This window comes from Edaphobacter aggregans DSM 19364 (assembly GCF_000745965.1).
GTDB lineage: Bacteria > Acidobacteriota > Terriglobia > Terriglobales > Acidobacteriaceae > Edaphobacter > Edaphobacter aggregans.
In genome coordinates this window covers 1-56252 of the sequence record NZ_JQKI01000022.1, presented here as the reverse complement: position 1 = coordinate 56252, position 56252 = coordinate 1, and the positions used below count along the sequence as shown (strand labels likewise).

Below are 56252 nucleotides of genomic sequence, written 5' to 3'. Positions count from 1 at the left end.
CTGAGGCGTCCGTGCCCGGATTGGCCTCGGCGAAGTACGTTCAGCGAGTCACTGAAGATCGCCAGGACTTAAGAGCAGGGGACGCTCTAAGCCTCAGTCACCTCACGTGTGTTGATGCAACTGTTACTGTCAATTTTCATAGGCTGGATCATCCTCCTTTCCCGTGTAACTGCAGCCTACGCCTTGCCTCCATCTCCGGGCAAGCCGACCCCCGCAACCGTACATCTCGCCTCACTGGCGGTGCATCGCACATGAGGGTGTCCAACTCGTATATCGAACGCCACGAGCGCCAATTCCGGCAGCACGAAAGGCTTCCTGCAATGAAACCCGCAACCATCATAGGAATTGTCCTCATCCTCCTCGCTATCGTCGGCTTTGCGACCGGGGGATTCAGCTTCACCCACCGGCACAAGGACGTTGACGCCGGCCCCATCCAGATATCCCACGAAAAGAAGGAGACGGTGCCAATCTCCCCGATCCTGAGCACCATCGTCCTGGTAGCCGGCGCCGGACTTGTAGCCGTGGGCGTCAAAGCGAGATAACTCTCTCGATTCTGTTGTGAAGTTGGCGGAGTTAGCTATAGTTAATGCCAGATCTCACAATGCCAGGTCTGGAATGAAAGACTCCATCACCGTCTCGAAGGAAGACTACCTCAAAGCCATTCTCGAATCAGAGTCCGAAGGACAGCATGTCATCTCGGCGACGCTGGCTCACTGGCTCTCCGTCTCGCCGCCTGCGGTCACCATGGCGCTCAAGCGCCTCAGGCGCGACGGCTACGTCATCGTCAGGACCGACGGCACCGTGCACCTCTCTGCCAAAGGCAGGGAGACGGCCTACCGCACAGCCCTACGCCACCATCTCATCGAACGCATGCTCGCTGAGATCTTCGGCATGGCGTGGTACGAGGTCCACGATGAGGCCGAGCGCCTGGAGCACGCCGTCTCCCCTGCCTTCGAGGCGAAGTTGATCGAGAAGCTCGGTGAAAAGGGCGTGTGTCCCCACGGCAACGCCGTACTGCCCGAGAGCCCGGCCCAACGCCAAAAGCGCGGAACGATCCAACTCTCCGAGGCCCCCGAAGGCGCCGATTACATCGTCTCCAGTCTCTACGAGCGCGATCCGAAGCTCTTGCTGTTCCTGCATAAGATGGGAATCGGTCCCCAGTCGCCCGTCCGTATCATCTCCAAAAACTACGATCAGACTCTCAGCGTCGTCACCTCTGCCGGAGCATCCACCCTTGGAAAACCAGCCGCGGATAGAGTCTGGGTCAAGCGCAGCTAATCCTCTATTCGCGATCATTTATTAACCCTAGTTAACGAGCTGTGGCATACTCATGCTAAAGACAGTTCCTCGCCCCTCGCCATGGAGACCACGACTTCCATCCCGCTGCAATCTGAGACCAAACGCCGGCCCTCCCTGCCGGAGGTCTTCTCGAGCGTCAGGGTCTCGGACTCCAGCCGGCTCTGGCGCCGCGCCCTCGGCTTTGTGGGCCCCGGATTCCTGGTCGCCGTCGGCTACATGGATCCCGGAAACTGGGCGACCGACCTTGCCGCGGGCTCGCGTTATGGGTACACCCTGCTCTTCGTCGTCATGGCCTCGAACCTGATGGCCATTCTTCTCCAGAGCCTCGCCCTCAAGCTCGGCATCGCCTCTGAGAGGGACCTCGCCCAGGCCTGTCGCGAGCGTTACAGCCGTCCTGTAACCATTGCGCTCTGGATCTTCGCAGAAGTCGCCATCTGCGCCTGCGACCTGGCCGAGGTCATCGGCTCTGCCATCGCCCTGCAGCTTCTCTTCGGTATCCCGCTCATCGCCGGCGTCATCATCACCAGCCTCGATGTCCTGTTGATCCTTCTGCTGGAGCATCGCGGCTTCCGTTATCTCGAGGCGCTCGTCATGGTTCTCATCGGAACCATTGCGGTCCTCTTCTGCATCGAGACCGTACTCTCGCGCCCCGAGTGGATTCCGGTTCTCCAGCACCTTCTCGTCCCCTCGCGACAGGTCATCTCCAATCCCAACATGCTCTACATCGCGATTGGAATCCTCGGCGCAACCGTAATGCCGCACAATCTTTACCTGCACTCCTCCATCGTGCAGACGCGCGCCTATCCACGCACCATCCCTGGCAAGCGCGAGGCCATCCGTCTCGCCAGCCTCGATTCCGCCGTAGCCCTCAGCATGGCGCTGTTCGTCAACGCCGCCATCCTCATCGTCGCGGCCGCCGCCTTCCATCGCACGGGCCACACCGAGGTCGCCGAGATCGGCGACGCCTACAAGCTCCTTACGCCGCTGCTGGGCTTCACCGGCGCCAGCATGATGTTCGCCCTCGCCCTGCTCGCCTCCGGCCAGAACTCCACCATCACCGGAACTCTCGCCGGCCAGATCGTCATGGAGGGCTTCCTCGAGCTTCGCCTTCCCAACTGGCAGCGCCGCCTCATCACTCGCCTGGTCGCGATCATCCCTACGGTCATCGTCACAGCCATCTACGGCAGTGCGGGAACCGCGCAGCTTCTGGTCTTGAGCCAGGTCATCCTCAGCATGCAACTCAGCTTCGCCGTCTTTCCCCTCGTTCACTTCACCAGCGACAAGGCCAGCATGGGGCCCTTCGCCAACAAGACCTGGATCCGCATCCTCAGCTGGGCCGTCGCCCTATTGATCGCCGGACTCAACGCCTGGCTGCTCGTCCAGACCTTCCGCTAACGCTGTTATTTCAAATATGCCCGCACCAGATCGATCAGATCCTCCCCCAGGTCGGGAGTCACTGGAGCGTGGCCATCCTGCAGGAGATGCAACCGAATATGATCCTCCAGAACTTCGGCCATCAAACCGTTGATCCCGCCGCGCACTGCCGCTAACAACATCAGCACCTCTGCGCAATCATGGTCTTCGGCTCCAAGCTTCCGTTCGACCGATTCCATCTGCCCCCGAATTCGCTTCGTTCGGTTCAATAACTTTGCTTTCTCGCGATCAACAAGCGACATATTTCCTCACCCTCATACCCTACTGGGGTATACTATCAAAACCCGACGATTCAGCCAGCGCTGCTAGGCCTGCGCAGAAAGGAGAAGTCAGCCAATGATGAAGCAGTTCTTCCATCTTGATCGATCCAGGCTCCACGGCATCCGTCCACGTACGGAGATCCGTCGCCGCTGGGTCGAAACTGCGGATGAGCGGTGCCCGCTCGCCTGCACATGGTCTGCTCTGCTCGAAACACACGACGAGCAGAACGACGACACCGGATTACCCTGGCCTGCCTTCTCTCGGTTCCGCTGGAAGGCAGGCCTCTTGCATTCAATTCATCGTTTTTTCGGATACTCATTCCAACGGCCGGTCACGACGCTTTGACAAAGTTCCTCCAGGCTTTTCTTCTCTTGCTCTTCTCCTCGCCGATCTATGGCCAGCCGAGAGACCTTGTAGCCGCCGAGCCTGGCGCGCAAACAACCCTTCCCGACGCACCCTTCGCCGAAGCCCCGACAACCATCTTTCCCTACTCGGATCGCACACGCTACTTCATCGCCGGACAGGCAAATATCGTCTTTCAGGCGCACGCTCCCTTTCACTCGCCGTACGACGGCCCCAACAGCCTGCAGGGACGCGGCGAATACAAGACTTCGCTCGTCGGCACCCTCTTCCTCGGCTACCAGGTCAACCGCAATCCCCGCTACGCCACCGACTTCATCGCCGACTTCGAATCGGCCGGCGGTCGCGGCGTCAGCCAGGCTCTCGGTCTCGGCGGCTTCACCAACCTCGACGTCGTCCGCAACCCGAGCCTCGGCTCCAAACCCTATCTCGCCCGCGTTCAGATCCACCAGACCATCGGCCTAACCCGCGAGCTCGTCGAAGCCGAACGCACGCCCTTCTCGCTATCGACGCAGGTTCCCGAGCGACGCTTTGAGCTCCACATCGGCAAGATGAGTCTCCCCGATTACTTCGACACCAACAGCATCGGCTCCGACAGCCACCTCCAGTTCCTCAACTGGACCACAGACAACAACGGCGCCTGGGACTACGCCGCCGACACTCGCGGCTACACCTATGCCGCAGTCCTCGAATACCACGACCGCTCCTGGTCGGCCCGTTACGCTCTCGCCGCCATGCCTACGGTCGCCAACGGCATCGACCTCGACTGGGCCTTCAGCCGCGCCAACGGACAGAACTTCGAGTTCGAGCTGCGCAAATCGCTCCTCGGTCATCTCGTCTCGCCCCAACGCAAGGGCACCGTCCGCGTCCTCAGCTTCGTCAACCACGCCCACATGGGCCGTTATCGCGACGCCGTCAACGCCTATCTCTCCGGACAGGACCCCAAACCCAATATCTCCGCCCACGCCAAATTCAGCGCCGTCAAATACGGCTTCACGCTCAACGCCGAGCAGGAGCTCACCCAGAATCTCCGCGTCTTCACACGCGTCGGCTGGAACGAGGGCCAGCACGAGTCCTTCGCCTACACCGAAGTCGACCAGACCGTTGCCCTCGGGGCCGACTACTCCGGCCGTGCCTTCTCCCGGCCAAACGACCAGATCGGCCTCGCCTTCGTCTCCAACGCCATTAAGCGCGACCACCAGAACTACCTCCGCTACGGCGGCCTGGGCTTTATACTTGGTGACGGAAACCTCAACTACGCACGCGAAGACATTTTTGAGAGCTACTACACGCTGCACGCCTGGCGCGGCCTCTACTACGCCCTCGATCTCCAGTTCGTCGACCATCCTGGCTACAACAAAGACCGCGGTCCCGTCCTCGTCGAAGCCGTTCGCATGCACGTCGACTTCTAATCGTCGCCGTATACTTTTTGCGTGACCCCCCGCATCATCTACGAAGCAATCGGCTTCCTCCTCGGGCTCGTCTTCGGCAGCTTCCTCAACGTCTGCATCGCGCGACTGCCGCGTCACGAATCCATCGTTCGACCAGGCTCACGATGCCCACAGTGCAGAGCCTTCATCCGCTGGTTCGACAACATCCCAGTCCTCAGCTGGCTTGTGCTACGCGGACGCTGTCGCGACTGCCACCAACCCATCCCCTGGCGCTATCCGCTGGTCGAACTCACCTGCGGCCTCTGGTTCGCCGTTCAGGCTGCGCGTCTCTACACAGTACTGCGCTTCTACTTCTACGACCCTACGCACAGCGCCCCGTCGTCTTACGCTCCGCTCGCGATCATCGCCAATCTCGCCGTAACCATACTCGGCTTCCTCCTCATCGGCCTCATCGTCATGGACTGGCAGACCGGCCTGCTTCCCAACGCCTTCACGCTCACCGGCATCGCGGCCGGCCTCTTCCTCATCTGCACGCAGGCCATCTTCCTCGGGCCCACCGAGCAGCAGATTGTCCTCACTCGCCAGATCCACATCACCAGCGCAGGCGCAACCACCAATCCCGGCAACGTCTTCCTTACCGGCCCCGAGGCGCTCATCGGCGGCCGTCTTCTTGCCGTCGTTGGCGTCGTTCTTCTGCTTCTGGCCATTCGCTGGCTTTACCGCACTCTCCGGCATCAGGAAGGGCTCGGCCTCGGCGACGTCAAGCTCCTTGCGATGATCGCGGCCTTCCTCGGCTTCTGGCCAGCCATCCTCTCGCTCTTCCTCGGAGCCTTCGCCGCGAGCCTCTACGCCGTCGTCCTGCTCGCGCGCCGGCGAGCAGGAGCGTTCACAAAACTGCCCTTCGGCAGCTTTCTCGCCGCCGCCGGTCTCGTCGCCGCGCAGTTCGGAGACCGCATCATCGACGCCTACGCACAAATGCTTCGATAGCCGCACAATACCGGGCGTTTAGCTTGACACTGGACAACCGCAAACTTAGAGTCAAAGATGGCCATGCAAACTTACCCCTACATCTGGAACTATCTTCCGCTCGTCCTGCAAATACTGGTCGCCCTTGGCCTCGCATGCGGAATGGTAGGGGTCTCCTTCCTCGTTGGAAAGCACAAGAACTCGCGCACCAAGGCCGGGCCCTACGAGTGCGGCATGGACCCCGTCGGCGACGCCCGTGGCCGCTTCACCGTCCGCTTCTACATGGTGGCGATGCTCTTCATCCTCTTCGACGTGGAGGCAGTCTTCATGCTTCCCTGGGCCGTCATATTCCGCCGCCTGCCCGCCATCACCGGCTCAAAGATGTTTGGCTTCTGGGAGATGCTCGTTTATCTCGGCTTCGTCGCCGTCGGCCTCTTCTACGTCTGGAAGAAGGGCATCCTCGACTGGTCCACCGACAAGGGAGATCTCTAATGGAACCCGCTATCCTCGACACACAGGCCGTCTTCGACAAGTTCCCCGAGGAGCCCGCGCTCAAGGCACTCTCTGACCTCGCCACCGCCGCAAAGTACGATCGCGCCGAGCTGACCGTCACCGTTGACCGCGAGAATATCATCGCCGCCTGCAAGGCCCTCAAGGCCGCCGGCTACAACTTCCTCGAGGACGTCACCGCCGTCGACTGGTACCCCTCCGAGCCCCGCTTCCAGGTCAGCTACAGCATCCTGTCCATCCCGCTCAAGCGCCGCCTGCGCCTCGCCGTCCGCCTCGCCGGCGACGACGCCGCGCTCGACAGCATCACCTCCCTCTGGCCCTCGGCCAACTTTTATGAGCGCGAGGTCTTCGACCTCTTCGGCATACACTTCGGCGGCCATCCCAATCTCCGCCGCATCATGATGCCCGAAGACTGGCAGGGCCATCCCCTGCGCAAGGACTACCCCGTGGAGGGCTACCGCTAATGGCACCCATCGCCGCTCCCGACCAGATCGTTCCCGGCATCGATGAAGTCATCGCCGACGCCGAGCGCCACAAACACGGCAACGACCCCATCGCCGACCAGACCATGGTCATCAACATGGGCCCGCAGCACCCGTCCACGCACGGCGTGCTCCGTCTCGTGCTCGAGATCGACGGTGAGACCGTCGTCTCCCTCGCCCCCGACATCGGCTATCTCCACACCGGGATCGAAAAGACGTGCGAGGCCAAGTTCTACCAGCAGGTCGTTCCGCTCACCGACCGCATCGACTATCTCTCGCCGATGACCAACAACACGGCGTACGCCCTCGCGGTCGAAAAGCTGCTGGATCTCGAGATTCCACCGAAGGCGCAGTGGCTGCGCGTGCTCTTCAACGAGCTGATGCGGCTCAACTCGCACCTCGTCTGGCTGGGCACCCACGCCATGGACATCGGCGCGCTCACCGTCTTCCTCTACTGCTTCCGCGAGCGCGAGAAGCTGCTGCGCATCTTCGAGGCCGTCAGCGGCCAGCGCATGATGACCAGCTACATCCGCATCGGCGGAGTCAGCCTAGAGCCGCCGCTCGGTCTCTTCGACTCCATCCGCGCCTTCCTCCTCGACTTCCCCTCGAAGATCGACGAGTACGAGACGCTGCTGCACAACAATCCCATCTGGATCAACCGCCTCAAGGGTGTCGGTTATATCTCGCCCGAGGACGCGATCTCCCTCGGCGTCACCGGCCCCGTGCTCCGTGCAGCGGGAGTGGACTTCGATGTACGCCGCGACATGCCGTACTCGAGCTACGAGAAATTCCAGTTCAAGGTACCCGTCACGACGGAGAGCGACGTCTGGGCTCGCTACATCCTCCGCATGCAGGAGATGCGCGAGTCCGTCAAGATCTGCCTGCAAGCGCTCGACGGCATGCCCGAGGGCCGCATCGTCGCCGACGCCCCCAAGATCATCCTTCCCGACCGTGAACAGATGAAGACCCAGATGGAGTCGCTGATCCATCACTTCAAGATCGTCACCGAGGGATTTGCCGTTCCCGCAGGCGAGGCCACCAGCTCTGTCGAAGCCGCGCACGGCCTGATGAACTACTACGTTGTCTCTGACGGCACCGCCAAGCCCTACCGCGTGCACATGCGCAACGCCGACTACGCAAACCTCCAGGCTCTAGAGACAATGTGCAAAGGCCGGCTGCTCGCCGACGTAGTCGCCGTGATCGGCTCCATCGACATCGTGCTTGGGGCCATCGACCGCTAGATTCCGAGAGGCTAAGAAATTGAATAAGGGATTGGGGTTTTGGCGCACTATTGCCACAGAAGTCGTGATTCTTGGCATCTTGAGCAGCCCGTTGCTTTCTAAGCCTAAGACTCCACTTCCTACCGTAGTACTCGCGGCCAAGAGGATTTATTTGGTCAATCAGACAGGTGATCAGCATGTCCTTGATACTGCATATGATCAGTTCAAGACTTGGGGTAGGTTCACGATCGCAACATCAAAGGATGATGCTGATATTACGGCTGTCTTTAGCCACCACTACGGCATGGATAAATTCGGAAACGTTTCTCTTATCGAAATGGATATCTTTGCCAAGGGCAGCAATGAGCCGGCATTTGTAGCAAAAAGCGCCTTGAAACTAATAACTGCACCGCAGCACCGAACCAAGGCATGTATAGCTGATTTTAAAGAGACTCTGGAGCCAAAGAATCAACATTGAATGTGTCTCTTCCATTGCACCGCGAACTTTGGACCTCCTGGGCGTCGCTGCTTCGCTCCTACTCCGCCGCCCACGGACTCAACAGCCGGCATCACGCAGTCGTCGAGGTCGGTGCAGACGAGATCACGCTTCGCGTTGCCAGCCGCTGGCTTCGCTTCACGCATGACCTCATCGAAGACAGCGAAGGCAATCGCTCCTCTTTTTCGCTAGAAGAAGACGGAACGGTTAAACTGAATGGAACCACCCAGGAGATGGACCTTGCCGCCGAACAACTGGCGCGGGAGATGATGAGTGAGTCTTAGTTTTGGTTGTCATTCCGACCGGAGCGTAGCGAAGTGGAGAAATCTGCTTCCCCTTACCGCCCAGGAAGTCACACGATGAGCACGATTACAAATTCGATCTTCACTCCCGAGACAGCCGCACGCTTCGACCACCTGGTAACTATCTACCCAGTCAAGCGCTCCGCCCTCGTTCCCATGCTGCTCTACGCGCAGGACGAGGTCGGCTACATCTCCGATGCCGTCGTCACCGAGATCGCCCAGCGTCTCGACCTGCTCGAACTCGACGTCCGCAACGTCCTCTCCTACTACTCCATGCTCCGCACCAAACCCGCGGGCAAGTACAACGTGCAGGTCTGCACCAACATCTCCTGCATGCTGCGCGGAGGCTACGAGATCCTCGACCACTGCAAGGCAAAGCTCGGCATCGGCCACAAAGAGGTCACCCCCGACGGCACCTTCTCGCTCGAAGAGGTCGAATGCATCGGAGCCTGCTGCTGGGCCCCGGCCATACAGGTCAACTACGACTTCCACGACAACCTCACCACCGCAAAGGTCGACGAGATCATCGAGACCTACCGCGCCGGCAAGGGAAAGGACGTGAAGTAAATGCCCACCCTCGTCTCCCATCCTGATGAAGTCAAGGTCATCTCCCGCCGCTTCGGCCAGGGAGCAGCCGAAATCGACAAGTACCTCGAACTCGACGGCTACAAGGCCGTCCAGAAGGCCATCGCCCAGGGCCCGGACAAGATGGCAGCCTGGATCATCGACACCATGAAGGCCTCCGGACTCCGCGGACGCGGCGGCGCCGGCTTCCCCACCGGCATGAAGTGGTCCTTCGTCCCCAAGCAGTCCGAGAAGCCAAAGTACGTCCTGGTCAATGGAGACGAGTCCGAGCCCGGCACCTGCAAAGATCACGTCATCTTCCTGCACGATCCCCACGCCGTCATCGAAGGCACCATGATCGCCGGCCTCGCCATCGGCTCGAAGATGGGCTTCATCTACCTGCGCGGCGAGTATCGCTATCTCCTCAAGATCGTCGAGAAGGCCGTCGCCGATGCCTACGCCAAGGGCTTCCTCGGCAAGAACATCTTCGGCTCAGGCCTCGACTTCGACATCGTCACCCAGAGCGGCGCCGGCGCCTATGAGGTCGGCGAAGAGTCCGCCCTCATGGAGTCACTCGAGGGCAAGCGCGGCGTCCCGCGCATCAAGCCTCCCTTCCCCGCCGTCGTCGGCTTGTACGGCGGTCCCACCGTGATCAACAACGCCGAGACCATCGCCTCCGCCCCGCACATCCTGCTGATGGGCGGCGAGGAGTATGCCAAGATCGGCAGCGAGCGCAACGGCGGAACCCGCCTCTTCGGCATCTCCGGCCACGTCGAGCGCCCCGGCGTTTATGAGCTGCCCATGGGCTACAACCTCAAGAAGGCCATCTACGACGTAGCCGGCGGTATCAAGGACGGCAAGAAGCTCAAGGCCGTCGTCCCAGGTGGCTCCTCCTGCCCGGTTCTTCTTCCCGAGGAGATCGACGTAGGCCTCGACTTCGACCAGATGGCAAAGGCCGGCACCATGCTCGGCTCCGGAGGAGTAGTGGTGCTCGACGAAACCGTCTCCATCGTCGAGTTCGCACTCCGCACTATCGCCTTCTACCAGCACGAGTCCTGCGGCTGGTGCATTCCCTGCCGCGAGGGCACCGACTGGATCAAGAAGACCCTCACCCGCGTCTACAACGGCGGCGGATCAAAGAAGGACGTCGCCAACGTCCAGTACCTCGCAGAGAACATGCTGGGCCGCACCTTCTGCCCGCTCGGCGACGCAGCCGCCATGCCGACGCTCGGCTTCGTCAAGAAGTTCCGCAAGGAGTTCGAGGACTACATCGAAGGCCACAAGGCCGGAACCCCGATCATCACGGTCGAACAGCTCGTGGGAGCGCACTAAATGCCAGACGTAAAGTTCACAGTAGACGGCAAACAACTCACCGCCCCGGCGGGCACGCTGCTTATCGACGCCTGCAAAGCCGCCGGCATCGAGGTCCCCGCCTTCTGCTACTACCCCGGCCTCTCGCTCCAGGCCGCCTGCCGCATGTGCGTCGTTCGCGTCGAGAAGATGCCCAAGCTCCAGACCGCCTGCACCACCCCCGTCACCGAGGGCATGGTCGTCCAGACTGAGACCCCTGAGATCGCGCAGGCCCGCAAGGCCACCATTCAGCTCCTGCTCGGCAACCACCCTCTGGACTGCCCCGTCTGCGACGCCGGCGGCGAGTGCGAACTGCAGGACATGACCTTCAAGTACGGCGCCGGCGAGAGCCTTTACGCCGAAGCTAAGAACCACCGCGAAGAGCAGCAGTGGTCCCCTGTCGTCTACTTCGACCGCCCCCGCTGCATCCTCTGCTACCGCTGCATTCGCATGTGCGGCGAGGGCATGGACGTCTTCGCCCTCGGCATCCAGAACCGCGGCTCGTCAGCCGTCATTGCGCCTAACATCCCCGCCGCGCAGTCGCCCGACCACCTCGCCCACCTCGACTGCGAGCAGTGCGGCATGTGCATCGATGCCTGCCCGGTAGGCGCTTTGACCAGCGGCGCCTACCGCTACAAGACCCGCCCCTGGGAGATGAACCACGTCGCCACCGTCTGCACTCACTGCGGAGACGGCTGCAAGACCACCCTCGGCGTACGCTCCACCTCCGACGGCGCAGAGATCGTTCGCGGCGACAACCGTGACAAGTCGGGCATCAACGGCGACTTCCTCTGCAACAAGGGCCGCTACGCCTTCGACTTCGCCAACTCCCCGGAGCGCATCACCGCTCCGCTCGTCCGTCAGTCCGACGGCTCCCTCAAGGAAGTCTCCTGGGAGGAGGCCTTCCACCACACCGGCAAGAAGCTCCGCGAGCTGCGCGACGCAAAGGGTGGCAAGTCCATCGGCGTCATCGGCGGCAACCGCCTCACCAACGAGGAGGCCTACCTCCTCCAGAAGTTCGCCCGCACCGTCCTCGGCACCAACAACATCGACCATCACCGCACCGCTGACTACGTCACCTTCGCCCAGGCGCTCTCTGGCCAGAAGAACCGCACCGCCTCTCTGCGCGATACTCAGAGCTACCCCGCAGTCCTCATCGTCGGCGGCGACCCCACCAACCAGGCCCCCGGCACCGCCTGGAATCTCCGCACCGACGTCCGCCTCCACAAAGCCCGCCTCTACATCGCCAACACCGAGAAGATCAAACTTCGCCGTCAGGCTAAAGCCTTCCTCCAGCTAGCGCCCTTCGGTTACGGCGCTCTCGCCGCCTACCTCGCTGGAGACGCCGCCTCCGCCTCATCCGCGTCCACCAACGCCGACGCCCTCAACTCCTTCCGCGACGCCGTCAAGGCCGAGGAGAAGCTCCTCATCCTCATCGGCTCCGAGCATCGCGGCGCCGACCTCAAGCGTCTCATCGACTTCGGCCTCACCATCCCCGGCGCGAAGTTCGCTCTCCTCTCCGACTACGTCAACTCCCGCGGCGCAGCTGACATGGGCCTGCTCCCCGACATGCTCCCCGGCTACGTCCCTGTCACCAACCCGGGACCCTACGCCGAGCAGAACGCTCCCACACAACCTGGCCTCGACATGCTCCAGATCTTCGAGGCAGCCGGCCGCGGCGAGCTCTCCGCCCTCTACGTCGTCAACTCCAACCCCATCTCCCGCTACAACATCGACCCCGCCGCCCTCAAGGACACCTTCGTCGTCGTCCACGAGATGTTCCTCACCGAGACCGCGCAGCTGGCCGACGTCATCCTTCCCGCCGCCAACCTCTACGAGAAGGCAGGCTCGGTCACCAACAGCTACGGCGACCTCCAGCTCGTCCAGAAGGCTGGCGACCGTGCCGGCGTACGCTCCGACTTCGAGATGATCGTCCGCGTCGCCGACAAGGTGGGCGACGACATCAAGTCCCTCGTTCCCTTCGGAAAACAGACCCAGGGCATCCGCGCCGACCTCGGCCAGTCCCGCGGCGTGCATTCGGGCGAGGCCGACCAGCACGCCGTCTGGCTCACCGCCAACAACCTCGAGCCCAAGCTCTCGCCCTTCGATCCCTTCGCCATCCTCGACGAGATCCAGCGCCTCGTCCCCGGCTACAACCTTCTCCGCCTGCAGCTGCTCAGCGGCAACGATCAACACCTCGAGCCAGCCGCTACCGCTTCCGCCGCCGCCCGCCGCGACCTCGTGCTTCCCTCCGGCGACGGCCTCTTCACCTCCGGAACCCTGGGCCGCTTCTCACCCGCCCTCAACGACGTTCAGCGCTACCAGGCCAATGAGTCGCTGATCCAGATCCACACCGCAGCCAAATGATGCTGACACAGGAGTAAGAGCAAATACCGTGAGCCACCTCACCGACTTCCAGACATTCCTGTTGCTCTCGATCCTCAAGATCGTCGTCGTGCTCGTCATCACCCTGATGGCCGTCGCCTACACCGTTCTGCTCGAGCGCAAGGTCCTCGGCCGCATGCAGAATCGCTGGGGACCCTCGCGCGTCGGCCCCTTCGGCCTCCTCCAGCCCCTCGCCGACGGCATCAAGCTCTTCCTCAAAGAAGACCTCATCCCCATGGCCGCCGACCGCCCCCTCTTCATCCTCGCCCCCATCATCGCGCTCACCTGCGCGCTCATCTCGATCGCCGTCGTTCCCTTCGGAGCAGTCACGCATATCACGGCAAATGGAATCAGTGTCGACATGGGGACAATCGCCGACGTCAACATCGGCCTTTTGGTCATCCTCGGCATCACGTCCATCGGCGTCTACGGCATCGCGCTCTCCGGCTGGTCCTCGAACAACAAGTTCGCCCTGCTCGGCTCCCTGCGCGCCACCTCGCAGGTCATCAGCTACGAGCTCGCCCTCGGCCTCTCACTCGTCGGTGTCGTCCTCCGCGCCGGCTCGCTCCGCCTCCGGGACATCGTCGACGTCCAGTCCACCCACGGCGCGCTCTCCTGGAACATCTTCGGCGGCTTCCAGTTCGTCGCCTTCTTCATCTACCTGATGGCCGCCTACGCCGAGACCAACCGCGCTCCCTTCGATCTCCCCGAGGCCGAATCCGAGCTCGTCGCCGGCTACCACACCGAGTACTCTTCCATGAAGTTCGCCATGTTCTTCATGGCCGAGTACGCCAACATGATCACCGTTGCCTGCGTCGCCACGCTGCTCTTCTTCGGCGGCCCGTCCAGCCCTCTCGGCCACCTGCTCCCCGACAACTTCGGCGGCCCCATCCTCTCGGCCATCTTCCCCGTCCTCTGGTTCGTGGCCAAGGTCCTCGGGTTCCTTCTGCTCTACATCTGGGTACGCGCCACGCTTCCCCGTTTCCGGTACGACCAACTGATGGCCTTCGGCTGGAAGTTCCTGCTCCCCGTCGCCATCCTCAACATCATCGTCACTTCGCTCGTCCTCGCACTCAGGGGATGAGGCTACCTGCTATTACAATCAACAGGTAGCCCTAAAACCTGCGCTGTTTCAAATGATTCAAGCGATTCATCGGTAAAAGAATCCGCGGAGTATCATGCAACTGGCACTGTTCATCATCTTTGGCCTGCTCGCCGTCGCCGGAGCCATCAACTTCCTGCTGCAGCGGCACCCCATCAACTCGGCGCTCTCCCTCGTCGTCGTCATGATGTCGCTGGCCGTCCTCTACTGGTCCCTCGGCGCCGAGTTCCTCGCCGCCGCCCAGGTCATCGTCTACTCCGGCGCCATCATGGTCCTCTTCGTCTTCGTCGTCATGCTCTTGAACGCCGGCGAGGAAGAGCGCACCCACGGCAGCCGCGCCGCCTACCTCGCGGGAGTCCCCGGAGCCGCCGCCGTCTTCTGCCTCCTCAGCTTCGTCTTCCTCACCAACGGCAAGGCCTTCGGCTCCACCGACCTCACCAACCACCTCACCCACGCCGTCAACAACATCGCCGAGATCTCCCAAGTTCTCTTCCGAGATCTCCTACTTCCGTTCGAGGTCACCAGCATCCTCATCCTCGTCGCCATCCTCGGAGCCGTCGTGCTCGCGCGAAAGGAGCAGTAATCACCAATGTCCGCGACCGTTCCCATCTCCGCGTACCTGATCCTCGCCGCGGTCCTCTTCTCCATCGGCGTAGCCAGCTTCCTCATTAAGCGCAACATCATCACCATCTTCATGTCGATTGAGCTCATGCTCAACGCCGTCAACCTCACCTTCGTCGCCTTCGCACACATGTGGCACCAGATCACCGGACAGATCTTCGTCTTCTTCGTCATGGTCGTCGCCGCAGCCGAGGCAGCCGTCGGACTGGCCATCATCATCGCCATCTTCCGCACCCGCCAGACCCTCAACGTCGACCAGGTCAACCTGCTCAAGAACTAAGGACACGAGACACGAGATGCCCGCTGACTACCTTTGGTTAATTCCGCTGCTCCCCTTCGCGGGATTCCTCATCAACGGAACACTGGGCCGCCGCCTGCCGCGCGCGCTCGTCTCCGCCGTCGCTCTCATCCCCACCTTCCTCTCCGCCTGTCTCTGGCTCTGGCTCTGGTTCTCGATGAAGGCCCCGGGAGCCCCTGAGTCCGTTCACTCCGTCATCACTCTCTTCGGCAATAACTGGATCCAGATCTCCGGCTTCCATGCCGACTTCGCCTTCACCGTCGACCACCTGACCCTTATCATGCTCGGCGTCATCACCGGCGTCGGCTTCCTCATCCACGTCTACTCCGTCGGCTACATGGCGCACGAAGAGGGCTACTGGCGCTTCTTCGCCTACCTGAACCTCTTCATGTTCTTCATGCTGGTTCTGGTCCTCTCGGCCAACTTCCTCCTCCTCTTCGTCGGATGGGAGGGCGTCGGTCTCGCCTCCTACCTCCTCATCGGCTTCTACTTCCGCAAGGACTCCGCCGCCCACGCCGGCAAAAAAGCCTTCATCGTCAACCGCATCGGCGACTTCGGCTTCCTCCTCGCGATGTTTCTCCTCGTCGCGCACTTCGGCTCGCTCGACTTCTCCACCGTCTTCTCCACCATCCAGCAGCACCCTGAATGGCAGGGCGGCTTCCTCACCGCCATCGCCCTTCTCCTCGTCGTAGGAGCCACCGGCAAGTCCGCGCAGATTCCCCTCTACGTCTGGCTCCCCGACGCGATGGAAGGCCCCACCCCGGTATCCGCCCTCATCCACGCTGCCACGATGGTCACCGCAGGCGTCTACATGGTCGCCCGCTGCCACACTCTCTTCGACCGCTCGCCCTACGCCCTCGGCGTCGTCGCCATCATCGGCGCGGCCACGGCCCTCTTCGCCGGCTGCATCGGCCTCGTCCAGCACGACATCAAGCGCGTCCTCGCCTACTCCACCGTCTCCCAGCTCGGCTACATGTTCCTCGCCTGCGGAGTAGGAGCCTACACTGCAGGAATCTTCCACCTCCTCACCCACGCCTTCTTCAAAGCGCTCCTCTTCCTCGCCGCCGGCTCCGTCATTCACGCCCTCTCCGGCGAGCAGGACATGCGCCTCATGGGAGGCCTCCGCAAGCGCATCCCCGTCACCTTCTGGACCATGACGATGGGCATTCTTGCCATCGCTGGAGCCCCCGGCTGGGCTGGCTTCTTCTCGAAAGATGAGATCCTCTTCCGCGCCTTCGTCTCGCCCAACCCCATCGGCAAGCTCCTCTGGCTCGTCGGCGTGACCACCGCCGGTATGACCTCCTTCTACATGTTCCGCCTCTGGTTTAAAACCTTCTTCGGCGAACAGCGCTTTGAGGAACACCCCGCTCCTCACGCGCACGAAGAACACGCCCACGGCGTCCACGAGTCCCCACTCGTCATGACCATCCCGCTTATGATCCTCGCCGTGCTCTCTGTCGTCGGAGGCTGGGTCGGCGTCGCTAGCGCCATGGGTGGTCACGACGAGATTAAAGGCTTCCTCGATCCGATCTTCTCGAATGGCGCTCCCGCTGCCGAAACCGCGAGCAGGGGCCTGGAACTCGGCCTCATGGCCATCTCCGTTCTCGCTGCGGCCATGGGCTTCTCTATCGCCTACATCCTTTACTACAAGAAGCCCGGAACCGCCACCACCTACGCGCAGCGCTTCCCCGCCCTCTACCGCATTGTCTTGAACAAGTTCTACATTGACGAGATCTACCAGGCCGTATTCGTCACTCCGCTCCTCATGTTCTCCCGCCTCATCCTCGGCACGCTCGTCGATGGAGGCCTTGTCAACGGCTCCGGTTTCGCCGCCGGCGCATCCACCCGCGGGCTCGGCGCTCTCGTCCGCCGCATTCAGTCCGGAAACATCCGCTCCTACGCCGGCTGGCTCGCTCTCGGAGCAGCCGCCGTTATCGCCATCATGATCTTCAGCCACACACTCTTGTTGCACTCAACGAACTAAGGAAACTGGGACGCTCTCTGCGATGAACATCGACCACACCATCCTGACGATCATCACCTTCGTCCCGCTCGCCGGAGCCATCGTCCTCGCTCTCTTGCCCGACCGCGACCGGATCCAGCAGTGGGGAGCCCTCGCCGTCACCCTCCTCACCTTCCTCCTCACCCTCCACCTCCCCTTCCACTTCGACTACGCCGCCCCCTCCGGCTCCTTCCAGTTCCAGCAGAACTTCTCCTGGATCACCTCCCCCGCCATCCACTACCACGTCGGCGTCGACGGCCTCTCCATGTGGCTCATCGTCCTCGCCGGCCTGCTCGCCCCGCTCGGCGTCATCATCTCCTGGAACGCGATCGACAATCGCCGCCGCCTCTTCTACACCCTCTTCCTCCTCCAGCAGGTCGCGATACTCGGCATCTTCGTCTCGCTCGACCTCTTCCTCTACTACGCCTTCTGGGAGTTCTCGCTCGTCCCCATGGCGCTCCTCATCGCCGTCTTCGGCCGCACCGAAAACCGCCGCCGCGCCGCAATCAAGTTCTTCCTCTACGCCTTCATCCCCTCGGCCATCCTGCTCGTCGCCATGCTCTGGCTCTACGCCCGCACCGGCACCTTCGACTACCCGCAGCTAGCCAGCCTCGCCGCTGCGCACACCATCTCGGACAACACCGCCGCCCTCTGGCTCGCGTCCCTCGCCTTCCTCGTCGCCTTCGCCGTCAAGGTCCCCGTCTTCCCGCTGCACGGCTGGCTCGCCGATGCCGTCTCCGAGGCCCCGACTGCGGCCGTCATGGTAATCGCCGGCAAACTCGGCCTCTACTCCATCCTCCGCTTCTCCTTCGGAATCTTCCCCGGCCAGTCTCACCGCATCGCTCCCTTCATGCTCGCCCTCGGAGCCATCGGTATTATCTACGGCGCTCTGCTCGCCCTCGTCCAGAAGGACCTCAAGCGCCTCGCCGCCTTCGGAACCCTCGGCCACGTCTCCGTCGTCATCCTCGGGATCTTCGCCTGCACCGTCTCCGGAATCGACGGCGGCATCTTCCAGACCCTCAACGAGGGCATCGGCGGCTCAGCGCTATTCATGCTCCTCGGCCTGCTCTACGAGCGTTACCGCACCTACGACATTCGCGAGTACGGCGGACTCGCCACCCGTCTCCCCTGGATCGCGACGATGTTCGTCCTCACCTCGCTCTCCGTCACCGGTCTCCCCATGCTCAACGGCTTCGTCGGCGAGTTCCTCGTCTTCTCCGGAACCATGCAGTCCGCCATCGCGCACCACACGCTCTGGACCGTCGTCGCCACCTCCAGCGTCATCTTCACAGCCTCCTACATGCTCTGGATGATTCAGCGCGTTTTCTATGGCGACCTCAGCCGCCGCGCCACCAACATCGACGCCCTCGACCTCACCCCCCGCGAGCACCTCGCCCTCTGGCCGCTCGTCGTCCTCTTCCTCTTCATGGGCATCGCCTCGCCTGTCTTCATGAAGGCCATCGACACCGCAGGCTCCCGCATCGCCGCAACCGTCAACCGGACCCGGGCCGTCACGTTAGACTTCGAGGCCTCCTCGCACATGACCACACACTCCTCCGAGACGAAAGGAGCTCAGTAATGTCTCCCAACGTCCTCGCTCTCCTTCCCGAATACATCCTCACCCTCACCGGCATCGTCATCATGCTGGCTGACCCCATCTTCCCCGCCGCCCACGCCCGCAAGCCCCTCGGCTGGCTCGCCATCCTCGGCACCCTAGCCTCCGGCCTCGCCGCCTGGTATCAGCTCGGATTCGGAACCATCCACGGCTTCTTCGGAACCGTCCAGGTCGACGCCTTCTCCGTCTTCTTCCATCTGCTCATCGCCGCAGTCGTCCTCGTCACCCTCCTCAGTTCCCTCGACTACTTTGAAACCCACGCCAACGTCACCGGCGAGTACTACGCCCTCACCCTCTTCGGAGCCACCGGCATGATGCTCATGACCTGCTCCGTCGAGCTGTTGATGGTCTTCGTCGGCCTCGAGATCTCCTCCATCTCGACCTACATCCTTGCCGGCTTCCGCAAAGGCCAGTCCACCTCCTCCGAGTCCTCCATCAAGTACTTTTTGCTGGGCTCCTTCGCGACCGCCTTCTTCCTCTACGGCATCGCGCTCGCCTTTGGCGCCACCGGCACCACGCGCATCGACGCCCTCGCTCATGGCCTCACCACCACGGCCACCCCCACCCTCGCGCTCCTCTCGCTCGCCCTCATCATCATTGGGCTAGGCTTCAAGGTCTCCGCCGCGCCCTTCCAGGTCTGGACCCCCGACGTCTACCAGGGCGCACCCGCCCCTGTGGTCGGCCTTATGTCCACCGCTCCCAAGGCCGCCGCCTTCGCCGTCCTGCTCCGCATCCTCTTCTCCGGCTTCCCCACCTACGAGCCGCGCTGGGCCGCTCTCATCTGGATCATCGCCGCGCTCTCCATGTTCGTCGGCAATCTCGGCGCCCTGCTCCAGCGCGACGTCAAGCGCCTCCTCGCCTACTCCTCCATCGCGCACGCCGGCTACCTGCTCGTCGCCTACACCGCCTTCCCCGCCGACGGAATCGCCTCCGCCTGCTTTTACACCGCCGCCTATGCCGCCATGAACGTCGGAGCCTTCACCGTCATCACCCAGCTCGGCGGCTACGACGAGCGCGCCCGCACCATCGACGACTACACCGGCCTCGCCCTCAAGCGCCCCGTCCTCGCCGCCACCCTCGCCTTCTTCCTCCTCTCCCTCATCGGAATCCCCTTCACCGGCGGCTTCTTCGGCAAGTTCTACGTCTTCTCCGCCGCCCTACACTCCGGCAACGTCTGGCTCGCCGTCATCGGCCTCTTCAACAGCGGAATCGCCTGCTTCTACTACCTCCGTCTGCTCGCCGCCCTCTACACCCGCCCCGTTCAGGACACGGAGCACATCGACGTCTCGACCCCGGTCACCATCCCGGCAGCCATTGCCCTCACGTTCACTGCAGTCGCCACCTTGCTCCTCGGCATCGCCCCCAACCGCATCCTGGGCCTGGCCCAGCGCAGTGCCGACGTCACCATGCAGCCGGCCACCCCCACACTGCAGCCCGCCGCGACAGAAACTGTAAGCACAACCAGCACTCGCTAAATCCACCATTTTCACTGCCAACGTAGGCGTGTCATTGACGGACCACGGTCATAGTTGTCTCTCCGGCATAGACGAAGCCATCCTTTGGACATCGGGGATGCTATGTACAAGCGGACTATGATTTCTTGTTGAGGTCGTCGTCCTTGTAGTACTTCGTCCCCTGCAGGGTCAATTGGAGCGCGAGGCCATTCTTGGTAATCTCGTACACCCAAACACCCGGAGCAACCTCTACCGCTCCCGAGTAAGCTCCGCCCTTGTCCCCCGCCTTGGCCGCCACGTCCGTTTGCGCGGAAGCCGACCAGCCAGAATCGAGAAATTGGGACAATGCTTTATCGTTTTCGAACACGAAGATCACCCGATAGTCCTTCACCCCCACACCCAGACCACCGCCTGCCGAAACCATCTTCATGAAGGTTTCCTGCTTGTTACTGGAGTTGACGGCCATTCCTGCGCCGCGCGCCGTGCTCAACAGCAGGAGGTTCGTTCCCATGTTGTCGAAAACGGCATATCCGGCAGACTTTTGGATAGCCCCCTGAGCTTCGGGTTTGAGCTTGTACAACTCCTGCAGAGTTTTAGTCGCCATCTTGCGAGTCTTGTCCCGTTTCTCATCGGGTGAATCGCCGGCCTGCGCCAAACCGGTAGCCAGCAGGATGAATGCGAGCGTTGAAGCGATCATTCTGAATTTCATGGGATGCCCTCCGTATCCTTGTGGAATCTGCTTGCGTGGCCCTCACACCTTCAGGTCAGTAACCGTTCCTACTCAATGGAACAGGACATACGCATTTCCGCTGGCAGAATTGCCAATTTCATGCAACGTCATCTCGGGGCCGAAGCACAGCAAAGAAGAGCGATCCCCATTGAAGAACGCAATCAATACTTTGTCAAGCCGAGGCTCGAATTTGAGCGGGAATAGGGAACTTAAAGAACATAGCCCCCGCCGAAGCGAGGGCTATGCGACGACAAACCGAACGAGAGCTACGCCTGCACCTTGAGGAAGATGATGACGAACGTGAACAGCGCAAGGGACTCGATGAACGCCAGACCGAGAATCAAGAAGATGAAGATTCCAGGGCGAGCGCCGGGGTTGCGAGCCAGCGCCTCGGTGGCCGAGGCGGTCGCCTTGCCCTGACCCAGGCCGCAGAGACCCGCCGCAAGGGCCATGCCCAGACCGGCGGCCAGCGGAACCCACTGCGAGGCCGGCGAATAGTTACCAGCGCCCTGCGCAAAGGCCGGCGTTGCGAGCAGCATCGCGGCCAACGACATAAACAGATACTGAAGCTTCTTCATTACAACTCCATCTCCCTTCAGATACGCCGCCAGTGGGTGGTTGATGCTCACCGTGCTGGCACCCTCACGCTCGCGGCGTCGTTGCTACGGCAAAGAGGGAGTCCCTCCACCGCAAACTCAAAATCGAACCCAGCTGTTGCTTCTAAGCCTTGCTGGTAGGCAGCCCTCGGGTCTCTCCGGACCCCAAAACTCGGGCCTTTGCACCTGGGGGTGAAGATCAATGGTCGTGCGCCACAGCCAGCGAAAGATAGATCGCCGCCAGCAGGAAGAACACATACGCCTGCACCACGGCCACGCCCAGGTGCAGTCCCAGGAAGATCAGCGGAATGCCGATCGGCACCAGCGAGAAGAACGCCAGAGTCACCAGGTCGCCCGCGAACATATTCGCGTAAAGACGAACCGTCAGCGAGAGGACACGCGCACAGTGCGAGATGATCTCGATCGGCAGCAGCAGCCACGCCAGCCACCACACCGGCCCCAAAAACTGCTTGATGTAAGCGGGACCGTTCGAGCGAATGCCGTGATAGTGGTAGTACAGGAACGTGACCAGCGCAAAGCCCAGCGGCACCACCGGATTCGCCGTCGGCGACTCCAACCCGGGCACCAGCCCCATCAGGTTGGCGAGCAGGATGAACAGCAGCAGTGCGGTCAGGAAGCTGACAAACCGCTCCGATCCATGCCCGATGATCGACTCGCCCTGCTCGGAGACGAACTCGTTCGTCATCTCGGCCAGGTGCTGCACCCCGCCCGGCTTCTCGACGCTCAGCGTCAGCCGCACCGCGACGAAGTACGCGATCAGCACCACGAAGACCAGCAGCTCCATCGCGAACGCATTCGTGATCGGAGCCTCAGGAAACTTCGGATGCACATGGAACGCCTCCAGCAGCGCCGTCACAGGCGTAGCGAAGTGGGCGTTCAGAAACCGTGTAAACAAAAGCTGTGTCGGCATAAAAATTCAGGCCTGAACGTCTTGAAGTCTTCAGACAGTCCACGCCTTCATCAGCCTCAAACCCTCCACCGTGAGTGCAAACACTCCAAGTGCAAGGCCGGCTGCCAGTGCGTAGACAGAACCGTTCAGTGCCTTAAGGCTAACATAAAGAAGCGCTACCGTGGCAGCCAGGCGAACAAAGAATCCCAAGAGAACCATCCCCATCGGCTTCGCCGCGCCGCCCTGATCCATCCGCGCCATCACCGCCGTCATCAGCCGCAGCCACTCCCACAACCCCGACGCCGAGATCGCCGCTCCCACCAACAACAGCACCGAACTCTGCCACCCTAGCTTCCACCAAAGCACCAGCGCCCCGACCACCGAGATCACCGCCAGCAGCCGCAGCGCCCGCAGAATCGTCAGCCGAAAATCCGCATCCGAAAATGTCTCCAAAGCTTTCATCAGCTGTGCCTAGTCGCCCCTCTTCAGATACCGCGAGGCCATGTAGAAGATCTGCATAAACCCGCCGATCGCCCCCAGCACAATCCCCACAATCCCAATCCAGTTCTGGTGAAACTCGCGGTCCAGCCACTCGCCGATCAGCCAACCGATCACGCACCCAGCAGGCAGCGCAATCGCCAGCTGAATCATCGACTCAGCCTTCACCAGCTCGCCCAGCGCGCCCTTCTTATCTCCCTCAGCCATAGCGAACACCATTACACCACGATTACGCCTCCCCTTCCTGCCTTGTCATCTCGACCGAAGCGACGCAGCCGCGCAGTGGAGAGACCTGCTTCTCTACCCAAGCCTTCTCCAGCCTCAACCGCCCGACCATCACCGCTATACTGAACAACGACAACCACCCAAAGGAAACACCTTGCACTTCGACTCCGAATTCGAGCAGAAGCTCTACCAGCAGCGCCAGGAAAAACTCCAGCAGATCGCCTCCCTCGGCCACGCCATCTATCCCAACTCCTTCGTCTCCAGCGCAGAAGGCTGGACCGAGTTCGAAGGCGCACTCATCCCCTGGCTCAAGCGCCAGTACGACTCCCCCGACGCGCACGTCTCAGGCGAACAGCTCGAAGCCGACCGCAAACCCGTCGCCATCGCCGGCCGCATCATGGCCATCCGCATCCAGGGCAAGGCCGGCTTCGCCCAGCTCCAGCAGGCGGGCGAGCGCATCCAGATCTACGTCCGCAAAGACGACGTCGGCGAGAACGCCTTCGCCCTCTACAAGCTCCTCGATCTCGGCGACCACATCGGCGTTCGCGGCTACCTCATGCGCACCCGCACCGGCGAGCTCACTGTCCACGTCACCTCCACGCCCGACGAGCCCGGCATCACCTTCCTTGCCAAGGCCATGCTCGCCCTGCCCGACAAGTACCACGGCCTCGAGGACACCGAACTCCGCTACCGCCAGCGCTACGTCGACCTCTTCATGAACACCGGCCACAGCGCCAAACAGGCCGACAAGCCCGCGGCGAATCCAACCACCAATCCGGGTGCCCCAGGTCTGGCTGTTGCAGATCTGGGTGAAGCGCCACAGCCGCCCACGGAGACCACCACCGGCGAATCCCCCCGCAACGTCCGCGCGGTCTTCGTCAAGCGAGCCGCCGTCCTCCGCGCCATTCGCAAGTTCTTCGACACCCGCGGCTACCTCGAAGTCGAAACCCCGATGATGCAGCAGATCGCCGGAGGAGCCGCCGCGCGCCCCTTCACCACCCACCACAATGAGCTCGAGATCGATCTCTTCCTCCGCATCGCGCCCGAGCTCTACCTCAAGCGCCTGGTCGTCGGAGGCCTCGACCGCGTCTACGAGATCAACCGCAACTTCCGCAACGAAGGCGTCAGCACCCGGCACAACCCCGAGTTCACCATGCTCGAGTTCTACCAGGCCTACGCCAACTACCACGACCTGATGAACCTCACCGAAGAGCTCATCAAGTTCGTCGCGATGGAAGTCAACGGCTCACTCATCACCCACTTCAACGGCAACGAGATCAACCTCGGCAATTGGACCAAGCTCTCCATGCGCGAAGCAATCATCAAGTTCTGGCCCAGCGAAGTTGTGGAGACTCCCACGCTTGAAGATTTGAGCGATGCGGCAGGACTAAAGTCTTTTGCAGCGCGTGTAGCTATGAGCTTCTCGGCTAGCCCTGATGATCCGGATAACCTGCTTCGATTGCTGCGTACAGCGCTTCTCAACGTTAAGCACTACGAAGTAACCCCAGAAAATTACGGTACGTTCGTAGCTGAGATATTCGAGACTGTGGCCGAACCCCACCTCATCCAGCCCACCATCATCTACGACTTCCCCCTGGCCGTCTCCCCACTCTCCAAGATCAAGCCCTCGGAGCCCGATTGGGTCGAGCGCTTCGAGTTCTACATCGGCGGCTTCGAGGTCGGCAACGCCTTCTCCGAGCTCAACGACCCCGTCGACCAGCACAACCGCTTCGCCCAGCAGCTCGAGCAGAAGGAGCGCGGCGACGAAGAGGCCATGTCCGCCATCGATGAGGACTACGTCCGCGCCCTCGGCTACGGCCTCCCTCCCACCGCAGGCGAAGGCATCGGCATCGACCGCCTCACCATGCTCCTTACCAACTCCAGCTCTATCCGCGACGTCATCCTCTTCCCCCTCATGCGCCCTCGCCAAAAGACCGCCGAACAGGTCGCTCAGAAGGAAGAACAACCCCACGGAGAGTCCGCGGAATAGCAATCGAGGAAGAACATTTTGGACAAAACTGCACGTCGGTTCCTCGCTGCAAAGATCCGAGAAACAATCGCTTCGGAGATACCCACCAACGGATTCGAAAATGCGATGTTGCAGACTGAGATCAGTCGAGACCTCTCATCGCTTTCAGCCGAACGAGATCCGGTATTAGACAGGGCCTTTCATCTCTTGATGCATTTCATCACTGATGAAGACATCCGAAGTAAAGACACGAGGTATGCCACCAGCCAAATCGAGGCACTCGAAAAACTAGCCAGCGAGCTTGAACAGTAGCGAGGTCGCGAACGCTAAGGTGATCCATCGCGCGAAGGCGCTACTACTTCCCCTTTTTCAACCGCTTCACCACCCCAGCCAGCGAGTGCTCATTCATCGCCTCCACCGCATCCTGGCGCACCCGTTTCATCAACCCAGCAACCGCCCTGTCCTCCACTGGCAGCCAGTCACCCGCGGTCGCCTGAAACACATCCCCCAGCCCAATCTGTTTCGGCGGAACCTTCAGCTTCGCGCCTCCATGCGGACCCTTGCGCTGCACAATCAGCCCGGCCTTATGCAGCAGCAGAAACGACCTCCGCACCATCACCGCGCTCTCTTTTAACACCTCGGCTATCGACGCCGAAGTATGCATCGTCCCCGGCTCTTCGGCCAGTACCGCCAACACACGCACACCTAATTGAAACCGTTCGCTATTTGCCACGCAAGCAAACTAACACAACAGCGATGCACCGTGCCTTCCACAAACCGTTACTTCCCGTCATCCCGACCGAAGGCCCGCAGCGCCGCAGCGGAGGAACCTGCTTCTCCACCTTCACCGCATCCTAGCCAACTACCCCCATGTAAAATCTTTGAGTGAATATCCTCTTCGTCGGCGACATCTTCGGCTCCGCCGGCCGCCACATCGTACGCGAGCATCTTCCCCACGTCATCGAAACCAACTCCGTCGACCTCCTCGTCATCAACGGCGAAAACGCCGCCGGAGGCTTCGGCATCACCCCCTCCCTCGCCGAAGAGATCTTCGACATGGGAGCCCACGTCATCACCACCGGCAACCACATCTGGGACAAGCGCGAGATCTTCGAGTACATGACCGTTCCCGCCGACTCCCACCTCCGCGGCCGCCGCATCCTGCGCCCCGCCAACTACGCCGTCGGAACCCCCGGCTTCGGCTTCTATCAGGGCGAACTCCCCACCGGCCAAGAGTACGCCGTCATCAACCTCCAGGGCCGCGTCTTCATGTCCTCCTGCGACGACCCCTTCCGCAAGGCCGACGAGCTCCTCTCCCAGATCACCGCGTCCGTCATCCTCCTCGACATCCACGCCGAGACCACCAGCGAAAAGGTCGCCCTCGGCTGGTACCTCGACGGCCGCATCACCGCCATCGTCGGCACCCACACCCACATCCCCACCGCCGACGCCCGCGTCCTTCCCCACGGCACCGCCTACATCACCGACGTCGGCATGTCCGGCCCCTACGACTCCGTCATCGGCGTCGAAACCGAGCTCGTCCTCAACCGCTTCCTCACCGGAATGCCCGGCAAGTTCGAGGCCGCCAAAAAGAACCCCAAGATGTGCGCCGTCCTCATCAGCTGCGATGGAGCCAACGGCCGTGCCCACTCCATCCAGCACCTCATCCTCGGCGAATAGCGCCGCGCGCTTAGGCCGCTCTGGGATGCGCTGCGGGCAGACTGTGAATCGCGCCAGCGAATCCCAGCAAGGAAGCGCCGTCGAGGATAAGGTCCGTCCCGATGGCGATGCCAATGAAATAAGTACTGGTCGTAGACCAGTTGGCCAGAAGGTAGATGCCCAGTCCTACTGAGACTAGACCCGCAAAAACAGTCCAGCCCCACCGTGGAAACTGAATCGCACTCGCTCCGACAATCCGGAAGAGCCCTCCCACGATAAACAGTGAAGCGAGCACCATCGTGACACCCTCCGCACCTGCGCTTGGATGGCTGACCAGGAGGTATCCGGTCACTCCCCGAACAATCGCATTCAACAGATAGACAAAGAATCCTCCCCAGCTCAGCGTAAGGAAGGAGCCAATTAACCATACGACTCCGCTGATCGCAAGGACCCAGCCCAAAACCAAGATGGAGAATGTCGTAGCCGTCTGCGACTTCACGATGCAAGCCGCGCCAAGCACCACCAGCGCGATACCGCACGCGAAAAACCAGAGCCATGACCTTCTGACTTCATCGATTCCCGATGCCAATATGCTGGAAAGATTACTCATGGACTTACTCCTTTCGAATTTCAAGTGGTCTGGTGAACGTCCTAGTGGAGAAAAACCTCCGAGGCGTTCTTCGGAACAGTCATCGACGTAGCCGTCTTGGGGTCCGGGCTGAACTTTCCGAACACCGACGGATTCTGCCGGAAGTGCCGCTTCAGCGCAGCAATCCTGTTCTGATCGTCGGGATGATCCGACAAAAGCTGTGGCAGCTGGTCCGGGTTAGCGGCTTGAAAGTCCTGAAACAGCCAGATCAATCCCCACGGGTTGTACCCGGTCTGGGCGCAGATGTCCGAGCCCGTCAGGTCTGCTCGCTGCTCCGCGCCGCGCGAGTAGCCGAGCGAATGCAGTTTGCCGATCAGCGCAATCGCCAGCAGATGCGCGCGCGTCGGGCCCAGAAGCAATGCGGCCCCGAGTTCGCGCCGCTCTATCTTCGCCTGCTTTTCCATCAGCTCCATCGTGTCGTGATGGATCGTGTGTGAGACCTCGTGGCACAACGTTCCCGCCAGCTGCTCCTTGTTCTTGACGAAGTACAGCAGCGAATCCACCACATAGACGTTTCCCCCGGGAGTGGCGAACGCATTCGGCTGCTTCTCATGCACGAGGTAGAACTTGAAAGGATGGTTGTACTGCGGCTGCGCCGCTCGCGTAATGGCCTCCGCGATGGGCTTCAGCTCGTCGTACAACGGTGACGACTCGACGATCTCCCCCTTGGCCTTCAACTCGTTGAAGACCTCCTCGCCCATCTGCACCTCGGCGTCCTGCTCCTGCGCCTGCTGGCTCTCCATCGCCGGCTTCTGTGCAGGCTGAGCCTGTCCCTGCTGGCTCTGCTCCTGCGGCGGGGTTCGAGGTCCCGTGCATCCGGAGATCCCCAGAAAGAACACCGAAAGAGTCAGCGCCAGTGACTTCGAAATTCGTCCAAAGCTAGGCATGTATCTCCAATGAACTGCCTGTATTCGCTGTATCAGTGAAACCGCCCGCATAAAGTCCCACTGTGCGGGCGGTTCCAGTTCAGTTGACTGTTTTATCACGCTGCTGCTGCCCCCGCCTTGGTCGCCTTGGCTTTCAGAATCTGGGCCTTCGCCTGAGCGGTACGTTCTGCAGCCTGGCGCTTCTCCTTGGCCGCTTCCAGCTGGGCCTGAATCTTCGAGTCCAGCTTGTTGATCTTTTCGTGGAGCTTGGCCTTGCGATCGGCGCTGGCCTGTGCGTGCTCGGCTTTCAACTGCGCCATGTCAGCCTTCATCGCCGCAACATGCTCATCGTGCAACCGCTGAGTCACCTCCGCCAGAGAGCGACGGAAGACCATCCCTCCGATCGCTTCCATCCGGGTGTCTACCGGAGTCGTCCAATCCTCCTCGATCTCCGCAACAAGGGCAACCTTACCCGGTGACACGACCTTCGTGACATCGTCGATGAAGTCCTCGCTGACTCCGGCGTTGAGCAAATCCGCCGTAGCGCCGCCAGCAAAGCCCGCGGTCGCTCCAATCGCCAGTCCCGCCGGTCCAAACAGAACACCGACCAGGCTCCCAAGCGACGTTCCCATCAGCGTTCCAAGCGGTCCGGTGTCGTCGCCCTGCTTCAGCGATGCCGTGCCGTCCGCATCCTTTGCCACTATGGCGTAGCCATACACCCCGATGCTGCCTTCCGCATCCAGCTGTAACAGTGCCTTCTTGCCTTCGTACGCCTTCGTTTCGCTGTCAAAAACAACCACAAGCATGCGGTCCATGTGCTTCTCCCTTCTTGCTGCTTCTTTCACTCCGTGGCCCGTTTGGTGCGGCTATCGCAGAATTGCGACGACGCAACGAATCACTCAAATGGCAAACTCTTTTTTTCACCCTGAGTGTTTTAGTAAACGGCTAACCTTTCGTGGTTCGCCAACGCATCCAGATTCCCGCCGCGTCTACTCAATCAGCGGCAGCCTCCGAATGCTCGAATTCAACAAGGGAAATGTCTTTGACGATCGTCCCTTCAAGGGCGCATGCGTATTATCCTCCCGCGATCCATCGAAGCAACAGCCTGAATTGCGCGGTTCGGACGGTTCACAGTGTCGAAAATCCCCGAAAAAACGGCTGTCAAGCCCCAGCCACGACTAACCACCTAAGATTCAACAACATCCATTTGCCGATTAATTTCACCGGATTCACTAGAGAAGTAGTGGTTCTTTTGACGGTGACTAGGCACGGCGCCTCCCCGGATACGAAGTACCCATCTATCTCCTTTCATTCGAAGACTTTGCGTCCTTTAGTACGGGGGGATCCATTTCCGCAAAGCAAAGGGCAGCCCCGAAGGGCTGCCCCGTTTTTGACTCAGGTTCAGTTTAGTGCTTGCGCGGAGGCGGCCGATGAGCCGGGGACGGCTTCGTCGTCTTCTTCGGCTCGACGACCGCGCCGTCGCTCATCGTGATCATGATCGGGTTCGGCGTGTACGAGGCGTAGGTTCCGCTCACCGTCACCTTCGCTGCCACCGCCGGAGGCGTCTTCAGCGGAGCCGCCAAGTTGAAGGTGAAGTCCGCCGTCTTCGACGCCACAGCGTCGTCTGAGACCGCGACCTGCAGCGCCGTGTCCGCCACAGCGACCACCGTCGCATCCGGGAACTGAACAGACTTGCCCTTGATCGTGTCCCAGACCTTCGCAGCGTCCTCAGGCGAGCCGTTCTGCAGGATGAACTCCTTGTCCGAGATCGCCAGGGTCGCCAGATCCGGGGTCGTCGCAATCACCTGCTTCACAATGTCAGCAGGCTTCGGAGCAGGCTTGATCGTGTCAGAAAAATTCGCCGGCGGATCCAGGCTCGCTTGCGATGCCGTCATCACTGCATCAAAACCGTCGTCGGCGCCGTGGTATTTCTTGTAGCAATACTTCGCCAGGTTCATGAAATTAGTCTTATAAGGCTCCGGAGCAAAACTAGCGGCTCGAGCCGTATACCAGGTGCAGTTCAGCAGGTCCGGCGGAGTCGACGTGTAGTACGCATAACCCAGGTAGTAGGTATCTTGCAGGATCAGACCGGGGGTCTTGGTCTCCTCTGGCTTCGCCGCAGCGAGGTTGGCCTTCAGATTACTAACCGCGGTCGCGCCGTCCTTCTTTCCGAGAGCCGCGGTCGCGATCGCGCGGTGAAACACAGGAGCTGCTGCTGTCTTGACGCTATTGAAGTCAGCGTCGCTCATATCGGCAGGCTTCGTTGCGCTCAGGCCCTTCTGGGCGTAGTCGGCGGCCTTGTCGAGCGCAGCCTGCTTGGCCGCCGGATCGGTGATCTGATCGGCGCCCTGCAGCCGGAAGTACGCCTCGAACGTGAGCGCCCGAAGATTGTTCGGGTCGACCTGCAGGAGCCGGTCGGCGGCATCGAGCGTCTTGGCCGGGTCGAACGAGCTGTACGCCAGCATCAGGCGCTGCAGCACATCGCCCTTCACCTGAGACTGCGGATACGTCGTCAGGAACGACTCCAGTGCCGGGGCCTGCGCCTGCGGTGTGCTCTGGCCGATGGCCGCTGTATATGCGTTGTACTCAGCCGGAGGCAGCGTGACGCCTCCGCCCGTTTGCTGCGCGTTCGATCCCAGATTCACCTGGGTTTGTGCAACCGCAACACGCGCACCGGATGCAACGCTAGCGACCGCCAGGAGAGACGCAACTACTGCCTTCTTCATTCCACACTCCTCAGTTAGATCTCTCTTTTCGAGTTTCTGCCTTCCGGTGACTCCGGGGTCAGATCGATATCACAACCTGGATGGCGCATCGTCAGTCGTCCCACCTGCACTCAACCCCAGTGGTCAAGCGGTTCAAACTGCCTGGTGCAATCACGGCATGATGATGCGGATTATAGAAACCACGTTGCTCTATGGCAAGCTTCGTGAGAGTTTCCCCTGTCTTCGAGGGAAAACGCCAAGATGTGGATGCACTTCCTCACCTCCGTCGCGTGTACGATCATGACTGCCACCACGTCACAGGCAGACAAACCAACTCTGCCTCAAAGACAACAGAACCCTCACTCCTCCAAGCGAAATTCCACACATTCGGTGAAAACGACCCATTCGTTGTATTAGGGACTGCTTATCCACAACAGGTGGTGTTGCGACCGTTGATTCCGCCTCCCGGCGCGGGCTAAAGTTAGGTCAGTCTTAACTAAGGTGCCCTTCCCCAGGAAGCAGCGCACCGCTGAGAGGTGACTTTGCTCAAACTCAAGAAAGTCCAGATCCTCGGATTCAAATCCTTCTGCGACCGCACCGAGGTCCAGCTCTCCGGCGAGGGCATCGCCGCCATCGTCGGCCCCAACGGCTGCGGCAAGTCGAACATCTCCGACGCCATCACCTGGGTTCTGGGCGAACAGTCGGCCAAGAGCCTGCGCGGTGTGAAGATGGAGGACGTCATCTTCGCCGGAACGCGCGACCGCAAGCCCACCGGAATGGCCGAGGTCTCGCTCACCCTCGTCGATCCCGAGGTCTACGACGGAGCGGCGCTCTCCCCCGACGGACCCGAGGTACTCGTCACCGACGAGCACCCAGCGGAAGTCCTGGCCAACATTACTGACTGGAACGAGACTGAGCTTCGCCATCAGCGCGCACAGGAGACCGAGGACGCCGTCGCCGAGGCCCAGCCCGGCACCGTCATCGAGGGCGAGGCACCCAAGATCGTCGAAGCCGCTGATCCGAACGGCGAAGCCACCGAGGGAGACCCCGCCTCCGCCAACAACGTTGTGCTGAAGATCCGCCGCCGCAAGTTCAACCGCGCTCCGGTGCGCGCCGGCGAGCTCACCATCACGCGCCGCCTCTTCCGCTCCGGCGACTCCGAGTACCTGCTCAACGGCAAGATCTGCCGCCTGCGCGACATCCAGGACATCTTCATGGGCACCGGCCTCGGCGGCGAGTCCTACGCTATCATCGGTCAGGAGCGCATCGGCCAGCTGCTCAGCTCCAAGCCGCTCGATCGCCGCAGCATCATCGAGGAGGCCGCCGGCATCACCCGCTTCAAGACCAAGAAGCGCCTCGCCGAGCTTCGTCTCGAGTCCGCCAAGCAGAACCTCGCCCGCGTCAACGACATCTTTGAAGAGGTTACGCGGCAGATGGCCACGCTCAAGCGTCAGGCCGCCAAAGCCGAGCGCTACGGTGCACTACGCGACGAGCTTCGCACCCGCCTTCGCGTCGTGCTCGCCAGCCGCATGGCCCAGCTCGACGCCGAACAAGCGGCAACCAACGAGAGGATCGCCGCGCTGGCCACGCAGATCGACGCGCAGGCCGCCTCGCTCGAGCAGATGGACGCCGAGCATACCGAAGGCATCAATCGCGGCTACACCCTCGACCAGCAGATCCGCGAAGCGGGCTCGCGAGCCAACCAGTCCGCGGTTGAGCTCGAGCGCATCACGGCGCGCACGGCCTCAAACGCCGACCGAATCGCCGAGCTGACACAGCGCCTCGCAACCGGCGCCGACGATCTCGCGCATGCCCGCGAGCAGCTGACCTCCCTCGCAGGTGAGCTTGAGCAACACCGCAGCTTCCTCGATAACGCCACGACCGAGTCGAACAGCTCGCGCCAGTCTGTGCAGCAGCAGCAACAGCAGGCCCAGGAGGCCGTACGCGCACTCCAGGCAGCCGAGCAACAGGCCGAGCAGAACCGCCGCCAAACGCTCCAACTCGTGCAGCGCGCCTCTCAGACCCGCAACGAGGAAGCACAAGCCGCAGCGGCGCTCGCCGGCCTTGAGCAGGAGGCGCAGCGGCTCGAGCGCGAATCCGAGGTCGCCCGTCAGGAGCTTGAGACGCTTGGCCTGCAGCGTGGTCAGGTGAAGCTCTCCTTTGAGTCCGTGACCGAGCGGCTGAAGCGGCTCGAGGCCGAGATCGCCGAGATGCGGCTTCAGATCGACGCCCGCCGCAAGGACGAGAACGAGAGCAAGCGCCGCGGCGACCAGTTGCGCGGCGAGGTGGCGACCCTCCACGGCAGGCGCAACTCGCTCGAAGGCCTCATCCGCGACCACAGCTACTCGACCGACACTGTCCGCAACATCTTCAAGTCCAGCAAGGCTGCGCAATCGGGTACGATGGCTCCCGTCGGAACGCTCGCAGACTTTCTCGAAGTTGACGGCAAGTATGAGAGCGTCGTCGATGAGTTCCTGCGCGACGAGCTGAACTACATCGTCGTCAAGAGCTGGGACGCCGCCGACGCCGGCATGCACCTGCTCCTGACCGACGTGGCCGGCCGCGCAACGTTCCTCGTGCACCCCAGCGATGCGCAGGCCAACTTCTCCTTCGCCGAGGGAATGACCAGTGAGGCCGTCGGCAACACCGCACATATCGAAGGTGTAGTGCCGCTGCGCGAGTGCATCCGCGTGCTCGATGGCTTCGGTAAGTCGCTCGAGGTCATCCTGCCCAAGCTTCGCGAGGGCTTCGTCGCGCCGGACTCCTACACGGCGCGCACGCTTGCTCTCTCGAACCCGCACGCGTTCTTCCTCTCGCCCAGCGGCGAGACCTTCCACAACGTCACCGTCACCGGAGGTCGTCCGCGCGCCCAGGGTCCGCTGGCGCTCAAGCGCGAGCTCACCGAGGTGCAGCAGAAGATCGAGCAGGCCGAGCAGCAGCTCGCGCAGGCCGACCTGAGCACCGCTGACCTCCAGCGCCAGATCACCGAGCTTAACTCCACCATCGACAGCAAGACGCACGAGCGCCGCGATGCCGAGCGTGAAGCGGCAAACTCCGGCGCCGCGCTTCGCCAGATGGAGTCCGAGACCGCGCGCATCGAGCGGAGGCTGCAGGAGTGGTCGCTGGCCACCGAGCGCAACCGCGACGCTCGCAACCAGAAGACCGACCTGATTGCGCGGCGCCAGCAGGAGGCCGCGGCGTTCGAGGCCGAGCGCGCCGGTCTCGAAAGCTCGCTCGCTGAGCTTCAGGCCAAGCTGGACGAGCTTCGCGGTCGCCGCGAGCAGTTCCAGCAGTCGGCTGCCGAGGCATCGGCCTCGCTCGCCGGGCTTGAAGAGCGCCGCCGAAACGCGCAGTCGAACTTCGATCAGACCTCGCGCCTCTACAACAGCCAGAACCAGCGCATTCAGCAGCTCGAGCAGCAGCTCGCAGCCTCGGGCGCGGAGAAGCTGCGCCGAGAAGAGGAGACCTCGACGCTCGCCACACAGCACTCCGAGCTCTCCGAGACGCGCGCGACGGCACTCGCCGAAGGAGCACGCCTGACCACAGAGGCCAACGAGCTGCGCGCCGCGATGACCGAGCTCGACCAGAGCCTGCGCACGCTTCGCCACGAGACCGAGGCGCTTCGCGAGGAGCGCGCCGGCCACACCGCGCGCGCAGCCAGGCTGGCCTCCGACATCGAGCACATCGAGGCCACCTGCCTGAACGATCTCGCCGTCGAGGCAGTAACGCTGCGTGAAGATCAAACCATCGCTCGCATCGAAGGCGATGCTCTGCACACCGAGGAGGAAGAGTCCCGCGCTCTGAAGCAGAAGCTCGAGTCCATGGGTCCGGTGAACATGATGGCGCTCGATGAGTACAACGAGACAACGCAGCGCCACGCCTTTCTCGAGACGCAGCGCAAGGACCTGCTCGACTCTATCGAGAATACGCAGGCCTCGATCAAGGAGATCGACGAGGTCTCGCGGCAGAAGTTCGACGAGGCCTTCCTGGTCATCAACGAGAACTTCTCCGTCACCTTCTCGAAGCTCTTTGGCGGCGGCCAGGCCTTCATGAAGCTGACCGACGCCGAGAACTCGGCCGAGAGCGGCATCGACATCGTCGCCTCGCCGCCCGGTAAGAAGCTGCAGAACATCCTTCTGCTCTCAGGCGGCGAGAAGGCCCTCACCGCTCTCTCTCTGCTAGTCGGCATCTTCCAGTTCCAGCCGGCGCCGTTCTGCATCCTCGACGAGGTCGACGCTCCGCTGGATGAGACGAACGTCGGCCGCTTCGCCAAGCTGATCGCCGACATGAGTGCAAACACGCAGTTCGTCGTCATCACGCACAGCAAGCGCACGATGTCCCAGGCCGATGTCATCTACGGTGTCACCATGCAGGAGCCCGGCGTCTCGAAGGTGGTCAGCGTCAACCTGAACCGACGCGACGAGAACGCTTCACGCCGCGCTGTAGCCTAACCAAACCCAACGGGAGCAACGGTTCACGTTGCTCCCCCTGTTCACCGCGCGCGAAATCCCCGGTAAGCTACCTAGAGCGCATGCATTTTCCCCTGACCCTCGCCTTGCTAGGCCTGCTTACAGGAGCGGCCTTGGTGCTCCGCGTGTTTTGGTGGCGGATACCGTCGTGGCTGCGAAGGTTTGTGCTCGGCCTTGCTTTCGCTATGGTTCTGCTTCGCTTCCTTTTTCTCGTCTCCTCGTGGAGCACGACCTCTACCTACTTCAATGACCTGCTCTGCTGGACCGCCGTCGCTGGGTACGAGATCCTTCTTATCCGGTTCAGCCTGATGCGTCCGCAGTGGCTCACCGCGCTGAGCGCGCTGATTCTTATGCTGCCGATCTTCGGATCGACCCTGTTGACTCCTCTGACGCGAATCTTCTACTGGTCCCCCGCCGATATCTCCTCCATCGGAGGCCCCTACATCTGCGAAAAGAGTCCTTGGGACCTGGACGGCCTCGGCAACTCCGGCATGGACCTGATCGTCTTCTACCGTCCTCCTTTCGCACCCTTCGTTCGACACCTCGTTCAGCGCGCCTCCTTCGGCGACGACCAGTGCGACGCGGCCGCCTCTTCTGCCGTAGCCGATCCCGCCCGCAAGGTCGTCCACTTCCGCTGCCCCGCCCGCCGCGGCCAGCAGGATATCGACTACACACTCCCGCTTCCTTAGTTCATCAAATCCCAGACAAAATGGTACCGTCATTGTGATGGCAACAGCACTTGTTAACACCGATCTTGGTTCGCTTCCTCTCACCACGCGGGGCAAAGTCCGCGATATCTACTCGATCGGCGACCGCGAGCTTCTCTTCGTCGCCACCGATCGCATCTCGGCCTTCGACCACGTCTTGGCGACCGGAATCCCCGACAAGGGTCGCATCCTCACGCAGCTCTCCCTATTCTGGTTTGACGTCCTCAATGACACGGTGAAGAACCATGTTCTGACTGCTGATGCTGCGCAGTTTCCGCCCGTGCTGGAGCCCTACCGCGACCAGCTTGCCGGGCGCAGCATGATCGTTCGCCGAGCGCAGATGTTACCGGTCGAATGCGTGGTCCGCGCCTACATCTCAGGCTCGGGCTGGAAGGACTACCAGGCCAACGGCTCAATCTGCGGCATACGGCTGCCGGCGGGCCTACGCGAGTCCGACCGTCTGCCTGAGCCCATCTTCACGCCGGCCGCCAAGATCCACACCGGCGGCCATGACGAGAACATCTCATTTGACGATGTGGTCTCCGCCGTGGGAGCCGACCATGCGAATGAGCTGCGTCGCCTGACGCTTGAGATCTTCGACAAGGCCTCGCGCCACGCCGAGAACCGTGGCCTCGTCCTCGCCGATACGAAGTTTGAATTCGGCCTGATCGATGGAGAGATCGTGCTCGCCGACGAGGTCCTTACTCCGGACTCCTCCCGCTACTGGCCCGCGAACGCCTACGCTCCCGGCGGCCCGCAGCCCTCGTTCGACAAGCAGTACGTCCGCGACTACCTGGAGTCCATTCGGTGGAACAAGCAGGCGCCCGCGCCCGGCCTGCCTCCGGAGGTGGTCGAGCGCACCCACGAGAAGTACCTTGAGGCCTTCCGGCTCATCACCGGCCGCACGACGTTATGAATCTCTTTGACGGCCTGCTGGTCGCGGTGCTGGTATTCTCTACCGTCCAGGCTCTCTTCCGTGGCCTGCTGCTCGAACTGTTCTCCCTTGCAGGGTTGGCCGCGGGCGTCCTGCTTGCCGCCTGGAACTATCCTCTTGTTGCCTCTCCGCTGTCCCGCTTCATCACCAATCCAGCTGTGGCCAACGCTGTTGCCTTTCTGCTGATCGCGATCGGCGTCATGGTTCTCGCCGCCATTCTGGGACGGATGACGCACTCAGCGGCCCACGCCATCGGTCTCGGCTTTTTCGACCGGCTAGGCGGAGCCGCCTTTGGCCTAGCAAGAGGCTGGCTGGCCTGCGTTGTTATTCTGATGGCCGTAACTGCTTTCCTTCCCACCACCGACTGGCTCAAAAATTCCCGCCTCACTCCCTATTTCCTTGCCGGGGCACATGCGGTATCCTTCGTTGTACCTCACGACCTCGAGCAGCTCATCCTGGACGGCGCAACACAGCTCAAGCACAACGCACCCGATTGGATCAAACCGCACAGCTAGGGTCACAATGAGGAAGTGTCGCACCGAAGACGACCAGCGAGGAGTACACCCTTGAAGCGCGAATTGGACAGCCTTGTCATTCAGATGCACAGTGCCGGAATCTCTTACACCGATGCCGTTCGGCAGTTCAAGCGCCGCTATATCCTCGAGGTCCTCGCCAACCACAAAGGCAACCAGTGCAAGGCCGCCGATGAACTCGGCATGCACCGCAACACCCTGAGCCGCACTCTGGCCGAGCTCGACATGGACACGACGCAGATCCGCAACGGCATGCGCCGTCCGCCAGCCAGCGAGCGGCCGCGCGTGCAGAGCATTGCCCAGGGAATGAATCGCGGCATTACTGGTGCCCGCTAGCGGGCACAACCGTCCAACAACCGGCAAGCATGGCGCCCTCTTCCCCACTCCGCAAGCTCTTTTCGTCAAGCGTCACTGCGTTCGCCATCGCAGTTTCTGTCAGCCTCCCTGCCATAGCGCAGGAGTTACCAGCCCCGGCCGCTGCCTCTCCTGCGACCAAAGCGGCGGTCCCGCCTAAACCCACTACCCGGCAGATTCACGAGGCCGAGGACGCTTATATCGCCGGAGCGCGACTGCTCGATCGCGGCGATCTAACAGGTGCTGAGGCGCAGTTTGCAAAGGCGGCCGCCCTCAATCCCAGCAACCCGGATTATCTCCAGGCGACGGCTCTCGCTCGCTCGCATCGCGTTACCGAGTTGGTCCAGCAGGCCGGGAAGGCTCGCCTGCTCGGCCAGAGAGAGAAGGCGCAATCGCTCCTCGCCGAAGCACGCAAACTCGACCCCGAGAATGTCATCGTCACACAGCATGACGATCCGGCGGCGTTATCGGCGGCCTTTCATCCTGAGGTCCAGGCGACCATCGACCCATCATCGACTCCCTGGATACAACAGCCTCCGGCCATCGCAGGCCCCATCACGCTGCTGCCCACTGCCGGCACGCAGACCTTTGAGATTCGCGGCGATACCCGGGAGACCATTCGCCAGGTGCTATTGCGCTACGGTATTCGCGCCGTCTTCGATGACTCGATCAAGCGCCAGAACCTGCGCTTCGATGTGGACAACGTCTCCTACGCAAAGGCCTCGGAGATTCTCTTCGAGATGGCACACGTCATCGCCGCCCCGCTTGACCCGCACAGTGTCTTGGTCGCGGACGACACATCCGAGAACCGTCAGAGATTCGAGCGCCAGCTGGAAGAGACAATCTACGTGCCCGGCTCCACTCCAGAACAGATGAAGGAGTTGGGGGCGGTCGTTCAGAGCGTCTTCGACGTCAAGCAGGTAACCGTACAGAACAACGCTGGAAATCTGGTGCTGCGCGCGCCGGAGGATACGCTCTCCGCTATCAATCTCACGCTGGCCGACCTGATCGACGGCGGCGCCGAGGTCCTGCTCGACATCAACATCTATGCCGTCGATCGCACGCGGCAGCGCAACATCGGAGCTCAGCTTCCGCAGCAGATTGGCTTCTATAACGTGGAGTCCGAAGCCCGCAATTTGGTTCAGTCCAACCAGTCGCTCGTCGATCAGGCCATCGCAGGGGGACTCATCCCCGCCAACGCCAGCGATATCGAGATCGCGCTCGCGCTCATCTCCTCCGGGGCGGCTCAGAGCAGTCTGCTGAGCAATACCATCGGCTTCTTTGGCGGCGGTCTTACCCAGACTGGCATCACGACGAACGGCTCCTCGACCTTCAACTTCGCCATGAACTCCAGCGATACGCGCGCGCTCGATAGCATCCAGCTGCGCGTCGGCGATCGCCAGACGGGCAACTTCCGGTCCGGCACCCGTTATCCGATCACCACGTCCACATACACAAGCGGACTAGCCGGATCGGGCGCTGCCCTTGCGGGAGTCACGATCAACGGCGTCAGCGCCTCCAGCCTGGTCAACCAGGCGACCAGCGTCACCATCCCGCAGATCCAGTATGAGGACCTCGGCCTTACGCTTAAGGCCACGCCGACTGTCCAGAAGTCGGGTCTCATCAGCATGAAACTCGACCTCAAAATCGAGGCTCTAGCCGGCGCCGTGCTCAACAACATCCCCGTGCTCGCAAACCGGCAGTACGTCTCCGAAGTGACCGTCTCTGACGGTGAGACTGCTCTGCTTGCCAGCTCGCTAACCCGGTCTGAGTCGGCCGCAGTCAGCGGGTATCCGGGCCTTGGCGAGCTTCCCGGCTTTCAGACCGCAACCGCCGACAAGATCACGGAGAACGACACCAGCGAGCTCGTTCTCCTGATCACACCGCACCTCGTTCGCCATCGCTCAAGCACCGTCGCTGGCCCGCGCATCGCATTCAACCAGCGGCTGTCGGGCAACTAGATTCCTCCCGAAGCCATGGATCTTCTGATCGTTGGACGGCTTCCAAATGTTTGACCGCAAGTGAGTCGGCCGTTATACTTGAACCTGTGAGAGCGGGAGTAGCTCAGTGGTAGAGTGCTTCCTTGCCAAGGAAGATGTCGCCGGTTCGACCCCGGTCTCCCGCTCCAAATCATCCCCTGCCTGCGGTACACTTCACACAACAATTTGCAGGGCTGACAGAGGAAGCCCACAGAGGCGCGGTACCCAAGTGGTAAGGGAGAGGTCTGCAAAACCTTTATGCGTCGGTTCGATCCCGACCCGCGCCTCCAAGTTTTACCTTTTTAGAATCAATAAGTTAGTAAAGTGATTACCGGATTTGTGAAAGTTTTGTGATAGTCTCGCGACGTCGTTTCATCCCTGATCGACTGAAAGAGACTAGCTCACATGACCTCTACCGTTCGCATCTCGACCATTCCCACCATCACAATCTGCGTTCGTCATCGCAAAGACTGTCCGCGTGCTAAGGACGAGTTCTACAAGAGTTGCCGCTGCCCGAAACACCTGCGGTGGTACGCCGACGGGAAATTACATCGCCAAGCCGCGAAGACTCGCACGTGGTCCATTGCTGAAGAGAGGCGACGCGAGATCGAGGCACAGTATAAGGTCGCCAACGACGCAGCCAACCCGACGGCACGCCCGATAGATGGGGTTCGACTGGAGACGCAATCGAGCAAGACGATTGAGCGAGCGATAGAGCTATTCATCAGCGACAAGGGTTCGCAGGGTCTCGACCCCAACGGGCTGAAAAAGTACGACCGTGAACTGACCCGATTTCGTGAGTTCATGGAGAAGCGATCCAAGTATTTCCCGCATGAGATTGCGCTGGATGATGTGACGGACTTCCGTTCGGACTGGTCGCGGCTCTATCCTTCCTCGACCACTCGCTCCAAGGTGCAGGAACGTCTGAGAGGCTTTCTCCGCTATTGCTATGAATCGCGATTGATCGACCGGGTGCCGAAACTCTCGCCGATCAAAGTCGATGAACCGCCGACTCTGCCTCTGACGGAGAAGCAATATGCGCGGATGCTCAAAGCCATCCCAGACGAGTTCACCGGCGCTAAGGCGACCCGAGTTCATGCTCTCGTGAGACTGATGCGACACAGCGGGCTTGCCATTCGCGATGCTGTCACGCTGGAGAGAGATGAGTTTCAGTGGGACAACAAAGCCAAGGTCCATCGTGTCGTCACGAATCGACAGAAGACCGGCACGCACGTATCAGTACCGATTCCTCCTGATGTGGCGACGGAGATTATTGCGGCGATGCCGCTGAACGACAGCCCAAAGTACATTTTCTGGAATACGGGGACGAGCAAGCCGCAGACTGCCGTCACCAACTGGCAGCACGATCTACGGCAAGTCTTCCGAGCGGCGGGGATGGAAGAGGGTCATCCTCATCAGTTGCGCGATACCTTCGCGGTGGAGATGTTGAATCAGGGGATACCACTAGAAGAGGTCAGCAAGTTACTGGGACACACATCGATCAAGACGACGGAGAAGAGTTACGCGCCGTGGGTAAAAGCGAGACAGGAGCGTCTCGACTCGCTGGTCATCGGCACGTGGGCAAAACAGCCGCCGCCGTCGTCGAGTAAACGCAAGCTGTCAATCGTCGCCTGATCGCGTCGTCGTCATCGAAACACCCGGGGCGCTGTATTTCACATCGAGATGCAGCGCCCTTCTTGTGTCCCCCCATAGAAACACTCGCCGAAGAACAGGGTCGATTCGTCTATTTGTCACCGCTTTGGTTACTTACTTGGATTGGGTCTCTGCCAAGTCTTTGAGAATGTGGGTCGCGCATCTTGCCCCTGTGGATAACAAGAAAATTTCAACTTTTTTCTCCATCACACCAGATCACACCAGATCACAACAGACCACTCCAGATAAACCCTCAATGACCGATTCACTCCGTTCTGCGAGCTACGAGAGCGTTCGGCGGAAGTCGTCTTGCTATGTTGGCCTACAGAGGTTGAAGAGAAGGCATGGCCAAGCAAAAAAATGAGAGTGAATTGCCAGCGAAGCGCTGCGGCACCCCAACAGAGACGGCTGTTCGCTACGGAATTGGGGCGGAGAAGCTGCGCAAAATGAGAACCCTCGGCGCGGGTCCTGAGTTCCGCGTCGCTGGCCATCGAACGGTTCTCTACGATTGGTCCAAGTTCGAGGATTGGCTCAATCAGTTGCCCAGCGGCGGTGGCAAGTGATGACCACCGAGTATCTAACAGCAGAAGAAGCTGCCGCGATTCTGAAAGTCTCCAAGAAAACCATCATTCGGAGATTTGAGAAGCGCATCGGAGTGATCGACATCGGCAGCGGCGAAGGTCGCTTCAAGCGCCGTTATCGTGTTCTGCGTATCCCCCGCGAGACGTTCGAGAAGTTTCTCGTGGAGAACAAGATTCAATAGACCAGCCGGGACCAGCGGAGGGGGCATCGTTGACAAGTTGGCCAGCACCACCGCCAGCACAAAATAAACCCGCCGGGGACCAATCGGCGGGGCCAAGGAGTAATCAATGGATGCAGCAAAGATATCACGCCATCGCCAGCGGCAGCGTGCGATATCTGAACCAACGGCGTCTCTTGAAGATGTCCTTCGCCTCGCAGCGAGGGGCTGGAGGATTCATCCATGCAAAGCGAGAGACAAAGTGCCTTTCCTCACAAATTGGCAGGATAAGGCGACGTGCGATCCCTCCATCATCGAGCAGTGGTCGATCACTTATCGAGACTGCAACTGGGCAGTGAAGACCGGCGCTGATTCTGGCATTTGGGTTTTGGATTGTGATGGAGAAAAAGGCGCGAATTCCTTGAGTGAAATGACCGGCAGTCATGGTGACCTCTGGTTGAAAACGCTGACTGCGATCACATCAAACGGCCAGCACAGCTATTTTGAAAATCCACCTGATATCAGAATTCGCAACAGCGTCGAGAAATTGCGCCCTGGCTTGGATGTGCGGGGCGACGGAGGTTATGTAATCGCTCCGCCTTCTCTTCATCCGTCCGGTCGCCGGTATCGCTGGGCGAACCCAGACGCCGCAGTTCTTCCGACGCCGGAATGGCTGTTGCACCTGTTGGCTTCACCGACTTCGAAACAGTCGAACACCATCGGCAAGCTGTATGAAACACAAAGAAACGACGGACTGGCACGGTTGGCCGGAGCGGAACGCAGACGAGGTATGACTCACGACGAATTGTCAGTTTTTCTTCTCGACGCGAATTCCCGTCGGTGCGTGCCACCCCTAGGCGAGAACGAGGTTTTAGCAATAGCCGCAAGCGTATCGCGTTATCCGGTAGGTGGCCCGGACCCGTTGGAAGCGGCGTGGGAAGTTACGAATGCGGGCGTTTACAAATCAACGTACGAGCGGTTTGTCGCTCTCTTCAATCAACTCCAGAGTCAGCGGCCGGGCTTACCGATAGCTCTTCCACTGGAACGCATCGCGAGCCTTTTCGGCTGCGACTGGAGTTTGATTCGCCGTTATCGTCAACGAGCCGTCGAAGAGAGAAGGCTTGAGCTGGTCCAGCCCTACATTCCGCATAAGAGGGCCGCGACATACCGTGCGAGTGTCCCACTAAGAAGTACCACTAGTACTACTAGTGGCTTAGTGGTACACCCCTTGATTTCCCCTAGTGGTACACGAGTGGTGCGCCAACAGAAACGATTCATGCGGGCCATCGCGGGCGACGACGACTTTCGATCAAGTGTTGCGGTGCTCCGATTTTCTGTTGGCGGACGGGATGGTATCCGCGCTAAAAACAAAACCGCGCCGCGCTGCGAACTCGCACGGCGGAAGTGTAGATGACGGAGACGACCATGCAAGCAAAAGAATCAGGAGAGGATGAGCGATGGCTAAAGCAGAATGGGCGAAGACCACAGCGCTAATCAATGTGGCGGTCTCGATTCTAGAACGTCAATACCCGATGACGATCCGCCAGCTCTTCTATCAAATCGTCAGCCTTGCTGTCATCCAGAACAACCGTAGCTGTTACCAGATGGTCAGCCGGGTCATGACGAAGGCGCGACAAGATGGGCGCTGCCGCTGGGAGTACATCGTAGATCGCTCGCGGCCGGAGTATGAGCCGAACGTGTTCCAGGATGCGCAGGGTTATGCCGAAGTTGTGAAGCGCGGCTATCGCAAAGACTATTGGGCATCGCAACCAAACCATGTCGAAGTTTGGACGGAGAAGGACGCCATCATCGGCTCAATTGAGGGGCTGACGAACGAGCTTGGCATAACCGTGCGGGTGGGGCGCGGCTACAACAGCGCCACAAAACGACACCAAATTGAGGTTCTGTTTCGGCAAATAGAGCGCGGTGGCAAGAGAATCTTCGTGCTCTACCTTGGTGACCATGATCCCAGCGGTGTGGGGATTGAGAATGACCTGCGTGAGAAGATCCACGCGAACTTCTCAATCGAACGCATCGCCATCCATCCGGCAGACATCCGCCAGTTTAATTTGCCGCCGTTGCGCGTGAAAGAGAGCGACAGCCGCAGTCCTGCATTTGTCAGGAATTACGGCCCTGACTGCGTTGAACTCGATGCGCTCCCAGCGAACGAGTTGCGCAGCCGAATCAAGAATGCCGTCCATTCCCTGATGGACAAGACCAAGTGGGAACGAGCAATCGAGGTTGAGAAGGCGGAAATGGCGAGCATCATTAGCAGCGTGGAGCTATGGAACAAACTTCCGGTGGACGACGAGCCGTGGTCAGGTAATGACTTCGAGACCGCCAAGCAAATCGTAGAGGATGCAAAAAAGGCTCGGCAGGAGCCACCAGCTTAAAGTGCGCCTAGTTCAAGTTTAGGAAATGGACGGGCCATCGTAGCGAGAGGTCGAAGGAGCACATCATGATGAGCATTCCAATTGAAGAGCGAGTTGCACGGCTCGCCGCGAAGTTGAGTCCGGACGAAGCCGCTGACCTGTTGCGGTCGTGGGATTACCACAAGACGCAACACACCGACGCCGAACTGGAGGCACTGTTCGCGTCGTATCGCTTGGAGCGGCGCGAACTTGTGCGACAGGAGCTACAGCGCCTGTACAACCTAGAGGCGGGTGACAGTGAAGACCACGATAGCGGTTCAGAAACTAAACCGTGCGTCGTCGTCCGCGACAGCGACAACACGAATGAGACGAAGACAGTGGTGACACGTATTGAGGAACAGATCGCGCAGTTCGCAGCAAGGAATCCAGTTGATGCCGCCGAGTTATTGGACTGGTGGCGTTGGTACAAGACGGCGGCCAGCGACAGCGAGATGGAGGAGTTCTATCAATCGCACTTTGGACCCAAGGGCGAGGACGAATGATGAGCCGAGGCGTAGCGATAGCGACGGCTACAGCGCGTCAGAGGGCACCTCGACGATGTATCAATCGTCCCGAAGACTACCGACGGCACCTCGCGTCACCTAGCGCGATTCCCGCGCATCCTAGCGAACGCGACGACGACAGAGCAGAGGAGTGCACATCAAAATCTCTATGGAAAATCATCTGCGTACCCCTGTGCAGGCGTCCGTAAGATTTCGCTACTTTTTCAGATTTTTTCCACACAGCACGCCATTCAGGAGACGGAGAACCACATGAAAAAAACCGAAGAGGACATTTCAAAAACAGTAGCGGCGATGGCAAAGGAACTCGAGAAGGCACCGAGCGGCGCAGCCATCATCGAACGCCTACTCACCGGGCAGGTTCTACTCCAGCGGGAAAACGCAGAGCAGAAGGCGATGATCGGCGCGCTGACAGATCAAGTCGCCACGTTGACGAAGCTCGTCGATTCCCACCAACACGCTATTGAAATCCTGTCCAAGCCGGGGGGCATCGTGCAATGAAGACCCGCATTTTGCGATGGAATCGCTTGAAGAGACGCGCCACCGCGTTGGGGGTTGATGTGCAAACCCTCATCAGGATCGACGCCGCCGCACAGCGCGAGCCGCCACCGCAAGCCGACGACGGTGAGCGAGAAAGTATTCCACGACAGCCTGAGGATGTTGCATACTAGACGCAGACACTCTCGCTCGGATCGAGCAGCGCAACAGGGCACTCGGGATTTCACCGGCACGGAGCAGGCTACGCAAGCCAGCAATTGGCGCTTGCAAAAAACCGAACAGCCAGAGGCCCAACGGCCACTGATAGGAGTGTCTCCAATGGAACCACAAATCAGGGAAATTCTCGACAGCATCCAAACGACCGTCGAAACCGTTGCCAATAACTACAAGGGCCTTCAAAAACAATATGATGCCCTCGACATCAAGTTTGCAGGCTCAGTAGGACGTGCAGGCAGCGATTTTCAAACCAAAGGCCTTGCGGAAGAGGTTTTTGAGCACGCAGAGTTCAAACGCATGGGCGAGATGGGCGGACGCGGTCGCGCCACCATCAAGATTGCAGACTTTCAGAAAAAGACCCTCACCAATACGGCCGCTGGGTTTGCGACAAGCGGAGTCTTGGCAATCGACAGGCTGCCCGGAATCGTCGGCACGCAGTTTCGCCAGCTTCGCATTCGCGATCTCTTGAGGAGTCAGCCTACCGACTTGCCGGAATGCGACTACGTCAAAGTGAGCGCCTTCAGCAACCAGGCGAGTCCACAGGTCGAAGCGAGCGACAAGGCGCAGAGCGACCTCACGCTGACATCGGTGAGCGAACGGGTGCGCACAATCGCTCATTGGATTCCCTGCAGTAAACAAATCTTCACCGATCTTCCGGGCCTCTCGGAGACGATCAACGGCCACCTGATGTACGGCCTGAAGTTGAAGGAAGAGGCGGAACTTTTGGCGGGAGATGGAACTGGTGAGCACTTGCACGGCCTCGTCACGCAGGCGGCCAGCTTTAACAGCGCATTGTTGCCGCCGGCTTCGCAAGGATGGAACCGCCTCGATGTCATTGCGACGGCGATCAAGCAGGCCGAGATGAGCGACTATGCGGTAGACACAATCGTTCTGAGTACCTCGGATTTCTGGGCGATGGCTCTCACCAAAGACAGTCAGGGCCGGTACCTGTTCGGTGATCCGGCACAAGCCACAATTCCGCGGTTATGGGGACGGCCGATCGCGGTCACAAATTCAATGACGACCGGAACGTTTCTCGTTGGGAGTTCTGCTACTGCCTTGATCAGGGATCGAATGGAGGCAATCGTGGAGGTTAGCGATAGCCACGCCTCATTCTTCGTGCAGAATATGTTGGCCATCAGGTGTGAGGAAAGATTGTGCCTCCAGGTGATGCGGCCAGCAGCTTGGATTTACGGCAACATGACCACAAGCCCGGCTTCGTAGGAAAGGGAGACAGGCGATGCAGCGTGACTTTTCGCTTAAGCTCAAATCCGTGACCGACGCTGGCACCTTTGAAGGCATCGCTTCCCACTACGGGAACGTTGATGAAGTCGGAGATGTAGTTTTGCCGGGAGCCTACCGTCAGAGCATCGCATCGCAGGGCGCTGGCTTTCCTTTACTGTTTGCGCACGACCAAAGCCAGCCGCTCGGATTGGCGCGCGTGTCCGATTCCCCCGGGGTGGGTTTGGCCGTCAGCGGCTCGCTCGTGATGAGTGATCCCAACGCGCGGCGTGTTTTCGATCATTTGAAGGCGGGATCGATTAAGGGATTGAGTGTGGGTTACTCAATCCCAAATGACCCGCAGAAGGTTACATATTCCAGCGACGGGCGAATTAGAAATTTAGCCGAGATTCGTCTCTGGGAAGTGAGTTTGACCCCTTGCCCTGCTAACCAACTCGCCCTCGTCAACCCTAACTCGATTAAATCGCTCTCGCAGATTGAAACCGTGCTGCGAAGCTATCGACCTGGCGAAGTGACCGCCGCCGACCTCGACCAGCTTCGAAGCATCGACGTCACCCTGAAAACTTTGCTCCGCAAGGACGCGCTGTGTGAGTGCGAGTGTCCCGAGTGCGTTTCCGGCGATTGCATCGACTGCTCCGATCCAGATTGCACCGACCCCAACTGTGAAGGCACTAAGGCACGGCAGGACGCGGAGGAGTTGGCTGCACTGAAGAGTCTCGCACTATCGCTGAAGACCATCGTCGGCTGACCTCTGGCTGGCCTGCCACACGCAGGAGGAGATCGGCGAGATGGTCCGGCATCCCGCAGTGTACCGTTGCCGGACGCGTTAGCCGGAATCGCAACTCTGCCGGATTCACTAAAACCTGCCGCCGCACATCAGGCGGTGGGGTTCCTGTTGCGAACTCACTGCCACAAAGGGCATCATTCCATAACCTTGAGGTTCCGGGTTGGAGATGACATGAGAATAATTCGAGTTGCGACAATTGGAGTGTTGTTGATTACGGCGGGGTCGGCAAGATTGAAGGGTGGACAAATGCCCGGTACAGAACAGGGCCAGACGCTGGATCCGATGAAGATCCCGCAGACCGAAGGTATCGATGCGAAGTTGAGAGATCAACAGGACAGACAGTTGAGAGCAGCGCGGCAAAAGCGGATGGTTGCCGATACCGATAGATTGGCGGTGCTGATCACTGATTTGAAAGCGCATGTGAATTCTTCGACGATCAATTCGTTGCCCGTGGATATGATCAAAAAGGCGGATGAAATTGAGAAGTTGGCTCGGGACCTCAAGAAACAATTGAAAGGATGAAGCTAAGGACGCGCGATTCTCGCCTTCTGACTAGAGGTCGCGCCACGTTGCCCTACACGCGACCGGAGGGCTGTCGCAGGGGCGCCCCTCAAGCGAAGTTGCCGAAAACCCCGTTTCTCGGGAACTCTCGCTAGAAAAGCAGAATCGCTTAATCGGGGATGAAGTAAGAAGAACGCGTGTCAGCGTATCGAAGGCTATCGTTCTGGGCCACACCCGCTTCGAGCTGATTTCTTATCTCCGGAGTATCAGATAGGACGAGGCAGCGCTCGAGTTCTAGCGGGTGCGATTTGTCTTCTCGATAGACAGTCAGAAGCAGGAATTGTCTGCCAGGACTCAAAGGAGTCTCGATCTCATTAGGAGAATATCTGCTATCTGAGCGCGAGGTTACGGCGATGAGTTCCCCGGGTTTGTATTCCGTTTCTCCCTTAAGCACACCATTGAGACGCACGCTTGCCTTTTCAATGACCTCACCGGGTTGCCGCTCCTGAGATTCACTCAGTGCAGTAACGCTCAGAATCTGGCTGGCTTCGCGACCTCGGGCAAAGAGTGGAACACGGCATGCAAGGGGGAGTGGGGGATGCTCGGTGTGGGCCTGATTCGGTGGTGAGGGACGGCCCCCAAGCGTGCCGTCGTAGAGATGCCAGTTTTCGGCTGCTGGGTAGATGTCTTCGAGATAGCGACAGGGACGCAGCCGCGTGATGCAATTTAGATTGAACGTAGTCAATCGCCGCATCTCTGGATCGGGAGTATCGGGCGTGAATGTTACGTTTGCCATCAAACAGAAAGAGCAGCCGCCCGGCCTTGTGACGGCATAGAAGGGGTGCTCAGCTAACTGCTCGCTCCCTATGAGCGGCCAGCCGCCTGAGGTAAGGCGGCTTGTAGCGCGGCTCGTGGCGATGAGTGAATATCCAGAGGAGCCAGAAAATGTAGGTGGAACCTCGTAAATGAAGACTGCGCTCTTCCGCAAGACGACTCTGTCCTGGACGACGAAAGTCGCTCGCACGGTCGCTAACCTTACTCCAAGGTGTTCCCATAGCGTGGAAATGAGGGAGGCAGTTCGATATACGAAGTGGTTATTCAAATTGGCAGGAGCCATGGCAAAAGCCTGGCCAAATGTCATCCCGGGGCTATTTAAGCCGACGCTGTAACGACAGAAGGATGCGTCGCAATGGCCTTCGTAATTGCCATATTTACCCCACCGACTGATGAGGCGGTCTGCATCGAGCCAGTTGCTTTGACGTAGCTCGAGAGCTTGAAAGTCCGCCATCAGGCGTTCCGCCCGGCGTTGGAAGCGATAGGCCTCGACACGAAGAAACACGTTGAGAACGACGAATGATACGACGAGGCATATACCAACGCGGCGTAGGGTCCGAATCAATGTGGATCTGTAAACCATTCTGTATTAGACACCGAGGAGGAAGCGATCAGCGCAACTTACCTGAAAGTCTCGTTTTCGGCAAGTTCACTTGTGAATCTCGACCGCTCCCGGTTACGCGGCTAACGGTGCCGACCGCGCCCCGCGTTTACCGCCCCACTTCGCGCCACGTTGGCCCACACGCGACCGGGAGGACATCTCGGGATCGCGTTTAGCGACGTCTAGGCGCGTTTCTGCGTGGGATTCGTGCGTCGAGACGCGTCCCGTCGCACCTTGACGTCAGCAGTGCGTTCTGGGGCACGTTCTGAGACGTCGACGGGCGCGCGCCCATTTTTGTGAAAGTTTTGTGAAAGAGCTATGCGTCTTGTGTCTTTTCTGTCTTTTTAGACACCTTTAGAATGTGTAAGTTATGACGGCTCAATGTGAAGCGCGCATTCGATCCCGACCCGCGCCTCCAAATTCTTCAACAACCTAAAGGCAATCGGCAATCCCACGGAAACGACACTGTAGCGGAAAATGTAGCGAGTACCCCGCTTTTCGGTGTTTCCCAGTCACTCCCTGGCCCTACTGAATTGCGAACGACGTTTGCGGCGTTGTGCGCTCGGCATGGGCGATCCTCTGCTCACTGACGAACGCCTCAAGGCGCTCCATCGCTTGATGCTGGTGTTGCTGAGTGGGGTGAGCGTACCGGAGCACCATCTGGATTCGGGAGTGGCCCAGCATCGCCGCCAGCGTCACAAGGTCGATGCCAGACATGGCTGCCCGCGTCGCCCATGTGTGCCGGAGGTCGTACAACCGGAACGGTGCAACCTTGCTATCCCTCACAGCCCGGTCATGGGCGTTATTGACCTTTGGAACAGGGCGGCTGCTGTCCGTCTCGCAGGGGAAGAGATATGCCTCATCCGAAGCCATACGCAGCCCCAGGACGCGCCGCGCCGATGCGGTGAGGGGTACACGTCGCCGTGCTGCCTTCGTTTTGCCGTAGGGGATGACGAGAAAACCCTTCTCAAGCTGAACGTTCTCCCGGCGAATGCGGTAAACCTCTTCCGGCCTCATCCCCGTTTCGAGCATGAGCGTAGCCACGTCGCGCAGCATCGGAGTCGCCTTAGCCAGATACTTCTCTTGTTCGTCGTATGAGAGTACCCGCGTCTGTTCGTTGTGTTCTTCGTAGAACTTAACACGGCTAACCGAATTGCGAAGCGGCACGTCGCCTTTCAGAACGTGATTGAACAGGGCTTTGAGGCACGCAAGCTCCCGGTTCACCGTGGCGGGCTTTACCGTCCGTCTCGTTCGCGGACTCACCTGCCCGGATCGCAGCGTCTTATAGCGTTCGACCTCTTCCGGGGTAATGCGGTCGAGTGGCACGTCGAGAAAGTGCTTACGCAGTGCCACGGCACTCACCTGATACCGCCTGTGCGTCGCCGGGTGCTGCCGGTGCTCCCGCTCTGACCAGCTGAGGAAGCCGGCGAGCGCGGCTTTGAACGCCGGAATCTTCTTCCGCTCAGTGATCCCCACTTCGCCCTTCGCAAGGGCAGTACGATAGGCCGCCTCAATCTGGCGAGCGGTGCGAGGATTCCCCTGCTTTGTGCTCTTTTGGATGTGCTCGCCGTTGAAGAGAAAGTGGAACCAGTAGACGCTGCCACGTTTGAAGATCGACATACTCGTTATTTCACCTTTCCGGATTTGTGAAGGTGGTACAGCTTTCGTGCGTATTCGTTCCGCTTCCGCCTTGCCTCGTCGCTGGTTCGAAAATCTGCAATGCGGCATTTTTCGCTACAGAACCGTTGATGACTGAACCTCTTAAAGAAGAACTTGCCGCATTCGCAGGGTTGGACTTTCCAAACCAAGCCGGATTCGGCCAATTCAAGGACGCTGGTGAGTGCACGGGGTTCCTCCATGAGCGCCCCGGGCAGCGTTATTCCATCGTCGGGAAGAGCATCCCAAGTTTGCTCCTTTGCGCGTCGCCTCTTCTTGCTATTGCGGTAGCTGTCAAGAGGCATCCATCGTGCTACGACTCTCCGCTGGGGATCGTTGGTGACTACGATTCGGGGAGTCATCTTGTAATAGGCGAGAGCTTTATCGAGTGAACGTTCGAGGCTGAATCTGCTCTCAAAACGCGCATAAGATGTCCGCTCCTGAATAGTCAAATCCTGATCCTTGATTGAAGGCAGATCGTTCAACTGCGCGAGGAGCCGCAAAATCTCCGCGATTCGTTTCTTGCCATCTTTGTCTTTCGTTAGATTGAGCCAATTCACCAAAGCTTCGGCGGAGCCTTCGCCCTGATAGATTCGGCGTTGTTCTGGTATACGGCTTTCTTGTCTAGGCATGCATAGAAAAGTACTACCGGATTTCTGTTCAGGCAAGCGAATATTTGATTGTGCTCATTGAGCAGGAAAGGGATCGACCAATATGGATGCATTGTTTTCAGTTGAAGAGGCTGCACGCAAGCTTGGCGGCCTAAGCAAGTACACGATTCATGCGTGGCTGAGTTCGGGAAAATTGCGCCGAACGAAGGTCGGAAGCCGAACGATGATCCGCGAGTCTGAGTTACAAAGAGTGATTGAAGACGGGGGTAAGTCTTCCTTCCCGCGTGGTGTCTCTCGGAGCGAGTCTGAATGCGTAAGAGGGTAATCCATGCCAAAGACGGAGAGAGAACAGCAGGAAGAGGCCTCAGCGCGCCTGGAAAGGCACCACTACCAAAGCCCCCTGCCATCATTTGGCAAGGGGCGGATTATCCCAGAATCGAGCCAGGCACCTATCAGGTTCGCGGTGTCGATTTTCAGGGGCCGGAATGGGTGAGGAAATATCAACGATGGTCACTGCGAATCGAGTTCGCATTGGTAACGGAACCGGGAAAAGCGAGCGCCTTTTTCAATTTCGGGAGCGATCCGCAAGGGCCGCGTGTCGCCAGACACTCGAACTACTGGAAAGAGTGGGTGAAGGCAAATGGAGATTTGCCCGCCAAAGGCCAAGAGATGACACCTGACGTATTTCTAGAGGGCCAGTTCTTTTGCGTGAGCATCGAGGACTCCACGTTTAACAGTGATGGAAAGAGGAAAACAGATCACGAAGTCTATTCCAAGATCACCAAGATTCATTCCGTGGAGCGCCCGCAATCATGAATCTTGCAATCAGGAATCAGGAATCACGCAATCAACCAATCAAGTAATCAACCAATCAAGGTTGCCATCTAGCCCCCCCCCAAAGATTCCGCCTCAGCCGGGCGGAGGTAAACGCCAACCCAAAGTAAACCTAAAGGGCGGAGGCTTCGGCTTCCGCTCAGGCCAACGCAATAATTTCGAAGACACCGCAGAGGTGGCGATGAGTGGCTACTGTGCTAAGTTCGCAAATGATTTCGATAAAAACAGCGGAGGCGATCAAAGGGCAGGTATCGCAGCGGACGTACACGCGATTGCACCGATGATTACGTCCGCCTAGATGTGCGGTGGTGCAAGCGCAAGGGCTATTTGTGGCCAGGGTGGTCCGGTATGGTGCATTGGTCACGACGCGGAGAGCGTTTCGCATCTGTCAGCATCGAAGCGGCGGACTGCCAAATCACTCTCCGATACAAAACCCGTCCGAGAGGCGACGAATGGCAGCACAAACACTACCCGGTTGCGGTTGAATGGACGCCTTGCCCCTTCGGAGGCAATCGCGCATGGTTCCGTTGTCCCGCGTGCGGCGGTCGTGCGGCGATCTTGTATGGCGCGGACGTGTTCGCATGCCGGCATTGCCTTCAACTCGCCTATGAGTCACAGCGAGAGGCTCCGCACTACCGCGCGCTGCATAAGGCGCAAGGCATCCACGAAAAACTAGGCGGAACGGGCATCATTGATGACCCGGTATTCAAACCCAAAGGAATGCACTGGCGGACCTACTACCGACACATGGAACGGTTGCGGGAGGCGGAATCTAGAGCGGTTCCACCGTGGCTCTTGCTCGCACTGGGCGTTGACGCCCAATGTATATAATCGCCGCGTCACAACAGGAGAAAGCTTGTGGACGGCATGACTCGATGGTTGACGTTCGTTGTAGCATTCTCCACCTTGTCTTTTGGACAAACTGCTAAGCCCAATCAGCCCTGCGTAATTGTAAAACGTCACGTTCACAAATTCGGTGAGAACATGTCCCGACTGCATCCCCATCGGCCCTTCGATTACGTGGCAGGTGATTACCCGTCAGGATTCAAATGGCGCTCAGAACTTAGTGACGGCGATGTTCGAGATCTCCAGCAAAAAGGCGGCAGAATGGTGGTTCTCAAACCCGATTACCAAGCCTCCGACCTAGAAGACGCCAGAAAAGAGTGCCAATCGCAAAGCGAAAAGTGAGCGGCGTGGTGTGGCGGATAACTTACGGGATTGGCATGAAGCGGCTACCATTTGCCGTGGCCGATTCGTAACTATCCGACCGAAACCGGCCCAAGGATTCGATAGGAAATTTATTCCCGCACGCCCGCAGACTCGGGGGCAGGCCGTTCTCCCTACCGTCGCTTCAGCAGCTCTGGCGAGTTGTTCGGCGATCTTCTGTTTGTCACCTTTGCGATACTAGCGAACCGCACATAGGAAGCAGGGTATCAGTGTCCGCTTCGAACGAACTTGCCGAAAACCCGACTTCACGGGGAGCTTGCATTTCTAGCTATAGCTAGGTGAACAGCTGAACAAATAGCCTAGGTTTACTCTCTTAGGGGTTCGAGCGTTTAATGGCTTTACAGGGTTTTCTGCGGGGCTGAGACGTCGAGTTGTTTGTCCCGCATCAGCCAGTAGTGCATTCGCGAGCATGCCGTAGTGATCATCCACCCCGTCATCATGAGCAGACCCAAGGTCACCCACCCAATTGAAGGATGTTCGCGCAATTCCTGGTCTCCCAGTAATCCGGGATAGACATGGTGTTGATATTTAGTAGCCAGAAACCCAGCCAGTATCCAGCCACCCAAGCCGGTACTCGCGGCGACGAGGAGAACCATCGTTGCCTTGCGGTATTCCCTGCGCATGATTGAGACCGCCAAAACGCAAATGCCCAATGCCATGCATACCGCCAACACGATTGGCTGCCCCCAGCAATAGACCACCGCGGTGATCAGCCCCGCAAGAGCAAGTACAAGCTGGGTGACTCTGTCACGCAGACCGTATCGGATCGCCGTATACAGGAGCACCATCCAAAAGAAAGCGCCGGCTATGGGAAGCAAGGTGAGGTTTCCTGGCACCCCCCAAGTTCCCGGAGGCGCGTGCCGCAGATACGTGTCACGCAACACTGCCGCCAATTTACCCAAGATCCATAGTCCAGCGTAAGGCGCGACGACGAAGGCCAAGGACCTACGCCAGGCAAGAGAAATTACAACTCGAACAAGCGAGAGCCAGAACCACAGGAGTCCTTTGTGCGGCTCAAGCTCCAGCAGGTCCCCCACCATCGATGCGGCCCGCTGTTTGTCTGTAAAGCGGACGACGATCCATTCAGCAATCGAAGAGCTATGCATGGTCCCCTCCGAGCAGATTCAATCCTTCGAGCAAGCTGTGATACGCCTGTTGTGCGCTGACGAGAGCGGAGCGGCCGGCTTTGGTCACAGCGAAGTAGCGCTTTGGACGGCCGCCTCTCTGAGGTGTGGCGTCCCCCAGCCATGAGCGCACGATTCCCTTTTCCTGCATACGATCCAGGGTGGTGTAGAGTGCGCCGGGAGCGGGTTCGCGTCCAGTACAGGCTGCAATCTCGGACCGGATTGTAACGCCATAGGCATTGTCGTCGAGGCGCAGAATTGCCAGCAGGGCGACTTGTTCGAATTCACCGAGCGAGGGTGGTCGAGTCATTATTACTGCAATGTAGTTTATTGTCACGAGAGCGTCAAGGTGAATCGACTTAGATTAGAAGGAGCCCTGGTTTTAGTTCCCGAGCGGTGCGAGGAGGTGTGTTATGGGCGAGCTGCACCATCGAAGTTCCCTGCAAACGGGGATTTCGGCAAGTTCGACCCGCCGAACCCCCGCTGGCCGAGTGAACTTGCTCAATGTATGGTCCGCCGTGTGAATGCAAGGGAAAAGTTTCGAATGAAGGAAAGTCTACGTCAATGTATTCGGCCTTTAGGTGGAGAGTTTTCTCCTGGCCTTGATGAGATACGCCGCGTACCTGTCCTTAGAAAACGCGCCGGCCTCGTAAGAGCCGTTTGAGCAATCAGGTTTCAGGTGCGCCGTTTTGACTGTTCTTTCATCTTCACTTATCCAGTGCAGACCTCGGTGGGGAGAACTTGATGTTGCTGGTTGCTAAGCTTGCTTATACTGTCAGTGCCTCCGGTACTGCTCGATAGTCCTGGCCGCTCGAGAGGACTGCCCACGCGATCCGCGCCAGTTTGTGTGCTGTTGCCACGATCAATACGTTTCGTGGCGCCCTGGTCTCAAGCGAGGTCAT

At 59.9% G+C, this 56252-nt stretch carries 57 protein-coding genes, 2 tRNA genes and 1 pseudogene; 43 read left to right on the top strand and 17 right to left on the bottom strand.

Features of this window, described 5'->3' with window-relative positions:
• Positions 1-320: 320 nt before the first annotated feature.
• The 3 genes from Q363_RS11425 (at position 321) to Q363_RS11415 (ending at position 2694) form a co-directional block, all read left to right on the top strand.
• A complete protein-coding gene (locus Q363_RS11425) occupies positions 321-542 on the top strand; it encodes a hypothetical protein (protein ID WP_035350263.1) in 222 nt (73 codons plus the stop codon).
• 73 nt (positions 543-615) lie between these two features.
• Positions 616-1278: a metal-dependent transcriptional regulator gene (locus tag Q363_RS11420; protein WP_035350207.1), complete on the top strand. Its 663-nt coding sequence runs from the start codon at positions 616-618 to the stop codon at positions 1276-1278.
• A gap of 81 nt (positions 1279-1359) precedes the next feature.
• Positions 1360-2694: an Nramp family divalent metal transporter gene (locus Q363_RS11415; protein ID WP_051978656.1), complete on the top strand. Its 1335-nt coding sequence runs from the start codon at positions 1360-1362 to the stop codon at positions 2692-2694.
• 5 nt (positions 2695-2699) lie between these two features.
• On the opposite strand, the gene Q363_RS11410 is transcribed toward Q363_RS11415, so the two are convergent.
• Complete coding sequence (locus tag Q363_RS11410) at positions 2700-2975, bottom strand: metal/formaldehyde-sensitive transcriptional repressor (protein ID WP_035350206.1); 276 nt, start codon at positions 2973-2975, stop codon at positions 2700-2702.
• A 360-nt stretch (positions 2976-3335) separates the two neighbouring features.
• Here Q363_RS11410 and Q363_RS11400 point away from each other — a divergent pair, with 360 nt between their 5' ends.
• The 16 genes from Q363_RS11400 (at position 3336) to Q363_RS11325 (ending at position 20133) form a co-directional block, all read left to right on the top strand.
• Positions 3336-4766: a carbohydrate porin gene (locus Q363_RS11400; RefSeq protein WP_425387659.1), complete on the top strand. Its 1431-nt coding sequence runs from the start codon at positions 3336-3338 to the stop codon at positions 4764-4766.
• A 21-nt stretch (positions 4767-4787) separates the two neighbouring features.
• Complete coding sequence (locus tag Q363_RS11395) at positions 4788-5732, top strand: prepilin peptidase (protein WP_084080251.1); 945 nt, start codon at positions 4788-4790, stop codon at positions 5730-5732.
• A gap of 63 nt (positions 5733-5795) precedes the next feature.
• Entirely contained in the window at positions 5796-6203 is a 408-nt protein-coding gene (locus Q363_RS11390; protein WP_035350256.1) for an NADH-quinone oxidoreductase subunit A, read from the top strand.
• Positions 6203-6685, top strand: coding sequence for an NADH-quinone oxidoreductase subunit C (locus Q363_RS11385; protein WP_035350203.1), 483 nt, complete (start codon positions 6203-6205; stop codon positions 6683-6685). Before Q363_RS11390 ends, Q363_RS11385 begins: the two co-directional genes overlap by 1 nt.
• Complete coding sequence (gene nuoD, locus Q363_RS11380; protein ID WP_035350202.1) at positions 6685-7944, top strand: NADH dehydrogenase (quinone) subunit D; 1260 nt, start codon at positions 6685-6687, stop codon at positions 7942-7944. Before Q363_RS11385 ends, nuoD begins: the two co-directional genes overlap by 1 nt.
• Before the next feature lie 19 nt (positions 7945-7963).
• A complete protein-coding gene (locus Q363_RS11375; protein WP_157466750.1) occupies positions 7964-8401 on the top strand; it encodes a hypothetical protein in 438 nt (145 codons plus the stop codon).
• Positions 8402-8403: 2 nt separating this feature from the next.
• Positions 8404-8703 carry a hypothetical protein gene (locus Q363_RS11370; protein WP_035350199.1) on the top strand — a complete coding sequence of 100 codons (300 nt, stop codon included), beginning with the start codon at positions 8404-8406 and terminating at the stop codon, positions 8701-8703.
• A 75-nt stretch (positions 8704-8778) separates the two neighbouring features.
• Complete coding sequence (locus Q363_RS11365; protein ID WP_035350198.1) at positions 8779-9288, top strand: NADH-quinone oxidoreductase subunit NuoE family protein; 510 nt, start codon at positions 8779-8781, stop codon at positions 9286-9288.
• Positions 9289-10617, top strand: a complete 1329-nt coding sequence (gene nuoF, locus Q363_RS11360; RefSeq protein ID WP_035350196.1) for an NADH-quinone oxidoreductase subunit NuoF — start codon at positions 9289-9291, stop codon at positions 10615-10617.
• Positions 10618-13002, top strand: a complete 2385-nt coding sequence (locus tag Q363_RS11355) for a molybdopterin-dependent oxidoreductase (RefSeq protein WP_035350194.1) — start codon at positions 10618-10620, stop codon at positions 13000-13002.
• A gap of 28 nt (positions 13003-13030) precedes the next feature.
• The gene (nuoH, locus tag Q363_RS11350; RefSeq protein ID WP_035350192.1) at positions 13031-14104 is read left to right on the top strand and encodes an NADH-quinone oxidoreductase subunit NuoH; all 1074 of its coding nucleotides are present in this window, start codon (positions 13031-13033) and stop codon (positions 14102-14104) included.
• A gap of 94 nt (positions 14105-14198) precedes the next feature.
• A complete protein-coding gene (locus Q363_RS11345; protein ID WP_035350190.1) occupies positions 14199-14705 on the top strand; it encodes an NADH-quinone oxidoreductase subunit J in 507 nt (168 codons plus the stop codon).
• A gap of 6 nt (positions 14706-14711) precedes the next feature.
• Positions 14712-15023: an NADH-quinone oxidoreductase subunit NuoK gene (nuoK, locus tag Q363_RS11340; RefSeq protein WP_035350189.1), complete on the top strand. Its 312-nt coding sequence runs from the start codon at positions 14712-14714 to the stop codon at positions 15021-15023.
• A 16-nt stretch (positions 15024-15039) separates the two neighbouring features.
• The gene (gene nuoL, locus Q363_RS11335; protein ID WP_035350188.1) at positions 15040-17025 is read left to right on the top strand and encodes an NADH-quinone oxidoreductase subunit L; all 1986 of its coding nucleotides are present in this window, start codon (positions 15040-15042) and stop codon (positions 17023-17025) included.
• A gap of 22 nt (positions 17026-17047) precedes the next feature.
• Positions 17048-18622, top strand: a complete 1575-nt coding sequence (locus Q363_RS11330; RefSeq protein ID WP_035350185.1) for a complex I subunit 4 family protein — start codon at positions 17048-17050, stop codon at positions 18620-18622.
• Positions 18622-20133: an NADH-quinone oxidoreductase subunit N gene (locus tag Q363_RS11325; RefSeq protein ID WP_035350184.1), complete on the top strand. Its 1512-nt coding sequence runs from the start codon at positions 18622-18624 to the stop codon at positions 20131-20133. Before Q363_RS11330 ends, Q363_RS11325 begins: the two co-directional genes overlap by 1 nt.
• Before the next feature lie 115 nt (positions 20134-20248).
• Here the strand turns inward: Q363_RS11325 and Q363_RS11320 are convergent, their stop codons facing one another.
• From Q363_RS11320 to Q363_RS11300, 5 genes are all read right to left on the bottom strand, one after another.
• Positions 20249-20821 carry a lipid-binding SYLF domain-containing protein gene (locus tag Q363_RS11320; protein WP_035350183.1) on the bottom strand — a complete coding sequence of 191 codons (573 nt, stop codon included), beginning with the start codon at positions 20819-20821 and terminating at the stop codon, positions 20249-20251.
• A gap of 287 nt (positions 20822-21108) precedes the next feature.
• A complete protein-coding gene (locus tag Q363_RS11315) occupies positions 21109-21420 on the bottom strand; it encodes an ATP synthase F0 subunit C (RefSeq protein WP_035350182.1) in 312 nt (103 codons plus the stop codon).
• 217 nt (positions 21421-21637) lie between these two features.
• Positions 21638-22369, bottom strand: a complete 732-nt coding sequence (atpB, locus tag Q363_RS11310; RefSeq protein ID WP_035350181.1) for a F0F1 ATP synthase subunit A — start codon at positions 22367-22369, stop codon at positions 21638-21640.
• Positions 22370-22399: 30 nt separating this feature from the next.
• Positions 22400-22810 carry an ATP synthase subunit I gene (locus tag Q363_RS11305; RefSeq protein WP_035350180.1) on the bottom strand — a complete coding sequence of 137 codons (411 nt, stop codon included), beginning with the start codon at positions 22808-22810 and terminating at the stop codon, positions 22400-22402.
• A gap of 9 nt (positions 22811-22819) precedes the next feature.
• Positions 22820-23053 carry an AtpZ/AtpI family protein gene (locus Q363_RS11300; RefSeq protein WP_051978664.1) on the bottom strand — a complete coding sequence of 78 codons (234 nt, stop codon included), beginning with the start codon at positions 23051-23053 and terminating at the stop codon, positions 22820-22822.
• A 172-nt stretch (positions 23054-23225) separates the two neighbouring features.
• On the opposite strand from Q363_RS11300, the gene lysS reads away from it, so the two are divergent.
• Both lysS and Q363_RS11290 read left to right on the top strand, forming a co-directional pair.
• Positions 23226-25061 (top strand): lysine--tRNA ligase, encoded by a 1836-nt coding sequence (gene lysS / locus Q363_RS11295; RefSeq protein WP_035350178.1) that lies wholly within the window; start codon positions 23226-23228, stop codon positions 25059-25061.
• Between the two features lie 18 nt (positions 25062-25079).
• Positions 25080-25352: a hypothetical protein gene (locus tag Q363_RS11290; RefSeq protein WP_035350177.1), complete on the top strand. Its 273-nt coding sequence runs from the start codon at positions 25080-25082 to the stop codon at positions 25350-25352.
• 43 nt (positions 25353-25395) lie between these two features.
• On the opposite strand, the gene Q363_RS11285 is transcribed toward Q363_RS11290, so the two are convergent.
• Positions 25396-25773: an RrF2 family transcriptional regulator gene (locus Q363_RS11285; protein WP_035350176.1), complete on the bottom strand. Its 378-nt coding sequence runs from the start codon at positions 25771-25773 to the stop codon at positions 25396-25398.
• Positions 25774-25925: 152 nt separating this feature from the next.
• On the opposite strand from Q363_RS11285, the gene Q363_RS11280 reads away from it, so the two are divergent.
• Positions 25926-26720: a TIGR00282 family metallophosphoesterase gene (locus tag Q363_RS11280; protein ID WP_035350175.1), complete on the top strand. Its 795-nt coding sequence runs from the start codon at positions 25926-25928 to the stop codon at positions 26718-26720.
• 10 nt (positions 26721-26730) lie between these two features.
• On the opposite strand, the gene Q363_RS11275 is transcribed toward Q363_RS11280, so the two are convergent.
• From Q363_RS11275 to Q363_RS11265, 4 genes are all read right to left on the bottom strand, one after another.
• Positions 26731-27309: an HdeD family acid-resistance protein gene (locus Q363_RS11275; protein WP_035350174.1), complete on the bottom strand. Its 579-nt coding sequence runs from the start codon at positions 27307-27309 to the stop codon at positions 26731-26733.
• 41 nt (positions 27310-27350) lie between these two features.
• Positions 27351-28235, bottom strand: coding sequence for a M48 family metallopeptidase (locus tag Q363_RS35990; RefSeq protein WP_051978655.1), 885 nt, complete (start codon positions 28233-28235; stop codon positions 27351-27353).
• A 95-nt stretch (positions 28236-28330) separates the two neighbouring features.
• Entirely contained in the window at positions 28331-29029 is a 699-nt protein-coding gene (locus tag Q363_RS11270; RefSeq protein ID WP_051978654.1) for a DUF1269 domain-containing protein, read from the bottom strand.
• 591 nt (positions 29030-29620) lie between these two features.
• Positions 29621-30940 carry a hypothetical protein gene (locus Q363_RS11265; protein WP_035350173.1) on the bottom strand — a complete coding sequence of 440 codons (1320 nt, stop codon included), beginning with the start codon at positions 30938-30940 and terminating at the stop codon, positions 29621-29623.
• A gap of 521 nt (positions 30941-31461) precedes the next feature.
• Between Q363_RS11265 and smc the strand changes: the two genes are divergently transcribed.
• From smc to Q363_RS11180, 18 genes are all read left to right on the top strand, one after another.
• A complete protein-coding gene (gene smc / locus Q363_RS11260) occupies positions 31462-35370 on the top strand; it encodes a chromosome segregation protein SMC (RefSeq protein WP_035350172.1) in 3909 nt (1302 codons plus the stop codon).
• Positions 35371-35450: 80 nt separating this feature from the next.
• Entirely contained in the window at positions 35451-36077 is a 627-nt protein-coding gene (locus Q363_RS11255; protein WP_035350171.1) for a hypothetical protein, read from the top strand.
• A 37-nt stretch (positions 36078-36114) separates the two neighbouring features.
• Positions 36115-37011 carry a phosphoribosylaminoimidazolesuccinocarboxamide synthase gene (locus Q363_RS11250; RefSeq protein ID WP_035350170.1) on the top strand — a complete coding sequence of 299 codons (897 nt, stop codon included), beginning with the start codon at positions 36115-36117 and terminating at the stop codon, positions 37009-37011.
• Positions 37008-37544: a CvpA family protein gene (locus Q363_RS11245; protein ID WP_035350169.1), complete on the top strand. Its 537-nt coding sequence runs from the start codon at positions 37008-37010 to the stop codon at positions 37542-37544. The genes Q363_RS11250 and Q363_RS11245 overlap by 4 nt, the downstream gene beginning before the upstream one ends.
• Before the next feature lie 51 nt (positions 37545-37595).
• Positions 37596-37898: a helix-turn-helix domain-containing protein gene (locus Q363_RS11240; protein ID WP_035350168.1), complete on the top strand. Its 303-nt coding sequence runs from the start codon at positions 37596-37598 to the stop codon at positions 37896-37898.
• A 29-nt stretch (positions 37899-37927) separates the two neighbouring features.
• Entirely contained in the window at positions 37928-39877 is a 1950-nt protein-coding gene (locus Q363_RS11235) for a type II secretion system protein GspD (protein WP_035350167.1), read from the top strand.
• 92 nt (positions 39878-39969) lie between these two features.
• Positions 39970-40044 (top strand) — tRNA-Gly (locus Q363_RS11230).
• A 66-nt stretch (positions 40045-40110) separates the two neighbouring features.
• A tRNA-Cys gene (locus Q363_RS11225) sits at positions 40111-40185 on the top strand.
• A 115-nt stretch (positions 40186-40300) separates the two neighbouring features.
• Positions 40301-41530 (top strand): tyrosine-type recombinase/integrase, encoded by a 1230-nt coding sequence (locus Q363_RS11220; RefSeq protein ID WP_051978653.1) that lies wholly within the window; start codon positions 40301-40303, stop codon positions 41528-41530.
• 362 nt (positions 41531-41892) lie between these two features.
• Positions 41893-42111, top strand: coding sequence for a hypothetical protein (locus Q363_RS11215; RefSeq protein WP_035350165.1), 219 nt, complete (start codon positions 41893-41895; stop codon positions 42109-42111).
• On the top strand, positions 42111-42311 hold the full coding sequence (locus tag Q363_RS11210) for a helix-turn-helix domain-containing protein (protein WP_035350163.1): 201 nt from the start codon (positions 42111-42113) through the stop codon (positions 42309-42311). Before Q363_RS11215 ends, Q363_RS11210 begins: the two co-directional genes overlap by 1 nt.
• Positions 42312-42417: 106 nt before the next feature.
• Positions 42418-43701, top strand: coding sequence for a bifunctional DNA primase/polymerase (locus tag Q363_RS37995; RefSeq protein ID WP_084080249.1), 1284 nt, complete (start codon positions 42418-42420; stop codon positions 43699-43701).
• Between the two features lie 43 nt (positions 43702-43744).
• Positions 43745-44680, top strand: a complete 936-nt coding sequence (locus Q363_RS11205) for a hypothetical protein (protein ID WP_035350160.1) — start codon at positions 43745-43747, stop codon at positions 44678-44680.
• A 65-nt stretch (positions 44681-44745) separates the two neighbouring features.
• Positions 44746-45201 (top strand): hypothetical protein, encoded by a 456-nt coding sequence (locus Q363_RS11200; protein ID WP_035350159.1) that lies wholly within the window; start codon positions 44746-44748, stop codon positions 45199-45201.
• A gap of 270 nt (positions 45202-45471) precedes the next feature.
• A complete protein-coding gene (locus Q363_RS11195) occupies positions 45472-45720 on the top strand; it encodes a hypothetical protein (RefSeq protein ID WP_035350157.1) in 249 nt (82 codons plus the stop codon).
• A 315-nt stretch (positions 45721-46035) separates the two neighbouring features.
• Positions 46036-47157 carry a phage major capsid protein gene (locus Q363_RS11190; protein WP_051978652.1) on the top strand — a complete coding sequence of 374 codons (1122 nt, stop codon included), beginning with the start codon at positions 46036-46038 and terminating at the stop codon, positions 47155-47157.
• Positions 47158-47173: 16 nt separating this feature from the next.
• Positions 47174-47923 (top strand): HK97 family phage prohead protease, encoded by a 750-nt coding sequence (locus Q363_RS35985; RefSeq protein WP_051978651.1) that lies wholly within the window; start codon positions 47174-47176, stop codon positions 47921-47923.
• A 210-nt stretch (positions 47924-48133) separates the two neighbouring features.
• A complete protein-coding gene (locus Q363_RS11180) occupies positions 48134-48484 on the top strand; it encodes a hypothetical protein (RefSeq protein ID WP_035350152.1) in 351 nt (116 codons plus the stop codon).
• 148 nt (positions 48485-48632) lie between these two features.
• On the opposite strand, the gene Q363_RS11175 is transcribed toward Q363_RS11180, so the two are convergent.
• From Q363_RS11175 to Q363_RS40390, 3 genes are all read right to left on the bottom strand, one after another.
• Complete coding sequence (locus Q363_RS11175) at positions 48633-49259, bottom strand: hypothetical protein (RefSeq protein WP_211256164.1); 627 nt, start codon at positions 49257-49259, stop codon at positions 48633-48635.
• A gap of 1164 nt (positions 49260-50423) precedes the next feature.
• Positions 50424-51518 (bottom strand): tyrosine-type recombinase/integrase, encoded by a 1095-nt coding sequence (locus Q363_RS11170; RefSeq protein ID WP_035350148.1) that lies wholly within the window; start codon positions 51516-51518, stop codon positions 50424-50426.
• A 5-nt stretch (positions 51519-51523) separates the two neighbouring features.
• Positions 51524-52186, bottom strand: a complete 663-nt coding sequence (locus Q363_RS40390; RefSeq protein ID WP_035350146.1) for a hypothetical protein — start codon at positions 52184-52186, stop codon at positions 51524-51526.
• 82 nt (positions 52187-52268) lie between these two features.
• Here Q363_RS40390 and Q363_RS37985 point away from each other — a divergent pair, with 82 nt between their 5' ends.
• The 3 genes from Q363_RS37985 to Q363_RS11155 all read left to right on the top strand — a co-directional run bounded on the left by Q363_RS37985 (position 52269) and on the right by Q363_RS11155 (position 54187).
• Positions 52269-52490, top strand: a complete 222-nt coding sequence (locus Q363_RS37985; RefSeq protein ID WP_084080245.1) for a helix-turn-helix domain-containing protein — start codon at positions 52269-52271, stop codon at positions 52488-52490.
• The gene (locus Q363_RS11160; protein ID WP_035350144.1) at positions 52475-52981 is read left to right on the top strand and encodes a hypothetical protein; all 507 of its coding nucleotides are present in this window, start codon (positions 52475-52477) and stop codon (positions 52979-52981) included. Before Q363_RS37985 ends, Q363_RS11160 begins: the two co-directional genes overlap by 16 nt.
• An 876-nt stretch (positions 52982-53857) precedes the next feature.
• Positions 53858-54187 (top strand): hypothetical protein, encoded by a 330-nt coding sequence (locus Q363_RS11155; RefSeq protein WP_035350142.1) that lies wholly within the window; start codon positions 53858-53860, stop codon positions 54185-54187.
• 377 nt (positions 54188-54564) lie between these two features.
• Here Q363_RS11155 and Q363_RS11150 read toward each other — a convergent pair whose 3' ends face one another.
• The 3 genes and pseudogenes from Q363_RS11150 to Q363_RS46165 form a co-directional block, all read right to left on the bottom strand.
• Entirely contained in the window at positions 54565-55332 is a 768-nt protein-coding gene (locus Q363_RS11150; RefSeq protein WP_035350140.1) for a hypothetical protein, read from the bottom strand.
• A complete protein-coding gene (locus Q363_RS11145; RefSeq protein ID WP_035350138.1) occupies positions 55325-55660 on the bottom strand; it encodes a PadR family transcriptional regulator in 336 nt (111 codons plus the stop codon). The genes Q363_RS11150 and Q363_RS11145 overlap by 8 nt, the downstream gene beginning before the upstream one ends.
• A gap of 457 nt (positions 55661-56117) precedes the next feature.
• Positions 56118-56252 (bottom strand): annotated as a pseudogene (locus Q363_RS46165) (IS110 family transposase); the annotation flags it as partial.

What these genes read in the sequence shown, in the direction of transcription:
- Q363_RS11425 (WP_035350263.1), top strand. Translation starts at nt 321, where the DNA reads ATGAAACCCGCAACCATCATAGGAATTGTCCTCATCCTCCTCGCTATC.
- Q363_RS11420 (WP_035350207.1), top strand. Translation starts at nt 616, where the DNA reads ATGAAAGACTCCATCACCGTCTCGAAGGAAGACTACCTCAAAGCCATT.
- Q363_RS11415 (WP_051978656.1), top strand. Translation starts at nt 1,360, where the DNA reads ATGGAGACCACGACTTCCATCCCGCTGCAATCTGAGACCAAACGCCGG.
- Q363_RS11410 (WP_035350206.1), bottom strand. Translation starts at nt 2,975, where the DNA reads ATGTCGCTTGTTGATCGCGAGAAAGCAAAGTTATTGAACCGAACGAAG.
- Q363_RS11390 (WP_035350256.1), top strand. Translation starts at nt 5,796, where the DNA reads ATGCAAACTTACCCCTACATCTGGAACTATCTTCCGCTCGTCCTGCAA.
- Q363_RS11385 (WP_035350203.1), top strand. Translation starts at nt 6,203, where the DNA reads ATGGAACCCGCTATCCTCGACACACAGGCCGTCTTCGACAAGTTCCCC.
- nuoD (WP_035350202.1), top strand. Translation starts at nt 6,685, where the DNA reads ATGGCACCCATCGCCGCTCCCGACCAGATCGTTCCCGGCATCGATGAA.
- Q363_RS11365 (WP_035350198.1), top strand. Translation starts at nt 8,779, where the DNA reads ATGAGCACGATTACAAATTCGATCTTCACTCCCGAGACAGCCGCACGC.
- nuoF (WP_035350196.1), top strand. Translation starts at nt 9,289, where the DNA reads ATGCCCACCCTCGTCTCCCATCCTGATGAAGTCAAGGTCATCTCCCGC.
- Q363_RS11355 (WP_035350194.1), top strand. Translation starts at nt 10,618, where the DNA reads ATGCCAGACGTAAAGTTCACAGTAGACGGCAAACAACTCACCGCCCCG.
- Q363_RS11345 (WP_035350190.1), top strand. Translation starts at nt 14,199, where the DNA reads ATGCAACTGGCACTGTTCATCATCTTTGGCCTGCTCGCCGTCGCCGGA.
- nuoK (WP_035350189.1), top strand. Translation starts at nt 14,712, where the DNA reads ATGTCCGCGACCGTTCCCATCTCCGCGTACCTGATCCTCGCCGCGGTC.
- nuoL (WP_035350188.1), top strand. Translation starts at nt 15,040, where the DNA reads ATGCCCGCTGACTACCTTTGGTTAATTCCGCTGCTCCCCTTCGCGGGA.
- Q363_RS11330 (WP_035350185.1), top strand. Translation starts at nt 17,048, where the DNA reads ATGAACATCGACCACACCATCCTGACGATCATCACCTTCGTCCCGCTC.
- Q363_RS11325 (WP_035350184.1), top strand. Translation starts at nt 18,622, where the DNA reads ATGTCTCCCAACGTCCTCGCTCTCCTTCCCGAATACATCCTCACCCTC.
- Q363_RS11320 (WP_035350183.1), bottom strand. Translation starts at nt 20,821, where the DNA reads ATGAAATTCAGAATGATCGCTTCAACGCTCGCATTCATCCTGCTGGCT.
- Q363_RS11315 (WP_035350182.1), bottom strand. Translation starts at nt 21,420, where the DNA reads ATGAAGAAGCTTCAGTATCTGTTTATGTCGTTGGCCGCGATGCTGCTC.
- atpB (WP_035350181.1), bottom strand. Translation starts at nt 22,369, where the DNA reads ATGCCGACACAGCTTTTGTTTACACGGTTTCTGAACGCCCACTTCGCT.
- Q363_RS11305 (WP_035350180.1), bottom strand. Translation starts at nt 22,810, where the DNA reads ATGAAAGCTTTGGAGACATTTTCGGATGCGGATTTTCGGCTGACGATT.
- Q363_RS11300 (WP_051978664.1), bottom strand. Translation starts at nt 23,053, where the DNA reads ATGGCTGAGGGAGATAAGAAGGGCGCGCTGGGCGAGCTGGTGAAGGCT.
- Q363_RS11275 (WP_035350174.1), bottom strand. Translation starts at nt 27,309, where the DNA reads ATGAGTAATCTTTCCAGCATATTGGCATCGGGAATCGATGAAGTCAGA.
- Q363_RS35990 (WP_051978655.1), bottom strand. Translation starts at nt 28,235, where the DNA reads ATGCCTAGCTTTGGACGAATTTCGAAGTCACTGGCGCTGACTCTTTCG.
- Q363_RS11270 (WP_051978654.1), bottom strand. Translation starts at nt 29,029, where the DNA reads ATGGACCGCATGCTTGTGGTTGTTTTTGACAGCGAAACGAAGGCGTAC.
- Q363_RS11265 (WP_035350173.1), bottom strand. Translation starts at nt 30,940, where the DNA reads ATGAAGAAGGCAGTAGTTGCGTCTCTCCTGGCGGTCGCTAGCGTTGCA.
- Q363_RS11255 (WP_035350171.1), top strand. Translation starts at nt 35,451, where the DNA reads ATGCATTTTCCCCTGACCCTCGCCTTGCTAGGCCTGCTTACAGGAGCG.
- Q363_RS11250 (WP_035350170.1), top strand. Translation starts at nt 36,115, where the DNA reads ATGGCAACAGCACTTGTTAACACCGATCTTGGTTCGCTTCCTCTCACC.
- Q363_RS11245 (WP_035350169.1), top strand. Translation starts at nt 37,008, where the DNA reads ATGAATCTCTTTGACGGCCTGCTGGTCGCGGTGCTGGTATTCTCTACC.
- Q363_RS11235 (WP_035350167.1), top strand. Translation starts at nt 37,928, where the DNA reads ATGGCGCCCTCTTCCCCACTCCGCAAGCTCTTTTCGTCAAGCGTCACT.
- Q363_RS11220 (WP_051978653.1), top strand. Translation starts at nt 40,301, where the DNA reads ATGACCTCTACCGTTCGCATCTCGACCATTCCCACCATCACAATCTGC.
- Q363_RS11215 (WP_035350165.1), top strand. Translation starts at nt 41,893, where the DNA reads ATGGCCAAGCAAAAAAATGAGAGTGAATTGCCAGCGAAGCGCTGCGGC.
- Q363_RS11210 (WP_035350163.1), top strand. Translation starts at nt 42,111, where the DNA reads ATGACCACCGAGTATCTAACAGCAGAAGAAGCTGCCGCGATTCTGAAA.
- Q363_RS37995 (WP_084080249.1), top strand. Translation starts at nt 42,418, where the DNA reads ATGGATGCAGCAAAGATATCACGCCATCGCCAGCGGCAGCGTGCGATA.
- Q363_RS11205 (WP_035350160.1), top strand. Translation starts at nt 43,745, where the DNA reads ATGGCTAAAGCAGAATGGGCGAAGACCACAGCGCTAATCAATGTGGCG.
- Q363_RS11200 (WP_035350159.1), top strand. Translation starts at nt 44,746, where the DNA reads ATGATGAGCATTCCAATTGAAGAGCGAGTTGCACGGCTCGCCGCGAAG.
- Q363_RS11195 (WP_035350157.1), top strand. Translation starts at nt 45,472, where the DNA reads ATGAAAAAAACCGAAGAGGACATTTCAAAAACAGTAGCGGCGATGGCA.
- Q363_RS11190 (WP_051978652.1), top strand. Translation starts at nt 46,036, where the DNA reads ATGGAACCACAAATCAGGGAAATTCTCGACAGCATCCAAACGACCGTC.
- Q363_RS35985 (WP_051978651.1), top strand. Translation starts at nt 47,174, where the DNA reads ATGCAGCGTGACTTTTCGCTTAAGCTCAAATCCGTGACCGACGCTGGC.
- Q363_RS11180 (WP_035350152.1), top strand. Translation starts at nt 48,134, where the DNA reads ATGAGAATAATTCGAGTTGCGACAATTGGAGTGTTGTTGATTACGGCG.
- Q363_RS11175 (WP_211256164.1), bottom strand. Translation starts at nt 49,259, where the DNA reads ATGGCAAACGTAACATTCACGCCCGATACTCCCGATCCAGAGATGCGG.
- Q363_RS11170 (WP_035350148.1), bottom strand. Translation starts at nt 51,518, where the DNA reads ATGTCGATCTTCAAACGTGGCAGCGTCTACTGGTTCCACTTTCTCTTC.
- Q363_RS40390 (WP_035350146.1), bottom strand. Translation starts at nt 52,186, where the DNA reads ATGCCTAGACAAGAAAGCCGTATACCAGAACAACGCCGAATCTATCAG.
- Q363_RS37985 (WP_084080245.1), top strand. Translation starts at nt 52,269, where the DNA reads ATGGATGCATTGTTTTCAGTTGAAGAGGCTGCACGCAAGCTTGGCGGC.
- Q363_RS11160 (WP_035350144.1), top strand. Translation starts at nt 52,475, where the DNA reads ATGCGTAAGAGGGTAATCCATGCCAAAGACGGAGAGAGAACAGCAGGA.
- Q363_RS11150 (WP_035350140.1), bottom strand. Translation starts at nt 55,332, where the DNA reads ATGCATAGCTCTTCGATTGCTGAATGGATCGTCGTCCGCTTTACAGAC.
- Q363_RS11145 (WP_035350138.1), bottom strand. Translation starts at nt 55,660, where the DNA reads ATGACTCGACCACCCTCGCTCGGTGAATTCGAACAAGTCGCCCTGCTG.